54 protein-coding genes and 1 pseudogene (1 of these 55 only partly in view) are annotated in these 56,663 nt (G+C 61.8%); 25 read left to right on the plus strand and 30 right to left on the minus strand.

The window, feature by feature from the left end; all coding sequences use genetic code 11:
• The 9 genes from EN846_RS03950 to EN846_RS34990 form a co-directional block, all read left to right on the plus strand.
• Window positions 1-137, plus strand: partial view of a nitrate reductase subunit alpha gene (locus EN846_RS03950; protein WP_135913803.1) — the 3' end only. 3,604 nt of this gene lie to the left of the window's left edge; 137 of the gene's 3,741 nt are visible here — the last part of the coding sequence; its start codon lies off the left edge, out of view; it ends in the stop codon at window positions 135-137.
• Entirely contained in the window at window positions 134-1,660 is a 1,527-nt protein-coding gene (narH, locus tag EN846_RS03955) for a nitrate reductase subunit beta (RefSeq protein ID WP_127311190.1), read from the plus strand. The genes EN846_RS03950 and narH overlap by 4 nt, the downstream gene beginning before the upstream one ends.
• Entirely contained in the window at window positions 1,660-2,352 is a 693-nt protein-coding gene (gene narJ / locus EN846_RS03960; RefSeq protein ID WP_127391736.1) for a nitrate reductase molybdenum cofactor assembly chaperone, read from the plus strand. The genes narH and narJ overlap by 1 nt, the downstream gene beginning before the upstream one ends.
• 12 nt (window positions 2,353-2,364) lie before the next feature.
• Window positions 2,365-3,144 (plus strand): respiratory nitrate reductase subunit gamma, encoded by a 780-nt coding sequence (gene narI, locus EN846_RS03965; RefSeq protein ID WP_127282306.1) that lies wholly within the window; start codon window positions 2,365-2,367, stop codon window positions 3,142-3,144.
• 3 nt (window positions 3,145-3,147) lie between these two features.
• Entirely contained in the window at window positions 3,148-4,047 is a 900-nt protein-coding gene (locus EN846_RS03970) for a peptidylprolyl isomerase (protein WP_127311189.1), read from the plus strand.
• Between the two features lie 11 nt (window positions 4,048-4,058).
• Entirely contained in the window at window positions 4,059-4,340 is a 282-nt protein-coding gene (locus EN846_RS03975; RefSeq protein ID WP_127282308.1) for a hypothetical protein, read from the plus strand.
• Window positions 4,337-5,593, plus strand: a complete 1,257-nt coding sequence (gene glp / locus EN846_RS03980; protein ID WP_127310525.1) for a gephyrin-like molybdotransferase Glp — start codon at window positions 4,337-4,339, stop codon at window positions 5,591-5,593. Before EN846_RS03975 ends, glp begins: the two co-directional genes overlap by 4 nt.
• 99 nt (window positions 5,594-5,692) lie before the next feature.
• Window positions 5,693-6,289, plus strand: coding sequence for a DUF2478 domain-containing protein (locus EN846_RS03985; protein WP_127310526.1), 597 nt, complete (start codon window positions 5,693-5,695; stop codon window positions 6,287-6,289).
• 7 nt (window positions 6,290-6,296) lie between these two features.
• Entirely contained in the window at window positions 6,297-6,434 is a 138-nt protein-coding gene (locus EN846_RS34990) for a hypothetical protein (RefSeq protein ID WP_167509424.1), read from the plus strand.
• A gap of 98 nt (window positions 6,435-6,532) precedes the next feature.
• Here the strand turns inward: EN846_RS34990 and EN846_RS03990 are convergent, their stop codons facing one another.
• The 4 genes from EN846_RS03990 to EN846_RS04005 all read right to left on the minus strand — a co-directional run bounded on the left by EN846_RS03990 (window position 6,533) and on the right by EN846_RS04005 (window position 12,393).
• On the minus strand, window positions 6,533-9,799 hold the full coding sequence (locus tag EN846_RS03990) for an efflux RND transporter permease subunit (protein WP_127310527.1): 3,267 nt from the start codon (window positions 9,797-9,799) through the stop codon (window positions 6,533-6,535).
• Entirely contained in the window at window positions 9,796-10,806 is a 1,011-nt protein-coding gene (locus tag EN846_RS03995) for an efflux RND transporter periplasmic adaptor subunit (protein ID WP_127310528.1), read from the minus strand. The genes EN846_RS03990 and EN846_RS03995 overlap by 4 nt, the downstream gene beginning before the upstream one ends.
• Before the next feature lie 65 nt (window positions 10,807-10,871).
• Window positions 10,872-11,075 carry a DUF2892 domain-containing protein gene (locus EN846_RS04000; RefSeq protein WP_127310529.1) on the minus strand — a complete coding sequence of 68 codons (204 nt, stop codon included), beginning with the start codon at window positions 11,073-11,075 and terminating at the stop codon, window positions 10,872-10,874.
• A 25-nt stretch (window positions 11,076-11,100) separates the two neighbouring features.
• On the minus strand, window positions 11,101-12,393 hold the full coding sequence (locus EN846_RS04005; RefSeq protein ID WP_127310530.1) for an FAD/NAD(P)-binding oxidoreductase: 1,293 nt from the start codon (window positions 12,391-12,393) through the stop codon (window positions 11,101-11,103).
• 168 nt (window positions 12,394-12,561) lie between these two features.
• Between EN846_RS04005 and EN846_RS04010 the strand changes: the two genes are divergently transcribed.
• The 4 genes and pseudogenes from EN846_RS04010 to EN846_RS04025 all read left to right on the plus strand — a co-directional run.
• Window positions 12,562-12,858 carry a metalloregulator ArsR/SmtB family transcription factor gene (locus EN846_RS04010; RefSeq protein ID WP_127287183.1) on the plus strand — a complete coding sequence of 99 codons (297 nt, stop codon included), beginning with the start codon at window positions 12,562-12,564 and terminating at the stop codon, window positions 12,856-12,858.
• Window positions 12,859-12,994: 136 nt separating this feature from the next.
• Window positions 12,995-13,399 (plus strand): host attachment protein, encoded by a 405-nt coding sequence (locus EN846_RS04015; protein ID WP_127287182.1) that lies wholly within the window; start codon window positions 12,995-12,997, stop codon window positions 13,397-13,399.
• Between the two features lie 717 nt (window positions 13,400-14,116).
• Complete coding sequence (locus tag EN846_RS04020) at window positions 14,117-14,560, plus strand: pyridoxamine 5'-phosphate oxidase family protein (RefSeq protein ID WP_245478313.1); 444 nt, start codon at window positions 14,117-14,119, stop codon at window positions 14,558-14,560.
• A 139-nt stretch (window positions 14,561-14,699) separates the two neighbouring features.
• Window positions 14,700-14,891 (plus strand): annotated as a pseudogene (locus EN846_RS04025) (NapC/NirT family cytochrome c); the annotation flags it as partial.
• 142 nt (window positions 14,892-15,033) lie between these two features.
• Here EN846_RS04025 and EN846_RS04030 read toward each other — a convergent pair.
• Window positions 15,034-15,486, minus strand: coding sequence for a pyridoxamine 5'-phosphate oxidase family protein (locus EN846_RS04030; protein ID WP_127310531.1), 453 nt, complete (start codon window positions 15,484-15,486; stop codon window positions 15,034-15,036).
• A 346-nt stretch (window positions 15,487-15,832) separates the two neighbouring features.
• Between EN846_RS04030 and EN846_RS04035 the strand changes: the two genes are divergently transcribed.
• The 5 genes from EN846_RS04035 to EN846_RS04055 all read left to right on the plus strand — a co-directional run bounded on the left by EN846_RS04035 (window position 15,833) and on the right by EN846_RS04055 (window position 24,762).
• A complete protein-coding gene (locus tag EN846_RS04035; RefSeq protein WP_245493231.1) occupies window positions 15,833-16,672 on the plus strand; it encodes a universal stress protein in 840 nt (279 codons plus the stop codon).
• Between the two features lie 12 nt (window positions 16,673-16,684).
• A complete protein-coding gene (locus EN846_RS04040; protein WP_127391759.1) occupies window positions 16,685-18,322 on the plus strand; it encodes an MBL fold metallo-hydrolase in 1,638 nt (545 codons plus the stop codon).
• A gap of 74 nt (window positions 18,323-18,396) precedes the next feature.
• Window positions 18,397-20,955 (plus strand): cation-translocating P-type ATPase, encoded by a 2,559-nt coding sequence (locus tag EN846_RS04045; protein WP_127309462.1) that lies wholly within the window; start codon window positions 18,397-18,399, stop codon window positions 20,953-20,955.
• A 182-nt stretch (window positions 20,956-21,137) separates the two neighbouring features.
• Entirely contained in the window at window positions 21,138-23,525 is a 2,388-nt protein-coding gene (locus tag EN846_RS04050; RefSeq protein ID WP_127309449.1) for a phosphoketolase family protein, read from the plus strand.
• A 70-nt stretch (window positions 23,526-23,595) separates the two neighbouring features.
• Window positions 23,596-24,762, plus strand: coding sequence for an acetate/propionate family kinase (locus EN846_RS04055; RefSeq protein ID WP_127309450.1), 1,167 nt, complete (start codon window positions 23,596-23,598; stop codon window positions 24,760-24,762).
• Between the two features lie 43 nt (window positions 24,763-24,805).
• Here EN846_RS04055 and EN846_RS04060 read toward each other — a convergent pair whose 3' ends face one another.
• The gene (locus EN846_RS04060; RefSeq protein WP_127309451.1) at window positions 24,806-25,321 is read right to left on the minus strand and encodes a GNAT family N-acetyltransferase; all 516 of its coding nucleotides are present in this window, start codon (window positions 25,319-25,321) and stop codon (window positions 24,806-24,808) included.
• Between the two features lie 64 nt (window positions 25,322-25,385).
• The gene (locus tag EN846_RS04065; RefSeq protein ID WP_127281999.1) at window positions 25,386-26,033 is read right to left on the minus strand and encodes a helix-turn-helix domain-containing protein; all 648 of its coding nucleotides are present in this window, start codon (window positions 26,031-26,033) and stop codon (window positions 25,386-25,388) included.
• A gap of 486 nt (window positions 26,034-26,519) precedes the next feature.
• Here EN846_RS04065 and EN846_RS04070 point away from each other — a divergent pair, with 486 nt between their 5' ends.
• The 3 genes from EN846_RS04070 (at window position 26,520) to EN846_RS04080 (ending at window position 29,036) form a co-directional block, all read left to right on the plus strand.
• Window positions 26,520-26,768 carry a hypothetical protein gene (locus EN846_RS04070; RefSeq protein WP_127309452.1) on the plus strand — a complete coding sequence of 83 codons (249 nt, stop codon included), beginning with the start codon at window positions 26,520-26,522 and terminating at the stop codon, window positions 26,766-26,768.
• Between the two features lie 104 nt (window positions 26,769-26,872).
• The gene (locus EN846_RS04075; protein WP_135913804.1) at window positions 26,873-27,613 is read left to right on the plus strand and encodes a metallophosphoesterase family protein; all 741 of its coding nucleotides are present in this window, start codon (window positions 26,873-26,875) and stop codon (window positions 27,611-27,613) included.
• A gap of 19 nt (window positions 27,614-27,632) precedes the next feature.
• Window positions 27,633-29,036 carry a bifunctional serine/threonine-protein kinase/universal stress protein gene (locus tag EN846_RS04080; RefSeq protein WP_127391761.1) on the plus strand — a complete coding sequence of 468 codons (1,404 nt, stop codon included), beginning with the start codon at window positions 27,633-27,635 and terminating at the stop codon, window positions 29,034-29,036.
• A 34-nt stretch (window positions 29,037-29,070) separates the two neighbouring features.
• Here the strand turns inward: EN846_RS04080 and EN846_RS04085 are convergent, their stop codons facing one another.
• Both EN846_RS04085 and groL read right to left on the minus strand, forming a co-directional pair.
• Entirely contained in the window at window positions 29,071-29,892 is an 822-nt protein-coding gene (locus EN846_RS04085; protein WP_127309455.1) for a universal stress protein, read from the minus strand.
• A 137-nt stretch (window positions 29,893-30,029) separates the two neighbouring features.
• Window positions 30,030-31,652 (minus strand): chaperonin GroEL, encoded by a 1,623-nt coding sequence (groL, locus tag EN846_RS04090; protein WP_127309463.1) that lies wholly within the window; start codon window positions 31,650-31,652, stop codon window positions 30,030-30,032.
• Between the two features lie 372 nt (window positions 31,653-32,024).
• On the opposite strand from groL, the gene EN846_RS04100 reads away from it, so the two are divergent.
• Window positions 32,025-32,537, plus strand: coding sequence for an SRPBCC family protein (locus tag EN846_RS04100; protein ID WP_127391762.1), 513 nt, complete (start codon window positions 32,025-32,027; stop codon window positions 32,535-32,537).
• Here EN846_RS04100 and arcC read toward each other — a convergent pair.
• From arcC to arcD, 4 genes are read right to left on the minus strand one after another with little or no spacing between them, the layout of a single operon-like run.
• Window positions 32,492-33,454, minus strand: a complete 963-nt coding sequence (gene arcC / locus EN846_RS04105; protein ID WP_128345999.1) for a carbamate kinase — start codon at window positions 33,452-33,454, stop codon at window positions 32,492-32,494. The genes EN846_RS04100 and arcC overlap by 46 nt on opposite strands.
• A gap of 1 nt (window position 33,455) precedes the next feature.
• Window positions 33,456-34,457 (minus strand): ornithine carbamoyltransferase, encoded by a 1,002-nt coding sequence (argF, locus tag EN846_RS04110; RefSeq protein WP_127393371.1) that lies wholly within the window; start codon window positions 34,455-34,457, stop codon window positions 33,456-33,458.
• 18 nt (window positions 34,458-34,475) lie between these two features.
• On the minus strand, window positions 34,476-35,690 hold the full coding sequence (locus EN846_RS04115) for an arginine deiminase (RefSeq protein ID WP_127309464.1): 1,215 nt from the start codon (window positions 35,688-35,690) through the stop codon (window positions 34,476-34,478).
• Window positions 35,691-35,700: 10 nt separating this feature from the next.
• Window positions 35,701-37,167: an arginine-ornithine antiporter gene (arcD, locus tag EN846_RS04120; RefSeq protein ID WP_127393370.1), complete on the minus strand. Its 1,467-nt coding sequence runs from the start codon at window positions 37,165-37,167 to the stop codon at window positions 35,701-35,703.
• A 301-nt stretch (window positions 37,168-37,468) separates the two neighbouring features.
• Between arcD and EN846_RS04125 the strand changes: the two genes are divergently transcribed.
• A complete protein-coding gene (locus tag EN846_RS04125) occupies window positions 37,469-37,963 on the plus strand; it encodes a sulfocyanin-like copper-binding protein (RefSeq protein ID WP_127309460.1) in 495 nt (164 codons plus the stop codon).
• Window positions 37,964-38,021: 58 nt separating this feature from the next.
• Here the strand turns inward: EN846_RS04125 and EN846_RS04130 are convergent, their stop codons facing one another.
• From EN846_RS04130 to EN846_RS34995, 6 genes are all read right to left on the minus strand, one after another.
• Window positions 38,022-38,612, minus strand: coding sequence for an NAD(P)H-dependent oxidoreductase (locus tag EN846_RS04130; RefSeq protein WP_127282009.1), 591 nt, complete (start codon window positions 38,610-38,612; stop codon window positions 38,022-38,024).
• A 32-nt stretch (window positions 38,613-38,644) separates the two neighbouring features.
• Window positions 38,645-39,031: a hypothetical protein gene (locus EN846_RS04135; RefSeq protein ID WP_127282046.1), complete on the minus strand. Its 387-nt coding sequence runs from the start codon at window positions 39,029-39,031 to the stop codon at window positions 38,645-38,647.
• 74 nt (window positions 39,032-39,105) lie between these two features.
• The gene (locus tag EN846_RS04140) at window positions 39,106-40,350 is read right to left on the minus strand and encodes an MgtC/SapB family protein (protein WP_128346000.1); all 1,245 of its coding nucleotides are present in this window, start codon (window positions 40,348-40,350) and stop codon (window positions 39,106-39,108) included.
• A 13-nt stretch (window positions 40,351-40,363) separates the two neighbouring features.
• A complete protein-coding gene (gene trxC / locus EN846_RS04145; protein ID WP_127393769.1) occupies window positions 40,364-40,813 on the minus strand; it encodes a thioredoxin TrxC in 450 nt (149 codons plus the stop codon).
• A gap of 33 nt (window positions 40,814-40,846) precedes the next feature.
• Window positions 40,847-42,700: a heavy metal translocating P-type ATPase gene (locus EN846_RS04150; RefSeq protein WP_127393770.1), complete on the minus strand. Its 1,854-nt coding sequence runs from the start codon at window positions 42,698-42,700 to the stop codon at window positions 40,847-40,849.
• Window positions 42,701-42,886: 186 nt separating this feature from the next.
• Window positions 42,887-43,063 (minus strand): hypothetical protein, encoded by a 177-nt coding sequence (locus tag EN846_RS34995; RefSeq protein ID WP_187331232.1) that lies wholly within the window; start codon window positions 43,061-43,063, stop codon window positions 42,887-42,889.
• A gap of 284 nt (window positions 43,064-43,347) precedes the next feature.
• Between EN846_RS34995 and EN846_RS04155 the strand changes: the two genes are divergently transcribed.
• The gene (locus tag EN846_RS04155) at window positions 43,348-46,029 is read left to right on the plus strand and encodes a bifunctional acetate--CoA ligase family protein/GNAT family N-acetyltransferase (protein ID WP_128271877.1); all 2,682 of its coding nucleotides are present in this window, start codon (window positions 43,348-43,350) and stop codon (window positions 46,027-46,029) included.
• A 16-nt stretch (window positions 46,030-46,045) separates the two neighbouring features.
• On the opposite strand, the gene EN846_RS04160 is transcribed toward EN846_RS04155, so the two are convergent.
• The gene (locus EN846_RS04160) at window positions 46,046-47,611 is read right to left on the minus strand and encodes a bifunctional aminoglycoside phosphotransferase/ATP-binding protein (protein ID WP_127282014.1); all 1,566 of its coding nucleotides are present in this window, start codon (window positions 47,609-47,611) and stop codon (window positions 46,046-46,048) included.
• Window positions 47,612-47,658: 47 nt separating this feature from the next.
• The gene (locus tag EN846_RS04165; RefSeq protein ID WP_127282015.1) at window positions 47,659-48,057 is read right to left on the minus strand and encodes a cytochrome c; all 399 of its coding nucleotides are present in this window, start codon (window positions 48,055-48,057) and stop codon (window positions 47,659-47,661) included.
• A 176-nt stretch (window positions 48,058-48,233) separates the two neighbouring features.
• On the opposite strand from EN846_RS04165, the gene EN846_RS04170 reads away from it, so the two are divergent.
• Entirely contained in the window at window positions 48,234-49,070 is an 837-nt protein-coding gene (locus EN846_RS04170; RefSeq protein WP_127392835.1) for a universal stress protein, read from the plus strand.
• 45 nt (window positions 49,071-49,115) lie between these two features.
• Here EN846_RS04170 and EN846_RS04175 read toward each other — a convergent pair whose 3' ends face one another.
• From EN846_RS04175 to EN846_RS04210, 9 genes are all read right to left on the minus strand, one after another.
• Entirely contained in the window at window positions 49,116-50,312 is a 1,197-nt protein-coding gene (locus tag EN846_RS04175) for an HlyD family efflux transporter periplasmic adaptor subunit (RefSeq protein WP_127282017.1), read from the minus strand.
• Window positions 50,313-50,316: 4 nt separating this feature from the next.
• Window positions 50,317-52,680: an FtsX-like permease family protein gene (locus EN846_RS04180; RefSeq protein ID WP_127392834.1), complete on the minus strand. Its 2,364-nt coding sequence runs from the start codon at window positions 52,678-52,680 to the stop codon at window positions 50,317-50,319.
• Between the two features lie 4 nt (window positions 52,681-52,684).
• On the minus strand, window positions 52,685-53,392 hold the full coding sequence (locus tag EN846_RS04185; protein ID WP_187331231.1) for an ABC transporter ATP-binding protein: 708 nt from the start codon (window positions 53,390-53,392) through the stop codon (window positions 52,685-52,687).
• 89 nt (window positions 53,393-53,481) lie between these two features.
• On the minus strand, window positions 53,482-53,916 hold the full coding sequence (locus EN846_RS04190) for a pyridoxamine 5'-phosphate oxidase family protein (RefSeq protein ID WP_127282018.1): 435 nt from the start codon (window positions 53,914-53,916) through the stop codon (window positions 53,482-53,484).
• Window positions 53,917-53,927: 11 nt separating this feature from the next.
• A complete protein-coding gene (locus EN846_RS04195; RefSeq protein ID WP_127282019.1) occupies window positions 53,928-54,647 on the minus strand; it encodes a phosphoribosyltransferase family protein in 720 nt (239 codons plus the stop codon).
• A 3-nt stretch (window positions 54,648-54,650) separates the two neighbouring features.
• Window positions 54,651-55,079: a DUF2267 domain-containing protein gene (locus tag EN846_RS04200; protein ID WP_127282020.1), complete on the minus strand. Its 429-nt coding sequence runs from the start codon at window positions 55,077-55,079 to the stop codon at window positions 54,651-54,653.
• 120 nt (window positions 55,080-55,199) lie between these two features.
• Window positions 55,200-55,559, minus strand: coding sequence for a hypothetical protein (locus EN846_RS35760; protein WP_245493246.1), 360 nt, complete (start codon window positions 55,557-55,559; stop codon window positions 55,200-55,202).
• Complete coding sequence (locus EN846_RS35765) at window positions 55,560-55,976, minus strand: hypothetical protein (RefSeq protein ID WP_245508974.1); 417 nt, start codon at window positions 55,974-55,976, stop codon at window positions 55,560-55,562.
• Window positions 55,977-55,997: 21 nt separating this feature from the next.
• Window positions 55,998-56,546 carry a Spy/CpxP family protein refolding chaperone gene (locus tag EN846_RS04210; protein ID WP_245478241.1) on the minus strand — a complete coding sequence of 183 codons (549 nt, stop codon included), beginning with the start codon at window positions 56,544-56,546 and terminating at the stop codon, window positions 55,998-56,000.
• Between the last annotated feature and the right edge of the window lie 117 nt (window positions 56,547-56,663).

Here is a 56,663-nt window from a genome sequence, read left to right on the forward strand (position 1 = left end):
AGCAGTCCTACGGCTTCAACTACTACGGAACCGTTGGCTCCAACCGCGACGAGTTCATCGTGGTCCGCAAGATGGCGACCGTCGACTGGCTCGAGGAACCCCTGCAAGCGAATGCTCCCAAGGAGGCCGCAGAATGAAAATCCGCGCCCAGATCGCGATGGTGTTGAACCTCGACAAATGCATCGGGTGTCACACCTGTTCGGTTACCTGCAAGAACGTCTGGACCAACCGTGAAGGCGTCGAATACGCTTGGTTCAACAATGTCGAGACCAAGCCGGGCGTTGGCTATCCCAAGGAATGGGAGAATCAGCAGAAATGGAACGGCGGCTGGCGACGCAAGAAGAATGGCAAGATCGAGCCGAAGATGGGCGCCAAGTGGCGCATCCTCGCCAACATCTTCGCAAACCCTGATCTGCCGGAGATCGACGACTACTACGAGCCGTTCACTTTCGATTACCAGCATCTGCACACGGCGAAGGAATCGAAAGCTTTCCCTACGGCTCGTCCGCGCTCGGCCATCACCGGCGAGCGGATGGAAAAGATCGAATGGGGACCGAACTGGGAGGAGATCCTCGGCGGCGAGTTCGAGAAGCGGTCGAAGGACGTGAATTTCGAGGGCGTCCAGAAGGACATTTACGGCCAGTTCGAAAATACCTTCATGATGTACCTTCCGAGGCTTTGCGAGCACTGCCTCAACCCGACCTGCGCGGCGGTGTGCCCGTCCGGGGCCATCTACAAGCGCGAGGAGGACGGCATCGTACTGATCGATCAGGACAAGTGCCGCGGCTGGCGCATGTGCGTCTCCGGCTGCCCCTACAAGAAGATCTACTACAACTGGTCGTCGGGCAAATCGGAGAAGTGCATCTTCTGCTATCCCCGCATCGAGGCGGGGCAGCCGACGGTCTGTTCGGAAACCTGCGTCGGGCGCATCCGCTATCTCGGCGTGATCCTCTACGACGCCGACCGTATCGAGGCGGCTGCCAGCGTACCGCAGGAGAAGGACCTCTATCAGGCGCAGCTCGATATCTTCCTCGATCCGAACGATCCGGCCGTCATCGCACAGGCCCGTGCCGACGGGATTCCCGACAACTGGCTGGAGGCGGCCAAATTGTCGCCGGTCTGGAAGATGGCGATGGAGTGGAAGATTGCCTTTCCGCTTCACCCCGAGTACCGCACGCTGCCGATGGTCTGGTACGTTCCGCCGCTCTCGCCCATCCAGTCGGCGGCTGCCGCCGGCAAGATGGGGCTGGACGGCGATATGCCCGACGTGCGCAGCCTGCGCATCCCGCTCCAGTATCTGGCCAATCTGCTGACGGCGGGCAATGAGGAGCCCGTGGCGCTTGCGCTCGAGCGCATGCTGGCGATGCGAAGCTACATGCGGGCAAAGACGATCGACGGCCGCCTCGACGAGTCGATCGCGACGCGGGTCGGCCTGACGGGCGCAGCCATCGACGACATGTACAAGGTCATGGCGATCGCCAATTACGAGGATCGTTTCGTCATCCCCACTTCGCACCGCGAATGGAGCGAGGACGCCCAGGACCTGCGCGGCTCCTGCGGCTTCTCGTTCGGCAACGGTTGCTCGGGCGGTTCCACCGAGACCAACCTCTTCGGCACCAAGCAGACCAAGCGGCCGACAAACCCGATGGAGATCGCGTGATGCTCTCGAACAGGACCTTCAAGGCGCTCTCGGCGCTCCTTTCCTATCCGACCGAGGAACTTTGCGCGGCGATCCCGGAAATCACCGCGGCGGTCGCAGACGAGGGACTGATATCGGACGAAGCAGGCAAGCACCTGCAGTCCTTGTTTGCCGATCTGGCCACCCTGGATCTCTACGATTTGCAAGAGCGTTACGTGGAATTGTTCGACAAGACGCGCCGCCACTCGCTGCATCTCTTCGAGCACATCCATGGCGAGAGCCGAGATCGCGGCCAGGCGATGGTCGATCTGGCCGAACACTACCGGCGTGGCGGGCTCGAGGTCGCGGCAAACGAATTGCCCGACTTCATCCCGCTTTTCCTCGAATTCCTCTCCGCCCGTCCCATTGAGGAGGCGCGCGGGCTGCTAAATGAAACCGGCCACATCTTCTCGCTGCTGGAAGGTCGGCTCGCCAAGCGCAACGCAGGCTATGCCGCTGTATTCACGGCCATACGCTCGATAGTCAGCGAGCCGGCCGTGGCCGTGGGCGCCGACGAACTCGACGAGCCCGACGACCTGGCAGCCATCGACGCCGCCTGGGAAGAGGCCGCGGTCGCATTCGGTCCCGGGAATGCGACCGACGGCTGTTCCGTCGACCGACTGAGAATCCAGATGCGCGCCGCCAATCGCGATGCGCGTAGTAGCGTTGCCTGACGGAGGAAAGCCATGTCCGACACAATCAACGCCGCGCTCTTTGGCTGGTATCCCTATTTCTGCCTGACCATCTTCCTGCTCGGTAGCCTGATCCGCTTCGATCGCGAGCAATATACCTGGAAGACGGGATCCTCCCAGTTGCTGCGGCGGCGTCAGCTCCGCTGGGGCTCCAATCTGTTCCACGTCGGTATCTTGATGATCTTCGCCGGCCACTTCGTCGGCCTGCTGACGCCGATCTGGGTATTCGATGCGCTCGGTGTCTCACACAGCTTCAAGCAGGGCCTTGCCATCACCGCCGGCGGCATCGCTGGCGTTGCCTGCTTCATCGGCATAGCGCTTCTGGCCCATCGTCGTCTGTTCGATCCTCGCATCCGCAACACGTCGGCGCCCGGTGACATCGCGATTTTGTTGCTGCTCTGGTTGCAGCTCACGCTTGGCCTTTCGACCATCTTCGTCTCGCTCGGTCACATGGACGGCCATGAGATGGTGAAATTCATGAACTGGGCGCAGGGCATCCTCACCTTGCGGCCGGCGGCCGCGGCCTACGTCGCCGACGTCAACCCGATCTTCAAGGCGCATCTCCTGCTCGGCATGACGATCTTTCTGGTCTTCCCGTTCACCAGGTTGGTTCATGTCTGGAGCGCGCCGGTCTGGTATCTCGGCCGTCCCGGCTATCAGGTCGTGCGCACACGCTTCGCCGAGCGCCGGTCGCCCGCGCCAGTGTCCGTGATGCGGTCGTCCGAGCCCTTGCGGCGCCCCGCTGCCGCTCCATCCCACCAGCCCGCGGAGTAAACCATGGCCGCGCTCGTCATCGATCATTCGGCCGGCCGCAAATCGTCCGAACATCCGCACGAACACCGGCCCGCAACTCCTGACACGGCGCCGTCCCGCGAACGCGTGGCGATGCCGCCGGTGACCGTCAACGGGGTGGCGATATCGCGCAAGGCGATCGCCGCCGAGGTGCAGAACTTTCCCGCCCGCAATCCCGGCGAGGGATGGCATGCCGCAACCCGTGCGCTCGTCATTCGCGAGCTGCTCCTGCAAGAGGCGCGGCGTCTCGACATAGCCGCCGACCAGCGGACCGACCAGGATGGACGCAGGGAGACCATCGAAGACGCGCTGGTGCGCGGCTTGATCGAGCGCGAGGTTCGCGTTCCCGAGGCGGATGAGGAGACGCTGCGGCGCTTCTATGAAAATAATCTTCGCCGTTTCATGACGCCGCCTCTCTATGAAGCCGATCATATTCTCATAGCGGCTCGTCACGATGATCGTGAGGCATTCGCCGCCGCGCGTAAAAGGGTGTCGTCGCTGAGATCTGCTCTGGCAGCTGCTCCAGAGCGTTTCGCGGCACTGGCGCGAGATTGCTCGGATTGCCCGTCGGGAGCCTTGGGCGGCAGCCTCGGCCAAATCGGGCCGGGCGACACCACGCCGGAATTCGAGGCTGCTCTCATCGAGCTCGTCCCAGGCGATATCTCGCAGCCAGTGGAGACGCGCTACGGCGTCCACCTCATTCGCCTGACGCGGCGCATCGACGGCCGCCAGCTTCCGTTCGAGGCCGTGCGGGAACGCATCGCGTCCTATCTGGCCGAGCACGTCAGCCGGCAGGCGACGGCGCAATACGTCTCCCTGCTTGTCGGCCGGGCGGACATCGTCGGGATTGCCATCGACGGCGCATCCTCGCCGCTGGTGCAGTGAAGGGGGAAGCAATGCTCGGAGATATCATCGCCTCACTGGAAGACCCGAAAGCGGCCATGGCAATCGTCGCCGCGTTCGAAGAACCGGCCTTGGCCGCGCGGTTGACCGCGGCCGCGGATGCATCCGGTCGTTCGCCGGCCGATATCGTCGGCTCGGCCGTTCGTAATTTCGTGGACACCGCATCCGACGATCGTTGGACGCAACTCATCGGTATCATGAACCGCGCGCAGGATCCGGGCCTTGCGGCCATGCGGGCGATTCTCGAAAAGACGCTGCCGGACGTCGCGGCATGACCGTCCCGGCAACACTGCCCGATAGCTGCCGCTGCGCAGGCCCAGGTGTCGTGCCATTCGAAACGGCGCGACGCGCAGCCATCGCATTGGCACGGCCGCTGGATGATCCGGAAATGGTGCCGTTGGCCGACGCCGTAGGACGTCTTCTGGCCGCGGCCATCGAATCCCCGCGCGCTATTCCGCCTTTCGATCAGGCGGCCATGGACGGCTATGCGATAAGCTTGGCCGGCAGGAGAGGCGTGCCTCTGGTTCTCCCTGTGGTAGGCCGCACGAGCGCGGGCGATCCGCCGCGCGTGCTGGCTCCGGGCGCTGCACACCGTGTCATGACGGGCGCGGCGTTGCCCAAGGGCGCGGACACTGTCGTCATGCAGGAGCAAACGACGCGGCGTGGCGATCTCGTGCAGTTCGCGCTCGACGCGGCGCCGGGCGCGCATATTCGCAGGGCCGGTGAGGATGTGACGCAAGGAGCCTGCGTCCTTCGTCCAGGCTGCATGATCGGCTGGCCGGAAATCGCGCTTCTTGCCGCCATTGGAATTGATCGCGTCCCGGTTGCGCGTCGCGTGCGGATCGCCATTGTCACGACCGGCTCCGAACTTCGTAAGGCTGGCGGGCCGCTTGCATCCGGCACGATCTATGACTCCAACGGGCCGCTTCTGGCCGCTCTGCTGAGCGAGCCAGGCACCGATGTGACGTTGTCGACCGTTCACGACGATACCGCGGCCATCGCGCGAGTGCTCGAAGACAGCGCGAGGGAGGCGGATCTGATCATCACCACTGCCGGGATGTCGGTTGGCGAAGAGGACCACGTGCGCGACGCAGTAATGCGCGCCGGGGGCCAACTCGAGATAGCCAAGGTGGCGCTGAAACCCGGCAAGCCGTTGGCAATCGGCAAGGTGGGGGAGGCGTGCTTCGTCGGATTGCCTGGCAATCCGCAGGCGGCGGCCTTTGGCGCGCTGGTCTTCGCGCGTCCGATCGTGGCGAACCTCCTCGGTCAGGTGCCGGCGACGCGCCTCACGGCCGAGTTGACCTTTACATGTTCTTGCAAGCCGGATCGCACGGAATTGGTGCCGGTTCGCCTGGATATTGAACAGGGGCGATTGACCGCCAGCCGCAGCGGGCCGGATGGCTCGCACAGAATGATGCCGATGGTATCGGCCGACGCCATTGCGATTGTGCCCGGTGCGTCGATCCCAATTGAGCCTGGCATGCCCGTTGAAGTGCTTCCATTCAGCCGTGGAATATTTGGGAGATAGGCCGATGGTTTTGGATATCGCCGCGCCAATCCCGCTGCATCGGAGCTACCCCGCGCCTGCTGGCCGACTGGCAAAGTACAAACTGAAGGAGATTCCCTCATGCAGAGCCTTCGTCCTGACTGCCCCATTACCGCTATCGTTTATTCAAACGGCGTGGAGTTCGAAGCACTCCTGCAGGAAATGACTACCATCATGGCCGAGCGAGGCGTGCGATTGGCCGGCCTTGTCCAACTGAGCGAAAAGAAACCTGATCGGGTGAAATGCGACATGCACCTTCGGGATCTCGCTTCGGGCAAGCTCCACGGTATATCCGACGATCGAGGTCCCCACTCCCGAGGCTGTGTTCTGAATACCGATCGGCTGCTCCGCGCCTGCGAAGCCGCCGGAGCTGCGTTGTCCGGCAAGACCGATCTTCTGGTTCTGTGCAAATTCGGAAAGACCGAGGCCGAAGGCGGTGGCTTCAGGGCCCTCATCGCAAAGGCGCTGGAACTCTCGGTACCCGTGCTGATCGGCGTTCCCGTCATCAATCTCGCACCGTTCCGCGAATTTGCAGCCGATCTTGCCCGGGAAATCGAACTGCCCCGTCTGCCGTCCGATCGGCTCGCGGCTTTGGACTGTTTGCTCGACCGCAGCGTGACGGCGCGCGGCCCCTATCAATCCCTGGACGGGAGAATAGCCGGTGCCGAGGTGGCTTGAGACTATCGTGCGTTCCGTCGTCGCTGGCGGCGCCGTGGGTGTTTCGGCGGCCATCGTCAATCTGACGGGGGGGCCATCGGTTTTGATTGTCTTGGCGGCGATCGTGATAATGTTCGGCGTCTCCGGCGATTTCCGCCAGAGCTAACGCAATTCCAGGGAAACTGTGAAACGGGTTTCCGACTGGACTTGCGTTAAAACAAAGAGATAGAGCGGCTCACCGTTTCCGTGAAGCGGTGAAACGATCTAGTGGTTTGCCGGCTCGGGATACTCAGTCAGCGCGGCTGCGACAGGTTCGCTCGGCCCAGCATCAGCACGCGGGCCACCGCGCAGCGCCACATAGATCGCCGGGATGACCAGCACCGTCAACAGCGTCGACGAGGCGAGGCCGAACAGCAACGAGATAGCCAGCCCCTGGAAGATAGGGTCGGTCAGGATCACCGCGGCGCCGATCATCGCCGCGAGCGCGGTGAGCAGGATCGGCTTGAAGCGGATAGCCCCGGCTTCGAGCAGCACCTCGAGCAGCGGACGATCCTCGCTCCGCGCATGACGGATGAAGTCGACAAGCAGGATCGAGTTGCGGACGATGATGCCGGCAAGCGCGATGAAGCCGATCATCGAGGTGGCCGTGAAGGGCGCGACGAACGCCCAGTGGCCAAGCATGATGCCTATCAGCGTCAGCGGGATCGGGGTCAGGATCACCAATGGCAGGCGGAAGGAGCCGAACTGCGCGACGACCAGGATGTAGATGCCGAGGATCGCCACCATGAAGGCAGCGCCCATGTCGCGGAAGGTTACCCAGGTCACTTCCCATTCGCCGTCCCACAGGAGCGTCGGCTTCGATTCGTCGTCCGGCTGGCCATGCAGCGCGATCTGCGGCTTTGGCAGCGCGCCCCAGTCCGCCTTGGCAATCGCATCGTCCACGGCGAGCATGCCGTAGACCGGCGCCTCAAACGCCCCGGCCAGCTCGCCCATCACCATCTCGGCCGGCCTGCCGTTGTGGCGGAAGATCGGGTAGGAGGCCGGCTCCTGGCTCACCCGCACGACGTCGCCAAGCTCGACAACGTCGCGCGCGCCGGGAAGCGCGTTGGCGGCAACCGGCGTGGCCAGGGCACGCTGATCGACCACGCCATTTGCCTTGGACAAGGCGATGCGGATCGGGATCGGCAGGCGCCCGCCGCCTCGGTGCGAGTAGCCGACCGTGGTACCGCCGTAGAGATAGCTCAGCGTGTCGTACACATCCGCCTGCTCGACCTTGTAATATTCCAGGTTGTCCTGGTCGATCGAAAGCCGGAGCCGTTCCGGCTGGTTGTGGAAGCTGTCGTCGACGTCGACGATGAACGGGATGCTGGCGAAGGTCTCGCGAACCTTGGCCGCAACCGCGCGGCGGGTTTCGGCGTCCGGGCCGTAGATTTCGGCCAGCAGTGTGCCGAGCACCGGCGGTCCCGGCGGCGGCTCGACCACCTTCAGCACCGTGCCCGCCGGCATCGCCATGCCCATCAAGCGCTCGCGTAAGTCGAGCGCAATGGCATGGCTGGCGCGGCTGCGGTCTCCTTTGGGAAGCAGGTTGACGGCGATGTCACCCTGTTCGGGGCTCGATCGCAGGTAGTAATGGCGCACCAGGCCGTTGAAGTTGAAAGGCGCGGAGGCGCCCGCGTAGGTCTGGAACGACACTACCTCCGGCACGGAGGCCAGGCGATTTGCGGCGGCCTGGAGCAGTCGGTCGGTGTCCTCGACCGACGAGCCCTTGGGCAAGTCCGCCACTATCTGGAGTTCGGTCTTGTTGTCGAAGGGCAGAAGCTTGACCGTCACGTGCTCGGTGTAGATCAGCGCCATGGACGCAATCGTGGCAATGCCCACGACCAAAAGGAACGCCCAGGCTCTGAGCCGCGACTTCAAGATCGGTCGCGCCACCGCGATATAAATCCGCCCCAGCACGCCGCCCTGCGCGCTGCCGGCGTGGCCATGGGCGCCGACCCGATCCTTTCCGCCGAGCTTCATCATCAGCCACGGTGTCAACATCACCGCGACGAAGAATGAGAAAAGCATCGCGGCCGAGGCATTGGCCGGGATCGGGCTCATATAGGGGCCCATGAGGCCGGAGACGAACAGCATGGGAAGCAGCGCCGCCACGACGGTCAGCGTCGCCACGATGGTGGGATTGCCGACCTCGGCAACTGCATCGATCGCCGCCTGGGCGCGCGAGCGTCCGCCGTCCATCGCCCAATGGCGCGCGATGTTCTCGATGACCACGATGGCGTCGTCGACGAGGATGCCGATGGAGAAGATCAACGCGAACAGGCTGACACGGTTCAGCGTGTAGCCCATCACGCGCGAAGCGAACATGGTCAGTAGGATGGTCGTGGGTATCACGACGGCCACCACCAGCGCTTCTCGCCAGCCGATGGCTACTGCGATCAGCAGGACGATGGAGACGGTCGCCAGGCCCAGGTGGAAGAGCAGTTCGTTAGCCTTCTCATTGGCCGTCTCGCCGTAGTTGCGCGTCACGCGCATCTCGACGTCGTTGGGGAAGATCTGGCCGCGCACCTGCTCGAGGCGCTTGACGATCATATCGGCGATGACGACCGCATTGGTGCCCGGGCGCTTCGCGATCGCCACCGACACGGCCGGCGCGCGCTCGAGACCGGTATCGGACTTAGTGATATTGGTGACGCGGTTCTCAGCCGGTGACGTCGCGAGCACCACGCTGGCAACGTCGCGGATATAGACCGGCCGCCCGTCGCGAGCCGTGAGCAAAAGGTTGCCGATCTCAGACAAAGCCTGCAGCGTCTGACCGGCCACCAGCACCCGCTGATTACCCCGGTCGCGGACCGTGCCGATCTGGAAAGAGCGGTTGGCGCCCGCGATCTTGCCCATCAACTGCTGCAGCGTGATGCCATACAGCGAAAGCTTTTCCGGATCCGGCTCGACCTGGATCTCATCGGGCTGCTCGCCAACGACGTAGGTGAGACCGATATCGGGAAGCTTTGCGACCTCGACCTGCAGCTCATGCGCAAGACGCGTCAGGTCCGCCGAGGAATACCGCGCCGCCACCTGCGGCGCCGGCGTCAGTGTCACCACCACTATGGCAACGTCGTCGATGCCGCGCCCAACGATCAGCGGCTCTGGAATCCCGACGGGGATGCGATCCATGTTGGCGTGCACCTTTTCGTGGATGCGCAGGATCGCGGCATCCGAACTGGTGCCGACCTTGAAGCGGGCGGTCACCAGCGCGCCATCATCGGTGGTTTGGGAGTAGACGTGCTCCACGCCGTCAATGCCCTTTATGATCGTCTCCAGCGGCTCGGTCACGAGCTTGGCGGCATCTTCGGCCCTCAGGCCGTTTGCGGAGACGTGGATGTCGACCATAGGCACGGAGATCTGCGGCTCCTCCTCGCGGGGCAGCGTGACCAAGGCCACAAGCCCAAGCGCCAGCGCGGCCAGCAGGAAGAGAGGCGTCAGAGGCGATGCGATGAATGAACGGGTAAGCCACCCGGCGATGCCGAGTTTCATGGCAGAGCGACCTTGTCGCCATCGGCAAGACCACTCAGGATCTCGATGCGCGGCTGGCCGGCATCCTGGAATGTGCCACCCCGCACCACAGTGACGTCAAGCGGCCCATCCGCCGTCTCGATTGTGACATAGTCTATACCGTGGACGATCCTAAGAGCCTCTGGCGGAACGCCCAACATGGTCCGCTTTGCGACCGGTATGGACACGAGGGTGCGCTCGTTGACGAAATAGGTCCCGATGTCGGCGACTTCGACGTCGGCAATCACGCGACCTTTCTCGATCTCCGGGTAGACCTTTGCGATCCGGCCTTCCCCAGCCTTGACGAAGCCGGCATTGGTACCCGTGCCGCGTTCGCCGATATCGACGCGGGCGCCTTCCGTTATCTCGACGGCGTGCCGTTCCGGCAAAGACAGGCGCAGGTAATACTGGCCCGATGCCACCCGCGCGACGGGTTCGCCCGCCATTATCACCGAGCCGGCGGCCACGGGAACCGTCAGCACCCGGCCGTCGGCTGGGGCCAGGATATCGCCTTCCCGTGTGCTTTGCTCGATGACCGCCCGCTCGGCAATCGCAGCCGCGAGCTGGTTCGTGACGACATCGAACTGCGTCTTTGACGCGTCGACCCGGCTTTGGGCGGCAGCACCCTTGGCCAGCAGGTCCTGTGCGCGCTGCAGATCGGTACGGGCACTGTCGAGTTGCGAATTCAGGGCCGCGATTTTGGCGTCGGCGGCTCTGAGCTGCAAGGCGAGCTTGTCGTCGACGACCGTGGCGACCATGTCGCCCTTGCCCACCTGGGCGCCCTCCGAGACGTGAACGGACGCGACGGTTCCCGAAATCCTTGCCCTGGCCGGCAGGATGGTGCGGCTCTCCACCTGTCCATACACGGCCTTCATCTCGGTGATGGTCGTGGACTTGACGATGAATTCGGCGGCGTGTGTATCGATCGCAAAAAGGCCGGCGGCGCCGACCAGAAGAATGTACGCCAGGGCCGAATGCAGTGGTCTCATTGGCTAATCTCAGTCGGTTGAAATGGATATGGAGGCGACGGAGCCGCCTCCCGGCTTAGCGGCCCTTACTCGAACGCTGCACCCGGCTTGCAGCCGAGCTTCTTGAAGACCATCGCTGCCGGGCAGAAGCCCGTGACCGAGGCCTGCATCATGTTGAGCCCGGCGAATGCCGTCAGCAGGAACCAGTAAGGCGAATAGTAGATGCCGAGCGTGAGCGATATCAGCACTACGACGCCCGCAAACCTGAGAACTGCCTTGTCTATCGTCATAATTCTTGTCTCCTGAACGCCGTGCCTATTCGGCCGGCTCGATGTGGATGGCCTTGAGTTTCTTGATGCCCAGGACGTCGAGCGCCAGCCCCTCGTAGAAGGTTTCGCTCTTTCCCTGCCGCACCTTGTGAAGGAAGTATTTCTCGAACCCCACTTTCGCCGCATGGACCCATTTGCCTTGCGAGGACCAGTTGACGTTGCGGGGAGGGATCTGCGGCTGCGCGACAAAGGCTATACCTTCATCGCCGAAATCGGCGAGGCAGATCGCGTTCCACGTCGCGACGGCCCTCGGTTCCTGGCCGCGTAGCAGCGCGCCGATGTTCTCGGCGGTGGCCGTGACCATGGATTCGATCATGAAGCCGGTCTTGGGAACGCCGACGGGAAGCGGCGTCTTGCCGACCGGCGGAATGGCCACGCAGACTCCGATCGCGAAGACGTTGGGATGGGTCTGGTTGCGCTGGTGCTTGTCGATGGTGACGAAGCCGCGCGGATTGACAAGGTCCTCGGTCCCCATCAGCGCCGGAACGCCACGGAAGGCAGGCAGCATCATCGAGAAGGCGAAGGGCAGGTCGCGCTTGGCTTTGGTCGTCCCGTCCTCGTCGACTTCCTCGACGTGCATCATGTCGGCGTCGACCGAAGCCACCTTGGCGTTGGTGATCCACTTGATGTGGCGATCCCGCATGGCGCTTTCGAGCAGGCCCTTGGTGTCGCCGACCCCGTCGAGACCGAGATGGCCGATATAGGGTTCCGGCGTCACGAAGGTCATCGGGACGCGGTCGCGTACCCTGGCCTTGCGCAACGCTGTGTCGAGGATGAAGGCGAATTCATAGGCCGGGCCGTAGCAGGACGCGCCCTGAACCGCGCCCACGACGACTGGACCGGGCTTGCGAACCAGTTCGTCGAACTTCGCCCGCGTGGCGACGGCATGGTCGATGTGGCAGATGGATTGGGTATGTCCGGCAGGTCCGAGACCCGGCACCTCGTCGAAGGCAAGATCGGGACCGGTCGCGATGATCAGATAGTCGTAGTCGACGAAGGTGCCGTCGTTGAGTTCGACGCGGTTTTCCTTCGGATGCACCTTCTTTGCGCCTTCGGGACGCAGCGCGATGCCGCGCCGCTTGAAGGTATCCGCCAGATCGACAGTGACATCATTGCGCTCCCGCCATCCTACGGCCACCCAGGGATTTGAAGGTACAAAGGAATAGGACGTGCCGAGCGTGACGACGGTCAGCCGATCCGCTCGGCGCAGCTTGTCGCGTATTTCGTATGCCATGATCGTGCCGCCGAGACCTGCTCCGAGGACGACGATGTGGGACATGATGATCCTCCCGTTGGTTCGATCTTCGAAGCATCCTGCGGGTGAAAGTCGCGTTCTTCGTTGATCGGGCTCAATTTCCAAACGGCGCGGCGCAATTGTAAGGTACGGCGTCGGCCAACCCGATTGGCAAGCTTGCATGTAACATTCAAAGATAATAAATTCAAGATTATGAATGTATCAGATTTGATCCCGGCCTCAGGCAGGGCGGCGGAACTGCTCCGGAGCCTGTCCCATCCACAGCGTTTGCTCGTGCTATGCGCCCTCGGAAATGAGGAGCGCTCGGTGGCCGAGTTGCGAGAGCTGCTCGACATCGACCAGGTGCCTATGTCGCAACAGCTTATGCGGCTGCGGGCCGATGGTTTGGTCGAGGCGCGCCGGGACGGCACGACGGTCTACTACCGTATCACGAGGCCGGAGGTGCTCACGGTGATCGAGGCGCTGCATTCCGCCTTCTGCCCGAGTTGACTCGGCGCATTCCGCTTGGGCTTGACTAAGGTCAATGCGACGCAGGTCGAACCGGCATTACCTGCCTGCCAATAGCAAAACGAAAAGATCGGACACGGCCCTACAGCGCTCGGCTGATCCAGCGTCGGAGAAACACATGATCCTGAACAACGGCACTCTCGTGGCGGTAACTGACGGCGAGATCCTGCGACTGTTTCATAATAAGGGGCATGAACCTCATATCGAGCTTATCGAAATCGAGGATCCCATCCTTGAAATGGCCCGCGCAGGATCCGGCGGGAGGCATCGCAGCTCAACCGCCAATCCGGACGAGTCTCGGCTGCGTGAGGACGACTTTGCGGGATCGGTCGCCGCTTATCTCAATGAGCAGTCGCATGAAGATTACTGTGAGCATGTTTTGATCATCGCCGACCCGCGCACGCTTGGAGAGCTGCGAAGGCACTATCAGCCCTCGTTGAGCGCCAAACTGGTCGGCGAGATCACCAAGGACTTTGTCAAGCATTCCGTCCTGTCGATCGAAGGTGCCATAGAGATTGCCTGATCAAACGCATTCTGCACCGCAGCGATTGGCATAGTGATCTCCATATAGATCGCTGTGTCCAATGTCTCGTGTCGGAGCGATAGGACGTTCGCCATGGCTGTTCGAGAAAACGCTGTCGTTCCACTCGGCGTATTGATGCGCTCGCGGGTTCTGCCGAGCACGCCACAACCTATGGCAGGCGCGCGCTGGGGGCACCCTTACTGAACCTTGATGGTTGCCCTTCATGAAATGATCGGGGACATTGCAGAAGACTGCGTAGAAGCCCGGCTTGAGGTTGAGGGTCAGTGACCCTGTCTTGCCTGGATCGAGCTCCGAGTCTTCGCCAAGGTGGCCCGCCGCATTCGTGTCGCCGTCCTTGTCCCGCGAATGCCGGCGCCGAAACTGCCAGCCTGGTCATGGCGCTCGCGACAATCGGGTTCCTCGTGCTGTAAGCCCCCAAGTCACAGCGAAAAGCGGTTCGTGGAGCCTGTTCCATGGGCTATAATGCGATTGCGCGAAGCATTGAGGTGGCGGCATGTCGGACTGGCTCGCTTGAGAGGGCCACAAGGCGGTTCCTGATTACAGCGCAACTTGGATCAGGGCACCCGTCGTCGTCTTTGCTAGAGTGGTGCTTGGAACACGGCGAGTAGCCCGGCGAGCGATCGTGCTTCTCGTGGAAGCCGCTTACGCAGCATCGAGATGCACAGCGTGAAGAACGCTCTTTACCGGGGGAGTCCCGTGATCATCAGTGAGATGACCGCCCAAGAATCCAGGATGCACCTAGCCGCGAGCAGGGTCGGGCGCCTTTGCGTAAGCGACGGGATGCCGTACGTTGTGCCGATTAGCTTCGTTTACGAACACGGCCACATCTACAGCTTCTCCTTGGTTGGTCAGAAGGTCTTGGCGATGCGCGGAAATCCTCAAGTTTGCGTCGAAGTCGACGAGATCCGTAATCCACGCAACTGGTGGAGTGTCGTTGCCTTCGGGCGCTATGAAGAACTCTCCGAAGGCCCCCGGCAGAATGAGCGCGACCATGCATGGTCGCTGTTGCAGAAGGCACGCCCCAACTGGTGGGAACCTGGCAGCGAGACGCCTCAATCCGAGGACAAGGTTGCCAGTCCGCCTCACCTTTTCTTCCGCATCAACATCGAGAGAATCACTGGCCGCCGTGCTCTCGCCTGACCCGGCCCAGTCTGGTTGTGACCGCGCAGGCCGAAGACCGGCAACACAGCGACATCGCCTTCGCGAAGCGCAAGGTCGCGCCAGGTCCGGACGCCCTGGCTCAAGCCGGTCCGTCGGCGGGGCGGAAAGTCGCTGAAACCATAGGCGCTACCTGCCTGCCGGCGAAGCGACCTGCATCGACTGTCATAACGGCATCGCGCATGAGCTGCCGAAAATGGAGGGCGTGATCCGGGCTGGAGGTGCCGCCGGAACTTCAGGGCGAGCAGCTTCCAAGTCGTCTGCCATCGACGAACTTGAACGTCTGATAGCGGTATATCATCCCGAGTCCTAACGAAGGCTACAGATCACCAACAAACCCAGAATCCACTTAGGACCCATCGTATGGGTGGGACCGTTAGCCCGCCGGGTCTGAATGCCTTGGCTTTGCCGGCCTCGCTCACGCAACCCAAAGGTTGTCTTGGGGGCGAGCGCGATCAGCAAGTGACGACATCGGTGTGGCCGAAACCCTTGGAGTAGTCGAGCACCGAGATGACCGTAGGCATCACGCGAAATATGCGCACCTGATCCGGAGTTGGCATCGGTCCTGGCAGCGAGACTTGCTGCGGATACTTCAGCGGCAGCATCCGCAGGACCTTTTCCGCTTCGGCCAGGTCTGTCACCGCCTGGGCTCGCGCCGCCATGGAAAGTCCGGTGATTTCCATCACCTGCGGCGTGTCGTGATCGATGGTCAAGGACACGCGATCGTCCTGCGTCAGATTCCCAGCCTTCTGGCTTTCCAGACCGCAGAGGAAGTAAAGGGTAAGGCCTTCGTTCACGTAGCCGACGGTGGTCGCCTGCGGCCAGCCGTCGGGCTTTAGCGTTGCGATGGTCATGATCCGATGCTGATCCAACAGCGTCACGATCTTCTTTCTGATCTCTTCCTTCATCCGTTGTCTCCAAAGTCATTGCTGACCCTGACCATAGTAGGGTCGTGGACCACCTCGCCTTGACGCACATCAACGCAAAGGAGGGCAAACGCGCATCTGCAGCATTGCCGGCGAAACGAGACGCAAATTATCTAGGCCCTCTCTGCGACCGAGCGGTCGATACCCTGGCTCTGCTGAATGTCAGCGTTCGCGGCGTCAAGGTGGGCTTGCCGAGTGAGTGCCTGTTCCTCGGCCCCACCGACGGCTGCATTTGCGGTGAATCAATGCGCACGCCGTCCACTGCCTCCATAGATGTCGCAGCAGCGCCGGCATCCAGTGGCCCGACCTCGCCGCAAAGGAGGCGAATATGATGAAGCCGATGGTATCCCTGTCTCTGGCGACGTACCCGGAGGCGAACACACCAAAGACCGCGTCTAATGCAGTCGCGGTTGCCAGGCGCATTGGAGCGACGCTGCACGCGGTCGCCATCAATGTCGACATTCCCGACGTTTCAAACGCTCTGTCGAGCTTCTTGCTCGACCTTCCCAACAAGATCAGGGAGGCCGAAGCGACCAGTCGCAGTTTCGGCAAGAACTTGCTGGAAACAGTTGCAAAAGAAGCATTGCAGGGCGGGGTCCGCTTGACGACGCAGGAGCTGACCGCGCCACCGGCCCTAATTGGGGACACAGCGGCCGAGCAGTGCCGCTACTTCGACATCTGCCTGGTCGGATGGGCGCCGGACAACCAGACGGCGCGAATGACAGCCGAGGCGGTCGTGTTCGGATCGGGTCGACCGACCCTGCTGCTTCCTGACGCCACGGATGTCGGCGCCCTTGACCATGTCGTCATCGCTTGGGATGGCAGTCGCGTGGCTGCGCGGGCCGTTGCCGATGCACGGCCGTTTCTGGAGCTTGCCACGATGATCACGGTTGTGACCGTGACGGACGAAAAGCCGCTGCCGGGACAAGACATCGGTGAACGCCTTGCGCAAGGCCTGAGGACGCGCGGTCTGGCGGCCGAAGCCGCATCAATTCAGGCGGGGGCGCGCTCGATCGCCACCGCTATCCAGGAGCATGCCCTCGAAATCGGCGGCAAACTATTGGTTATGGGTGGATACGGTCATTCGCGCGTCAGGGACTTCGTGCTCGGTGGGGCGACCGAAGGCATTCTCTCGGATTTGCGCCTGCCCGTTCTCCTGTCGCACTAGGGCATGATTCCCATGAACGCCAGTCGAGGCACGGATCCTGTTTTGCGCTTCCACGGCGCAGCCCACGGTGTTACCGGCTCTTGCTACGAGATCGAAACACCACGCGCGAGGATCCTCGTCGATTGCGGCCTCTTCCAGGGATCGAAGTCGGAGCGGGCCTTGAACTACGGCGCGTTCCCGTTCCCGCCGGAAGCGATCGACGCCGTCGTCCTGACGCATGCTCATATCGATCACAGCGGCCTTCTGCCAAAGCTGGTCACGCAGGGCTTTGCCGGGCCAATCTACACGACCCGAGCTACAATCGATCTTTGTTCGGTCATGTTGCCGGATGCGGCGCATATCCAGGAGATGGAGGTGGAACAGCTTAACCGCCGCAATGCGCAGCGCGGGCGGCCGCCGGTCGAGCCGATCTACAGGCAGCAGGATGCAGCAGCGTGCATGACCCTTTTTCGGGCCTTGGAATACGCCGCATGGACCACCGTAGCCCAAGGCGTTCGGGCTCGCTTTTGGAACGCCGGCCATCTGCTCGGCTCCGCATCGGTTGAGCTAGAGATCGACGTGGAACGTCAGAACATGCCGATGCGCATACTGTTTTCAGGCGATATCGGACCCGGTCACAAGCCGCTGCATACCGATCCGGAGGGCCCGGCCGGTGTCGACTATCTCATCTGCGAATCGACCTATGGCGACCGCGACCGCCCGGACGTTGCGCCTGAACAGCGGCGATCAATGCTCGGCGACGTGGTGCGCAGCGCTGCCGAGGCGAGCGGCCCCCTTATCGTTCCTTCCTTCGCCGTCGAGCGGACACAGGAACTGCTGGTAGACCTCCACCTGCTCATGAAAGCGGGAGAGGTGCCGACTGCTCCGATCTTCGTCGACTCGCCGCTGGCGACACGTGCCAGCACGATCTTCGAAAGACATGCCGACGACATCGAACAAGTCGACGGTCTGCGTCAGGCTCTCAGTTCACCCCAACTGCGCTTCACGGAAACCATCGAGCAAAGCAAGGCGATCAACCGCCTGAGAGGCTTTTTCGTCGTGATCGCCGCCAGCGGCATGTGCGACGCCGGGCGTATCCGCCATCATCTCAAGGCCAACCTCTGGCGGCGGAACGCGACCGTGATGATGGCGGGGTACCAGGCTCAAGGGTCACTCGGAAGGATACTGCTCGACGGCGCGCGGCGTGTGCGCATCCAGGGCGAAGAGGTAGAGGTCAAGGCCCGGATCAGCCTGTTCGATCTCTACTCTGGCCATGCCGACGCAAGCGAACTCGTCGCCTGGGCCTTGGCTCGAACTCCGGTCAAGCACACGGTGTTCCTGACGCATGGTGAAGAAGCAGGCTTGGTCGGCCTCAGCGGCCGGCTGGCTGGACCGATTCCTTCGGACAGGATCATCATGCCGGAGCTGGATAGCGCTTTCCAATTGACGTCCCAAGGCTGTTTGCCGGTCGACGCCAACGAGCCGCGCCGCCTGAAGCCGGAAAAGGTTGCCCGGCTGGATTGGCACAACGATCTTTCAAAGCTTCTCCTCGACGTCACGGAGGCCGTCAACACCGCGGCCGACGAACGGGGTCGCGCCGCAATCATCAGACGGATGCGCCGAGCGCTGGACGCGCCGGCGCTCGGCGCCTTCGCAAATGACGAAAGCTGATCGCGCATCTTTGAATTCAATTTTCGTCACACGGGAAAATGCAAGACGGCACGCTGGGACTCGAACAAGGCCAAATGTCTCGATCCGCTTCATCCACCATTGCAATGCCCGGCCTCAGCGAGGCCGAAGCACAGGCAAGGCTTGCCACCGAAGGCTTCAACGAAATGCCCAGGCCCAGTCGCCGCACGCCGTTGCGGATTGCCATCGAGGTCGTGCGCGAGCCAATGCTCGCCCTGCTGTTAGGTGGAGGTAGCGTCTATTTGCTTCTTGGCGATCTCCAGGAGGCGTTGATCCTGCTTGCATTTGCCACGTTGTCGGTTGGGATTACCATCGTCCAGGAGGCGCGGACGGAGCGTGTCCTCGAGGCGCTGCGCGACCTGACCAGTCCGCGCGCCCTGGTAATACGCGACGGCGAACGCAAGCGGATTGCGGGTCGCGAGGTGGTGCGCGGCGATACGGTCGTGCTGGGCGAGGGGGATCGCGTTCCGGCCGACATCGTGCTCATCCAGAGCCGGGATATCCAGACCGATGAGTCCTTGCTGACCGGCGAGTCTGTTCCGGTGCGCAAGATTGCTGCCAGGGATGCCGATCTGCCGGCGCAATGCAGGCCGGGGGGCGACGACCTGCCTTTCGCATTTTCCGGATCACTCATCGTTCGCGGTTCAGGCATTGGCGAAGTTCTGGCAACCGGGCCGCTCAGCCAAATCGGTGCGATCGGGCAATCGCTGAGCACCATGGAAACCGAGGCACCCCGCCTGCGGCGACAGACAAAACGCCTTGTCGGCATCTTCGCACTTGTCGGCGGCGCCGTCAGCGTTCTCGCGGTCGTGCTTTATGGCTTGTTGCGGGGCGGATGGCTTGATGCGGTGTTGGCGGGCATTGCGCTCGGCATGTCGATGCTGCCCGAGGAGTTTCCCATGGTGCTGACAATCTTCATGGCCATGGGTGCCTGGCGCATCTCGCAGGCGCGCGTGCTCACCCGTCGCGCAGCAGCGATCGAGACGCTTGGCTCGGCAACTGTCCTTTGCACCGACAAGACCGGAACGCTGACCGAAAATCGCATGACAATTGCAGAAATGAGAACGGCCGATGGAAAACTGCTTCGCCTGAACAGCTCAAGCAAGGAGATGCCAGCGGCCTTTGCAGAGTTGGTCGAGATCGGCGCGCTTGCCAGTGCCGAAATTCCCTTTGATCCGATGGAAAGGGCATTCCACAAGCTTGCCCAGGAGCGCCTGGCGAAGCGTGCTGAGGGTGCCGATTGGAAATTGGCCCGCGCCTACGGGTTGCGTCCTGAACTGCTGGCAATGTCGAACGCCTGGCGGCTATCGGCTGAGGGCAACGACTACCTGATTGCCGCCAAGGGTTCGCCGGAGGCCATCGCGGCACTCTGCCGTCTGCCTGCGGATCGTGTCGCTTCGCTCAAGGATGTTGTGGACGCCATGGCCACGGAAGGACTGCGCGTCTTGGGCGTCGCGCGTTCCAGCCATGCTGGCGATCAACTGCCGGACAAGCAGACTGAATTCGAATTTGAATTCTTGGGTCTCGTCGGGCTTGCCGATCCTCTGCGAGCGGAGGTTCCGGACGCGGTGAGCAATTGCCGCTCCGCCGGCATCAGAGTGATCATGATCACCGGGGACTATCCCGCGACAGCCAGAGCTATCGCCCGCGGGGCCGGGCTCGACTTCAACGATGTCGTCACCGGCGAAGAGCTCAAGGCGCAGGATGACGCAGCCCTGTCGGCGCGCGTGAAGACCGCAACGGTGTTCGCGCGGATCATGCCCGAGCAGAAACTGGCAATCGTCAGAGCATTGAAGGCCAATGGCGAGATCGTTGCCATGACCGGAGACGGCGTCAACGACGCGCCTTCGCTGAAAGCAGCCGACATTGGCATTGCCATGGGAGGGCGCGGCACGGACGTCGCGCGGGAGGCGTCTTCCATCGTCCTTCTCGATGATGACTTCGGGTCGATCGTCAAAGCCATCCGGCTGGGCCGCCGCATCTACGACAATTTGCGCAAGGCAATGGGCTTCATTCTTGCCGTGCACGTACCGATTGCGGGTCTGGCCCTCCTTCCATTGCTGTTTGGGCTGCCTATCCTGTTCGGACCTATTCACATTGCCTTTCTGGAGATGGTGATCGATCCGGTCTGCTCCCTGGTCTTTGAAGCGGAGACCGAGGAGGACGACACGATGAGGCGTGCGCCGCGACATCCGGAAGCTGCGCTCTTCTCGCGCTCGTTGATCGCGTGGAGCGTTGTGCAGGGCCTGCTGGCATTCGCGCTTGTTGCTGGCATCTTCCTCGTCGCCTTGCGCTGGGGAATGCCGGAGAATGAGATTCGCGCCCTGACATTCTTCTCGCTGGTGCTGACGATCGTTGGGCTGATTTTCGTCAACCGTACGTTCAGCGAGTCGCTGCTTGTTGCGTTGATCCGGCCAAACCGATCGCTTGCTTTCGTCGTCGTGGTGGTTGCCGCGGCGCTGGGCGGGACACTTGCATGGCCACTCGCAAGTGGCCTCTTCCAGTTCGGACCGCTGCACCTGGACGACCTCGCCGTGACGTTGGCGGCCGGGTTGGCAGTGCTGGTCTGCCTTGAGGTCCTGAAACACTTCTGGCGAGATGGGCTGAAAGCCTGATTGTTGGTGGCAGTATGACCGCGGTTCCAACCAGCGCGACGCCCAGCTTGCACAATGCTAGCGATGCAGCGAGCGGCCGCGCCGATCAGGTGATGAACTGAAAGTCGCGCGATGCGTTGGTGGCCCATGGCCAACGCGGAATCCCCGGGCTTTCGCAAAATGAGACAACGGAGCCAAGTAAGATGACCGGACAATCGGCAAAAACAGTCAACAGCAACAAACGGATGTCGGACCAGGAGTTGCACGACGTTGACGCCTATTGGCGCGCCGCCAACTATCTTACGATCGGGCAAATCTACCTGCTCGACAATCCGCTGCTTCGGGAGCCCTTGAAGCTGGAACATGTCAAGCCGCGGCTGCTAGGGCACTGGGGGACTTCGCCCGGCCTGAGCTTCATCTACGCCCATCTCAACCGCGCGATCCGGCTCAGGGATGCAAACATGGTCTACGTCTGCGGCCCAGGCCATGGCGGTCCGGCCATGGTCGCCAACACCTATCTCGAGGGCATCTACAGCGAGCTCAATCCCGACGTATCTCTGGACGAAGAAGGCATGCGCAAGCTGTTTCGGCAGTTCTCTTTTCCGGGCGGGATTCCGAGCCATGCTGCACCGGATGTCCCGGGCTCGATCCATGAGGGTGGCGAATTGGGCTACGCGCTTTCGCATGCTTTTGGCGCAGCCTTCGACAATCCGGATCTCATCGTCGCCTGCGTGGTCGGCGACGGCGAGGCGGAAACCGGGCCACTTGCCACCGCCTGGCATTCCAACAAGTTCCTCAACCCGGCGCGCGACGGCGCGGTGCTGCCGATCCTGCATCTCAACGGCTACAAGATTGCCAACCCGACCATCCTTGCCCGCATCCCGGAAGACGAATTGCGCGCCTTGTTCGTCGGCTACGGTTACGAGCCGCTGTTCGTCGAAGGCCATGAACCGGGGGCAATGCATGAGAGGATGGCGGTTGTGATCGATGATGCGCTCGACCGCATCGGGGCAATCCAGGGCGAGGCTCGCGGCGGTGGCGAAATTGCAAAACGCCGGCCGAAGTGGCCAGTGATCGTGCTGCGAAGCCCCAAAGGCTGGACCGGCCCGAAGGAAGTCGACGGGCTGAAAACCGAAGGCTTCTGGCGCGCCCATCAGGTTCCCTTGTCCGGCCTTGCGGAAAACCCCGAGCATTTGAAGATGCTCGAAGAGTGGATGAGGAGCTATCGGCCTGAAGAACTGTTCGATGCGATGGGTGCGCCTGTGGCCACGATACGTGCCACTGCTCCGCAAGGTACGAGGCGAATGGGCGCCAACCCGCATGCCAATGGCGGCTTGCTGCGCCGGTCCCTTGAACTGCCCAGACTGCGCGACCATGGCATTTCCGTTGAACGGCCCGGCGCGGTGAAGGCCGAGTCAACGCGAGTGATGGGCAAATTCCTGCGCGCCGTGATGGAACTGAACGATGGCGCGAAGAACTTCCGCATCGTCGGCCCGGACGAGACGGCTTCGAACCGGCTGCAAGACGTGTTCGAGGTTACCGAGCGCGCCTGGATGGAAACGATCCTGCCCGAGGATGTTCATCTCGGGCGCGACGGAAGGGTTCTGGAGATTCTCTCGGAACACACCTGCCAGGGCTGGCTTGAAGGCTACCTGCTGACCGGTCGGCACGGCTTCTTCTCCTGCTACGAGGCGTTCATCCACATCGTCGATTCGATGTTCAACCAGCATGCGAAATGGCTGGATGCATGTCGTGAAATTCCCTGGCGACGGTCGGTGGCGTCGCTAAACTACCTGTTGTCGAGTCATGTCTGGCACCAGGAACACAATGGCTTCAGCCATCAGGATCCCGGCTTCATTGATGTCGCCCTCAACAAGAAGGCCGATATCGTGCGCGTCTACCTGCCGCCGGACGCCAACAGTCTGCTCTGCGTGACCGAGCATGTGCTGCAGACATGGGACCGCATCAACGTCATCGTGGCCGGCAAGCCGCCGTCATGGCAGTGGCTTTCGATGGACAAGGCGATCGTTCACTGCAAAGCGGGCATCGGCATTTGGGATTGGGCTTCAACTGACGGCGGAGCAGAGCCGGACGTGGTCTTGGCCTGCGCCGGCGACGTTCCGACCCTGGAGACGCTGGCGGCCGTCCAGATACTCAGGCACCATGTTCCGCAGCTTCGGATCAGGGTGGTCAACGTGGTCGACCTGATGACGCTGCACCCCAGGGAGCATCACCCGCACGGGCTGTCGGATCGCGACTTCGACGCGTTGTTCACCAAAGAAAAACCGGTCATCTTTGCCTACCATGGCTACCCCTGGACGATCCATCGGCTGACCTATCGGCGCACCAACCACGACAATATCCACGTGCGCGGCTACAACGAGGAAGGCACGACGACGACGCCTTTCGACATGACGGTTCTGAACGGCCTGGACAGATATCATCTGGTGCTGAGTGTCCTTGACCGTATCCCTGAGCCGACCGGAGTCGGACTGAAACAGATCATGGAAGGCAAGCTGATCGAGCACCAAGCTTATATCCGCGCCCATGGACAGGATATGCCGGAGATCCTCGGCTGGAAGTGGGAGTAGTAGCCGGTGGAAATCAGTGCGGCGAACGGATCGGCAGTCGGGGTCCGTTGGCGGGCGCGGCGGACAGATCATGAATGACGCGATTCTTGTCCTTAACGGTGGCTCGTCGAGTCTGAAATTCGCGGTGTTTCAGCAGCGTGACGACCTTCACCTGCTGGTGCGCGGCAGCATATCGTCAATCCGGCAACGTCCACGGCTTCACGTCGCTCCAACGGCGCTGTCGTCCGGGATCGATCGGAGCTTGGGCGCAGGGTCGATCGATATCGCCAGCGCATTCGAAGTCGTGGGCTCCTTGCTTGCGGACCGCGGACTCCTGCGCCAGATCGGCAAGGTCGGTCACAGGATCGTTCATGGCGGACAGAGTTTTTCCAAAGCAGCCATCCTTGATGAAGAGACGACGAAGGCCTTGCATCTGCTGGAGCCGCTCGCCCCGATCCACCAGGCCATCAATCTCGAAATCGTCAGCTTGGCAGCTCGGCTATTGCCTGACGCCCTCCAGGTCGGATGCTTCGATACGGCCTTCCACGCGCGGCGGCCGGAACTTGCCAAGCTCTATGGCTTGCCGCGCGAGTTCTCGGAACAAGGCGTGATTGCCTACGGCTTTCACGGACTTTCCTACAGCCACGTCGCAACGAAACTTCGCAGCCGCTACGGCGCAAGCGCCGGCGGCCGGGTGATCGTTGCCCACCTGGGCAGCGGAGCAAGCCTATGTGCGATGAAGACGGGGGCAAGCGTCGCCACCACTATGGGGTTCTCAACGCTTGATGGCCTCATCATGAGCACACGTTGCGGCACGGTCGACCCTGGCGTGATCCTGTACCTGTTGCAGGACCAAAAGCTGTCATTGGGTGAGCTGTCCAACCTTCTCTACGAGGAATCCGGTCTGCTGGGTGTCTCCGGCATCTCGGGCGATATGCAGACATTGCTGGGCTCGAGCGACCCTGCAGCCGCGCGAGCCGTCGATCTCTTCATCTATCGTGTCGGGCGCGAGATCGGGTCACTTGCCGCGGCCCTTGGAGGTCTCGATACCCTCGTCTTCACCGCCGGCATTGGCGAGCACGCACCTGTGATCCGGCAAAAGATCTGCGAAGCCGCCGAATGGCTTGGCGTTGCGGTCGACAATGATTTGAACCAGAACGACGAAGGATTGGTCAGCAGCCCGCAGTCCCGGGTCGACGTCCTTGTCATTCCCGCAGACGAGGAAGCCGCCGTCGCCAGGGAAATCCTCGACGTCTGAACAAGAGCTTCGCTGCCGGCCCGCATCTGCGCGAGACCGGTCGTTACCGGGGCAGGGGGGTGCCGAGCTTTCGCCGAACCAGGAGAAGTGTCGGGTCGTCGGGGTCTGTGGTGACAGTGAATCCCATGTCGCGCTCAAGCTCGATTGCAGCGCGATTCTCACGGCTTTCGATCGACTCGATTGTCTCGAGGCCGATCCCGTCGGCCCACCTTGCGATATAGGCAAGCAGTTCCCAGCCGACGCCGAGATTCTTGCGGTCCTGGCGAATGCAGATAGCGACTTCGCCGCGCCGGTCGGCAGCGTCGCTGGCGAGTGTCGCCACTGCGATCAACGCTCCGTCAGTCGAGAACGCGAGAAAGTTATTGATATGCGGATCGTCGGAGCGAGTCATCGCTACCAGCCGTTCATGCGAGACCTCTTTCACTCCACCGAGAAAGCGGAAGCGCAGATCTTGCGGCGTCACATGGGTGAAGAACTCCGCCAGGGCGGGCTCATCTTCGGGGCGTGCGCGGCGTACATCGAAGCGAAACCCGGTATGCGTGGAAAGCGTGCTAACCATCGTTATATATGGTCTCCGATCCGAGGTGCGGCGCCGTTGTCCTGTCTCTCCAAGGCGCGCGACCTCACTCGCTCATGTATTGAAGCGCGTCCTGCTTGACGATTTCTATGCTGCGCAGGTTCAGCAGGCGGATGACGCCCTTGTCCTTCAGCCGGGTGAAGACTCGCGACACGGTCTCGATCGTGAGTCCGAGATAGTCGCCGATATCCGCGCGAGACATCGGCAGATCGACCTGCCGCAATCCGCCTTGCCGCTCTGCCATGTCGACCAGGAACGCGGCCACCCGTTCGATGGCATTCTGGCGACCGAGGACCAGGAGGTGTTCCTGCGCCCTGGTCAAACCTTTGAGGGCCAGGGGCAGCAACTGGCGCGAGACATCCGCCCCGGCAGCGAACCGATAGACCCGGATGCCGGTCGCGTTGATTGCTTCGGCGAAGAAATGATGTGTCGCGTCGGCTTCGAAACCGAATGTCTCGCCAGCCAAATGGAAGGCACTTATCTGCCGGCGGCCGTCGGCAAGGAGGCGATAGATGCGGACGGCGCCGAACTCGACCTGGTAGAGAGCTCCGGCCTTTTCCCCCTGCGCATAGATTTCCGACCCGGCCGGGTAGAAGTTGATGGGCTGCAACGGCACGCTGTCCAGAACTGCCGGGAGGCTCGACTGTGGCACGTGTGGCGGCAGTGAAATTGTGGAGGTCGTGTGAGCGTACATGGCTGCTTCTCCGTGATCCGTGGCATCAGCAATCGCGCGAATCGGAGGAAAGCGAAATTCGGTTAAGTCCCTACGGGAAACTACTTAGTGGGGGGACCCAGACGACATTGCATCCGCCGAGGATGGCATGGGCGCCACTGTTTGCCTTAACGCCAAAAAGACGGACTTTGCGATGTTGGCATGAGGAGAGCTGGCTGCATCGCAATTGCATCATCAAGGTGGTCGGCGCAGGCCGCGGGGGCAGCATTGTTGGGTGTGCTCGAAGCCCGCACCGACCGAGGCGGCAGGGGCCGCCTTGGTTGCGCTACAACATGTGAGAAAACCAGGAACCTGCCCGAACGCCGAACTTGGCCTTATGCACATACTTAGGTTCTGCGCGCCTGAATGGATTGGAAATATCCACGGTAAGATTTGATTCAACTCAAAGCGCGGGTGCCCCCGGAGGTTGTTGAAAGCCCTGTCGCTAAATGATCGGGGCAGGCCGCCATGTATTTTCCGCAATTTCTGGTGGGCATGCTCGTGACGTCGTTTGTCGTGGCGATCTGGATCGGTGTGGAAACAGGTTCGGGTTGGGTCGCACTCGGTGGGGCTTTGCTCACATTGGTCGTCCTGCAAGTTGGATATGTCCTCCTGATCATTCGCTTGGTCCTCAACCAGATACCGAAAACGGGAGCGGCGGCCTCGGCTTCGGTGAACCCGGCGCCACCGCTCCGCGGAGACGGGGTCTCGCTTTAGGCGAGCGAAGCACGAGGGTTGTTGGACCGCATGCGGTCCCATTGACTTTGTTAGCGCCGTTGTTTGACTGGTAGGGCGAGCTTGCAAGGTCCAGATGGAAACGAATGCGCATCGCGATCCTGTCTGACATCCATTCCAACCGCGAGGCGCTCGATGCGGTTCTCGAGGTGGTTGGCGAGCGCGGATGGGACGAGTTGGTATTGCTTGGCGATCTGGTTGGCTACGGGCCCGACCCAGTCTATGCGCTCGAGACGGCTGCGGACCTGGTCGATCGAGGCGCGCTCTGCGTCATGGGAAACCATGACGAAGCGATAGCCTTCAACAGGGGCGGCATGACGGAGAATGCTCGGACAGCGGCCAGTTGGACGCGTGAGCGTTTGACCTCGGCGCATGTCGATTTCCTGTCCCGTTTGCCGGTGTCGTTGACGTCGGAAGACCGGCAATATGTTCACGCCAGCGCCGAACGGCCGGGAAAATGGCTATACATCCGCGACGTGGATTCAGCAGAGCGCTGCCTGTCTTCAAGCGTGGCCCGTTTCGTCTTCTGCGGCCACACCCATATTCCGGCCATCTACTACGCGCTGCCAGGTCGCCGGCCGATCTGTTTTCAACCGCTGGCCAATGTGGCTGCGCCGTTGTCCGCGGTCGGACAGCTCGTCGTGAACGTCGGAGCGGTCGGCCAGCCTCGCGACGGCAATCCGGCGGCCTGCTTCGCCCTCGTCGATACGCAGCGGCACGAGGCCTCCATGATCCGTGTGCCTTACGACTACGAAGAGACCGCCCGAAAGATTGCTGACTCTGGGTTGCCGGCATGGCTGGGCATGCGATTGAAGATCGGACGATAGGGTTGTTGGAGACGATCGGGTGCAGCGGTTTGAATCAGGGGCAATCATTGATGGTTTCGAACTGGTCGAACGACTGCCGTCCGGCGGCATGGCCTCGCTCTGGCGCGCAAACAGCCCGCAGTTCGATTTCCCGCTGGTGTTGAAAGTCCCTTTCCTGGATCCGGGAGGCGATGTCTCCGTCATACTGGGCTTCGAGGCGGAAGAGTTGATCCTCAGGCGCTTGTCAGGTCCGCATGTACCCCGCTTCGTGGCCTCAGGAAACCTTTCAGAAATTCCTTTCATAGCCATGGAGTTCGTGGCCGGCACAAGTCTCGCCCAGCTGATCAGCAATGCGCCACTGCCAGCTGACGAGGTCGCGAGGGTCGGCTCCGAAATTGCCAAGGCGCTCGCCGCCCTGCATCGCCAAAAAGTGGTGCATCTCGATCTCAAGCCCGAAAATGTCATTCTTGCCGAGCGCGGCGCGGTGCTTCTCGATTTCGGGCTCGCGCGGCATGCAGAGCTTCCCGATCTTCTCGGCGCGGAAAGCTCCGTGCCGATGGGCTCCGCCGCCTACATGGCACCCGAACAAGTGCTTGCCGAAAGAGGCGACCCTGCAAGCGATCTTTTTGCGCTTGGCTGCATTCTTTACCAGCTGGCAACTGGCGAAGAACCGTTCGGGCGACCGGCGACTTTCGCCGGAATGAAGCGACGGCTCTACCACGCCCCCAGGCCACCGCGGGACCTGAACGGAGCCATCCCGCGGTGGTTGGAGGCAATCACGCTTCGGTGCATGGAGGTGGACAGGTCCAAGCGATATGTCGATGCCGCTCACGTGCTGTCCGATCTAAGGAACCCCGATCAGGTGGTGGTGACGCGGCACCTGCCTCGGAGCAAGGGAATTTGGGCCACGATCCTCGGTCTGCTTCGCAAGACTGACGACAAGTTGCTTGTCGGGATGCCGGCAGATCCCAGGCTTCTGGCCGGACCATCCATTGTTTTGGTCGCCGTCGATCTGGCCAACGGAAACGATCCGCTGGCCAGGGAGGTTCTGAGCGAGACCGCGCGCGTCCTTGGCTCGCGAGAAGACTCGTGGTTGGCCTGTGTGACAGTCCTGAAGACCGAGATTATCGGCGACACGCCCACGGTGGACGAGTCGGGCCGTTCGGAATATTTGAAGCGGCTGGTTGCCCTGAAGGATTGGTCCCGCCCGCTACATCTGCCGGAGGATCGCATCAGCTATCATGTTCTGGAGGCGGTCAGCCCCGCCGATGCGATCCTCAACTACGCTGAGCACAACGACGTCGGGCATATCGTTGTCGGGGCACGGGCGTCTTCCGCCATTCGCCGGCACCTCGGCAGTGTTTCTACCAAGGTGGTAGCACAGGCGCTTTGCTCGGTTTCAGTCGTGCGGTTGAAGGCGGTCGAAGAACAAGGGCGTCGGTGAGCCGCTGCGCGCAAGGACCCGCCGGGACGCCGCCTCAGTTTGATAGCAGTCGATTGATTGCCCCCTGTTTCAGCAGGGAGCGTGTCATGCCGCCGAAGGCCCATTCCCGGATCCGGCTGTGACCATAGCCGCCCGCGACCACAAGTCCTGCATCCATCGCACGGGCGAGTTCGGCAACGGCTTCGCAGGGATCTGCATTGCCGACGCCTATAACTTCGGATCTTGCCTTAACGCCATGCCTCGCCAGGAACCGGACAACGTCCTCGGCACTTTCGCGTGCGTTTCTCTGGCCCTGTTCCTCGATTGTCGCCACGAGCACATGTTGTGCGCCTGTCAAGAAGGGCATTGCATCGCTGACTGCGCGCCTTGCCTCGCGCGTGTTCTTCCAGGCGACAAGAACATTCTTTGGGTTGAGCGGAGCCAGGTTATCGACCGCAATCAGCACCGGCCGGCCCGCGGACAGCACCAGACTACCGGCATCTACGACACGGTGGCGATCGCTGGCGACGCCCTTTGCCGGCGCTCCCGTGACAATAAGGTCGGCGGCGCGGGCATGCATCGCGAGCAGACCTGTCGGATCTCCGATCTCCTCGCGCCAGAAAGCTCTGTCCCCGCCAATGCGGAGGAATTCCTCCTGCATCACCTTCAGGCGATCTTCGATTTCCGCCCTGCGTTGGCGCATTATCTCCGCAGCTGCAGCGGCGCCATTGTCTCCCGACACAAAGACATAGGCATCCGCCGCGGCGAAACCGATCAGTGTGGCATCGAACCGTTGCGCCAATTCCTGGGCATAACGCGCGCGGGGGGACGCCGGAGAATCGATGTCCAGTTGTACAATAATGGTGTTGAAGATCATTTTGTGTCTCCACAGCATGCTTGTCGCACGGTCGTTTGAGGTTCGGTCACGACACTTGTGATCACCAGCCGCGCTGCCTGCCGCGGCGGCGCATCGTCATCGCCTTTTCGACCTATGGAGGGTGCCCGGCGCACGACCTACATCGTCATTTCCGGTTCGAGAGCACGCTCCTTGGCCGGTTCGGGGATTTCCGTCATGGTCGCTTCGGTCAAGAGCAGAACACTGGCGACCGAGACGGCGTTTTCAAGTGCGATGCGCACCACCTTGGTTGGATCGATGATGCCGGCTTCGACGAGGTCAACATACTCTTTGCGTCCGGCATCGAAGCCAAAGTTTCCCGACCCCTCGATCATCTTGGCGATAACCACGCCACCGTCGACAGCCGAATTCTCGGCAATCTGCCGGACAGGCGTTTCGAGAGCGCGCCGGAGTATCTGCACGCCGGTCCTCTCGTCGCCCTCGGACAGTTTTTCTTCATCAGCTACCGTGGCGATGCAGCGCAGCAGCGCAAGCCCGCCGCCAGGCACCACGCCCTCGGCAACCGCAGCCTTGGTGGCGCTGATAGCGTCGTCTAGTGCCTCCTTCTTCGACTTCATTTCGGCCTCGGTTGGAGCCCCGACTTTTATGACGGCAACACCGCCGGCAAGCTTAGCCAGCCGCTCTTGCAGCTTTTCGCGATCGTAGTCGCTGGTCGTGCTCTCGATCTCGCGCCGGATCTGCTCTACGCGACCCTTGATTGCCTTGGCGTCTCCGCCACCGCCGATGATCGTCGTGTTGTCCTTATCGACGACCACGCGTTTGGCACGCCCCAACTGCGCCATCGTGACATTTTCGAGCTTGAGGCCAATATCCTCGGAGATGACCTGAGCGTCTGTCAGCACAGCTATGTCCTGCAGCATAGCCTTGCGCCGATCGCCGAAACCGGGCGCCTTGACTGCACAGTTCTTGAAGGTGCCCCGGATTTGATTGACGATGAGCGTGGCAAGCGCCTCGCCTTCGACTTCTTCGGCGACAACCAGCAGAGGCGAGCCCGACTTGGCCACGGCTTCCAGCAACTTGATGAGATCGTTCAGCGAAGCGATTTTCTTCTCCACGATCAGCACCAGCGCGTCTTCCAGGACCGCTTCCATCTTCTCGGGATCGGTCACGAAATACGGTGAAAGGAACCCGCGATCGAACTGCATGCCTTCGACGACGTCCAGAACGGTTTCAGTGGTCTTCGACTCTTCGACCGTAATGACTCCTTCACCGCCGACCTTTTCAATCGCCTCGCCAACCAACTGGCCGATGAGCGGGTCGTTGTGCGCCGAGATCGTGGCCACCTGTTCCTTTTCGCGCCGGGTCGAGACCGGTCGAGATATTTGCTTGAGTGTCTCGATCGCGCGCTTGGTGGCGCGATCGAGGCCGCGCTTGATGTCGATCGCGCTGGCGCCGGCGACGACATTGCGAACGCCATCGGCAAACATCGCGTGAGCGAGGATGGTCGATGTGCTGGTGCCGTCGCCAACCATATCGCCGGTCTTCTCGGCTGCTTGTCTCAGCATCCTGGCGCCGAGATTTTCTTCCGGGTCCTTCAGGTCGAATTCCTTGGCGATCGTCACCCCGTCGTTGCAAACGATCGGGGCACCCCATCTTTTTTCGATCAGTACAGATTTCGAGCGCGGCCCGAGCGTCACGCGCACGGCATCGGCGAGCTGTGTCGCGCCGCGAAGGATCTTTTCGCGTGCGGCTGAGCGGAACAGTACTTGTTTATGGGCCATGACCGTCTCCGAAATCTGTTGGCCAGTCTGAGCTAACAGGCATCCCGTCGGTCGGCCTTGATACGTATCAATCGCGATCAAGGGCCATGTTGACGAAGATCAATGACGACGGGACGCGTTACCTGCGTGATGGGATCGATCCAATCTGGAGGAGGACCATGCGGACGAATGAAACGCCCCGATACGACGACAGCGTGAATACCACGGGTTGCTGCCCCAGGTTCAATCGCGAGGGCTGGGACGGTAGCACCTGCACTTCAAGGGCAAGCGGTTTGTGAAAGCGAAAACCCACAGTGTCATGCACATCCCGATGAACATGGGCGGCGTGTTCGCGCGCGTTAGGACGAACCCGGAGGTGAGACGATGCCAGCAATGTCCCGCTCCAACGAGACTATCGTCGGAATAGAATGCGCGGCTGAGACCGTGTTTGCCTATCTTGATGACCACAGGCATCTGGGTGCTCATATGAGCACCTCGTCATGGATGATGCTCGGTTCGAAAATGCACTACGAATTCGATGCAGGCGAAGCCCGCTTGATCGGCTCCAAGTTCGGATTCCATGGAAAAATACTTGGAATTGCGCTGTCCGCCGAACAGGTGGTTACAATCCGGACGCCGCCCAAACTGAAGGTCTGGGAGACCATCGGAGCGCCAAGTCTATGGGTGATCGGCCGCTATCGGATGGGTTTCGAAATAGTGCCCGAGGCGAGAGGGTCCCGGCTTCGAGTCTTCATCGAATACGACCTGCCGGAGGCGGAACCGTCCCGTTGGCTTGGCCTGATCTTTGCGAATGCATACGCGCGCTGGTGTACTGGCCGGATGGCGAAAGACGCAGCCCGTTATTTCGCGACGGCGGGGGCTCGGGCAGTCCCTTTGAAAGGCTGAGCGGGACGAGCGGCGGCTTCGAACCGTGTGCCGCGCTCTCCTCTGACGATTTCGCTGGCATCATCGAGCTTGCCGATCGCTGCAGGTTTGCCCGTTGCATCAGCGAACTCGATTGCGGAGCTGACCTTCGGCCCCATGGAGCCGGCCGCAAAATCCCGCCCCGATATCTCGGTCGTTGCAACCCGACGGAGCGCGCGGGCGGTGGCGGTGCCGTGGCCACTATAGACCGCATCGACATCGGTCAGCATCAGCAGCATGTCGGCCTTCAGCTGGCGCGCGAGAAGTGAACTCGCCAGATCCTTGTCGATAACGGCTTCTACGCCGCACAGGCTGCCGTCGTCCCGCGCTATCACCGGGACTCCGCCGCCGCCCGTGCAAATGACGATGACGCCGCGTTCGACGAGAAACGAAATCACGGAGCCTTCAAGAATCTCCAGCGGCCTGGGCGAGGGCACGACCCGGCGCCACTTATCGCCATCGGGCGCGATCTGCCAGCTGCGTTCGTGGGCAAGCCTATGTGCTGTGTCCTCGTCATAGACCGGGCCGATCGGCTTCGTCGGGTGAGCGAAAGCCGGATCGTACGGGTCGACTTTCACCTGCGTCAGCAGCGTCGCGAACAGCCTTTCCTTTAAGAGGTTGCCGAGCTCCTGCTCAATCACATAGCCGATCATGCCAGCGCTTTCAGCGCCAAGGACGTCGAGTGGGAATGCGCCGCCATCCGGAGCGGCCGCCGCCTGGAGGGCCAGAAGCCCCACCTGCGGGCCGTTGCCATGCGTGACTACAATCGAGTGCCCTTCGCCGACGAGTGCCCCGAGTACGGATGCGGCGCGCTTGATGTTGGCACGCTGGTTTTCGGCGGTCATCGGTTCGCCGCGGCGCAGCAGCGCGTTACCTCCGAGTGCAACGACGATCAGCATCTCAGTTGCCGATCGTGGCGACGAGCAGGGCCTTGATCGTATGCATGCGGTTTTCGGCCTGGTCGAAGACGATCGATGCGCCCGATTCAAACACCTCGTCAGTGACCTCCATGCAGTCGATGCCATACTCCTTCGCGATGAACGCGCCTATCTCGGTGTCGGTGTCGTGGAATGCCGGCAGGCAATGCATGAACTTGACATGAGGGTTGCCCGCGGCAGCCATCACTTCGCTCGTGACCCGATAGGGCGTCAAAAGGCGGATACGCTCGGCCCAGCCCGATTTGTCCTCACCCATCGACATCCACACGTCGGTGTAGACAAAGTCGGCGCCCTGGACGCAGCCCATCACGTCTTCGTCCAGCCTGAAGCGGCCGCTGCTTTGTGCTGCAAGGTCTCTGACATGGGCGCAGAATTCCTCGTCCGGCCAAAGTTCCCTTGGCGAGGCAATGCGCATGTCGATGCCGACCTTGGCTGCGCCCAGTGCCAGCGACAGCGCGACATTGTCACGTCCTTCGCCGACGAAGGTGACGGTCATGTCCGAAAGGTGCTTGTGCGTGAACTCGCGCATGGTCATGAAATCGGCGAGGATCTGTGTCGGATGCGCTTCGTCGGTAAGGCCGTTGTAGACGGGCACGCCCGCGTGCGCGGCAAGCAGTTCGGCCTGGTGCTGGCCAAAACCGCGATACTCGATCGCATCGTACATGCGGCCGAGCACGCGCGCTGTATCCTTCATGGATTCCTTGTGGCCGATATGGCTGCCGGTGGGGCCGAAATAGGTGACGTGGGCGCCCTGATCATAGGCCGCCACCTCGAATCCGGTTCTGGTGCGCGTCGAGTCCTTCTCGAAGATCAGCGCGATATTCTTCCTGATGAGACGCGGTATCTCGTGGCCCGCGAGCTTGGCCGCCTTGAGGTCGGCGGCCAGTTTCAGAAGAAAGCGGATCTCGTCGGCCGTGAGATCGTCGAGCGTGAGCACCGAGCGGCCGTGAAGGTTGATCGACATCGGGAATTTCCTTTCCGGTCAAATCGGATCGCGGGCAATCGGGCAGGTCATACAGTGGCCGCCGCCCCGACCACGGCTGAGTTCAGCGCCTTCAACGGTGATCACTTCAATCCCGGCGCGACGCAGCAGCGTGTTGGTATAGACATTGCGGTCGTAGCCGATGACGACGCCGGGTTCGACGGCAACGACGTTGTTGCCGTCGTCCCATTGCTCGCGCTCGGCCTCGTAACGGTCGCCACCGGTGGCGATGATGCGCAGCGAATTCAGTCCAAGCGCTTCTGCAACCACTGCCGTGAAAGGCTCCGTCTCATCCGTGACCTTGACGGCCGCCTCGCCATCGCCCGGTCGCAGAGAGAAGGTTCGCAGGCGGTCGACCACCGGCGGGTACATGGTCACCAGGTCGCGGTCGCAGAAGGTGAAGACGGTGTCGAGATGCATGAAACTGCGGTCCCGCGGCATCAGGGCTGCGATGACGCGTGTCGCTTCACCGGCCGCGAACAGGCTGCGTGCGAGGTCGCCCACGGCTTGCGGCGTGGTACGTTCTCCCATTCCGACAAGCACTGTTCCGCCGCCGATCGGCATCACGTCTCCACCTTCCAGACTGGTGCCTGTTCCCAAACCTGGCGATACGAAGGGGAGGCCGCTGTCGCGAAAACGGGGATGGAAGCGGTACACTGCTTCCACGTTGGCCGCCTCCGGGCGCCTCGCCGGCCAGTACATGGCGTTGACCGAAACTGATCCGTAGATCCAGCAGGAACTGTCGCGCGTGAAAAGCTGGTTCGGCAGCGGCGGAAGCACGAAGTCCTGGGGAGCAAGTGTCCTTCCGGTCAGTCCCTTCGGCTGGAAAGGAAGCTCGGCACGGGCAATGCCGCCGACTAGAAAGGACGCCAGCTGCTCCGGTGGCATGTCGTTTAGCCATCCACGCAACTCGTCGACCATATCCAGTCCGACGACACCGGGATGGACCCGGCGATCGAGAAGCCAGTCGCGCGCCTTGCTGATGGTCATGGCCTCCGCAAGGAGCTCTCCAAAGGAGTGCACCACCACGCCGCGTTCGCGCAACGCATCGACGAAGACGTCATGTTCCTGGCGTGCGCGCTTGACCCACAATACGTCGTCGAACAGCAGCGCCTTGCAGTTCTCGGGCGTGAGCCTGCGCAGGCTGAGGTCCGGTCGATGGACCATCACCTCGCGCAGGCGGCCGACTTCGGAATGGACTCCCAGGCCTGTCATCGTGCGTCCTTCAGAGCGGGCTGATAGCGCCGGTCCACATCTCGTAGACGGCCAGGATGGCGACAGCGACGAGGGCTGCAGCGACAGCAGCTTCCACAGGATGGAAGACACGCTGGTTGGTTTCGCGACGTGCCCAGACGTAGAGAATGATGCCGGGCGCATAAAGGATCGCGCACATGAACAGATATGCCGGTCCTGCCGCGTAGACGAGCCACAGGCCGTACACTGTCGCCAATATGCCAGCGAAAAGGGGGCCAGCGCGTTGCTCGCCATTCTCATAACTCTCTCCGGTCAATGCGAGCTTGGCCGCGTAGGCCCCGGAGAAGATGTAAGGTACGAGAATGGCTGCCGACGCGATATAGAACAGTGCCTGGTAGGTGCTCTGTGCGAACAGCGTGATAACCAGGAACGCCTGCACGAGCAGGTTGGTGATCAGGAGCGAGGTCGACGGCACGCCCCGCTCGCTCTCGTGGCCGAAGAACTTCGGCATCGTGCCGTCTTTGCCGGCAACGTGCGGAATTTCCGCGGCAAGCAGCGTCCAACTCAGGAACGCGCCGACCACGGACACAACAAGCGCGATGTTGATGAGGATGGCGCCCCACGGTCCGACAACCGCCTCCAGGACACCTGCCATGGAGGGGTTCTTCAACGCGGCGAGCTCAGTTTGGCTGAGGATGCCGAGCGACAGCAGCGAAACCAGCGCGTAGAGAGCGAGGCAGGTGAAGAATCCGAGAACAGTCGCCTTCGCGATGTCGCTGCGGCGTTCCGCACGGGCTGAAAATACGCTTGCTCCCTCGATGCCGATGAAGACCCACAGCGTCACCAGCATCGTGCTCTTCACCTGTGCGGCAATCGAGCCGAGACTGGCGTTGCCAAGCCCGCTGAAGTCGAGAGACCAGACCTGAAGCTTGAAAGCCACAGCGACGATCCCGACAAACAGCACCACAGGAGCAATCTTCGCCACCGTGACGACCAAGTTGACGACTGCTGCCTGACGGATGCCTGCCAGAACCAGGACGTGGATCAGCCACAACAGGACAGACGCGCCGAGCACCGCCTGCCAGGTATTGCCGTCGCCGAAAGCTGGAAAGAAGTAGGACAAAGCGCTGAACACGATCACCGCATAGGAGACATTGCCGACCCAGGCGCTGATCCAGTAACCCCAGGCGCTGTTGAAGCCGATGAAGGGACCGAAGCCGGCCTTGGCGTAGGCGTAGGGACCCGCGTCGAGTTCTGGTCGCCTTACCGCGAGCGACTGATAGACGAAAACAAGCGCCAGCATCCCAACCGCGGTGATCGCCCAGCCAATCAGGATCGCAAGAGGGCCGGCGCCGGTCGCCATGTTCTGCGGCAGGCTGAACACGCCGGAGCCCACCATCGAGCCGATTACCAATGCGGTCAGGGAACCCAGTCGAAGCTTGGCAGAAGTCGTCGACGTGACTTTTCGGATCGGGATATCGATTCCAGCCGTAGCCATGATGCTCTCCCCAATTTGAAACTTTGATGGGGGATATTGAACAGGAAACAGGTCGGGGGCCTTGACGTGGGTCAAGCGGCAAATGGTTGGCGCGCGGCCGTAAAGCCCAACCGGCGGGCATTACCTGACGATCCGTCACGGCACCGATCTACACCCTCAAACTGGCTGGCAGTTGCACCGGCGCCGCTAATGAGTCGCGCCGATCAGTTTGATTTGGCGCAAGGACGGCGCGGGACTCCGCGAACAGGATGACAATCAGGACGTAGAGCGCTTTCTGCCGCCGTCCTGAAGGAGGTTCGCCATGAAAACCATATTGAAGAGAATAGCGCTCGGGCTGGCTGCTGCAATGCTGATGGTCGGCGATCGCGGAGCCCAGGCTGCGACGCTTGTCCAGATTTCGCTGTGGGACAAGGGCGCGGACGTGCAGATGCCGACGGGGATCGCCTATGCAGCGCCAGGACTCGATCTCACCAAGGCGACCATGGGTATCAAGGCTTCGCCGGGTGCGGTGAAGGCCGGAGAGGTCACATTCAAGGTGACCAACGACTCCAAAGACACCGTTCACGAAATGATAGTGATGTACCTCGCCGATCCCGGCAAGCCGCTTCCTTACCTCGAGGCCGAGAACAGGGTCGATGAAGACAGGGCTGGTGACAAGGGCGAGGTTTCTGAGCTCGATCCCGGCAAATCAGGCACATTGACCGTCGAACTGAAGGCAGGAAAATACCTGCTTATCTGCAACGTGCCTGGTCACTATGGCGCCGGCATGTGGGCCGAATTCACCGTCGATCCATAGGCCCTGAAGAAACGGCCCCTGTGGGGGGCAGAAATGTCCCGGTTTGCGGATCGCCATGCTATAGCCCTCGCTCCCCTAGCTTGCGCATCTGCCCGATCCATCTTGCTCTGGTCCTGTCGCTGGCGCCCGCGACCATCCCGAACAGGGTCTCCCGCACCGGTCTGATGCCGACAAAATGCAAGATGCTTCGCCGCATGCCGGCGATGCCGTGGCTGAAGAACCAAAGCCGGTAGAGAGCGGATGGCATGCCCATCGTTGCCACCACGCGAGCGGAGCGACCACGAAGCAACGTCCTGGCAAAGCCGCCGCCCTTGTCCGGGTAAGCAAAGGCGGTCCCCGGCCGCATGACCTGTTCCAGAAATGCCTTGAGCAAAGCCGGCATGGTCCCGAGCCAGAGTGGGAAGACAAACACGATATGCTCCGCCCAGACAATCGCTTCAGCGGCATGCTGGAGGCTGTTGGGGACGGCGCCGTGTTCGAATTCCTGCATTGTCCGCAGCACTGGAAAATCAATTGCCGCGATATCGATCCGGCGGACGCTGTGCTGTGCCTGCTCCGCCCCCTCGGCGTAGGCCTGCGCAAGAGAGCGACAGAGCCGGTCGGGGGATGGGTCGGGATGACCGACCACAATGAGGATGCGACGCGACATGGTCTGCACCTGGGAAGCCTGGCGTGGCGGTGTTACGGGCGCTCGACCCTTGCCACCTTGTAGGTGTGCATGGCTCCGTTGCGTTCGATCGAAACATATTCGCCTGTCACGAAGCGTTCGTCGCCAAGATGAAAACCGGTCTCGTCATCGCGATCGCCTTCGGCATAGTCGAAATACCATTGCCCGCCCGGCTTGCGGCGGAGGCGGCCGATCAAGTCGTCCTCGCCAGTGCAAAAACGGCGCACGCGGCAGGCGGCCCGGTGCGATTTCCATTCTTCCGCGTCAATCCTGCCTTCGCTGGTTAAGGGAGCAAGTACATCATAGCCTTCCTCGCGATCCCCTTCCGGGTGACCCTTCTCGCGAGCAAGCAGCAACCGCACATGGCGGAATTTCGGGGTGAGGTCCTGCAAACTGGTCATCGCGAACTCCTTTGATGTGATCCATAGCGCGGCCACGGGTGCCAGCCTTGATCCGTGTCAAAGGAGAGTTCTCGTTAGGGCACAAGCATGGTGAAACAGCCTGCTGCCGCTGCGACCAGCGTGATGCCAGCCAGAGGCAGCCAGAACCTCACTGGACCAGCAAATGCCGCCAGCGACAGGCGGCCGATCGCGTTTGCAGTGAGTGCTGTCAGCACCGCCAGGCCGACGGCTTCAACGGAGACCGAATGCTTCACCAAACGCAATGCGCTCAGCACTGAAACGTCGACATCGAACATTCCCGCAAGCGCTGAGCTCGCCAGCAACCCGTGTCCGCCGAACTGAGCTGCCAACGCGGCGCTTGCGGTCGAAACGATCGCGAAAAGCATGGCAAACAGCAGCAGCGGGCCCAGCTCAAATGGATTGCGCGCCGGGGTGCCCTTTTCTGGATCCCGGCCATGGTTGGTCAGCAGGAAAATTCCGCATAGGGCGAATGCGACCGACGCGGCAAGGGCCGGCAAGCCGACCGTGGCCAATAGGCTTGGCTCGATGGCCAGAACTACAGTGCAAACGCGCAAAATCGAAACCATCGCGGCAAGCGAAGCCGCGCCCGCGAGCGGCAGAGGATTGGCGGCAGAAGCGGCACTGCGAGCAAGGGTCATGGTCACCGCGGTGGAGGAGACGACCGCACCGGCGAGCGAACTGACGAGCAGGCCGCGCGTACCACCGAGGACGCGGATGGCCACATAGCCGGCGAACGATATCGAGGCCATCAGCACTGTGAGGAACCAGACCTCCCAAGGGTTGAACCCACCCCATGGGTCCATCGTGCGATTTGGCAGCAACGGCAGAACGATCGCGGTCATCACCGCAAGCATCAAGGCCGAACGAAGTTCAATCCAGGTCAGACGCCGCAAGAGACCGTGCAGGATTTCGCGACTTGCAAGGACGGCCGCGAGAGCTGCCCCGCCAGCCGCCGCGGCCCGATAGTCACCGGCGACCGAAAGCGCACCAAGCGCGAAGACGCCTAGGCCGGCGATGACGCTCGTAACGCTGAAATCCTCGTCGTGGGCCGCCTCGCGTGCCTTGTACCAGGCGAAGATTGCCGCAAAGGCGATGAACCCGCCGACCAGAACGGATACAGCGCCAAGCGCGTTGGCCAGAGCTGTCACAATGCCGCCGAGTAGGCCTGATATGCCGAACGTCCGAATTCCGGCCGTCCGGCTGCGATCGGGTGCATCGCGCTCCCGCCAGCCGCGCTCCAATCCGACGAGTAGACCTATTGCCAAGGCGAGTCCGCGCCGGGCTATGAGCGTATCCATGAGGTTGCGGCTCTCAGGCTGTGGCCATCGGCAGGTGGTCGCGAACCCACCTGACGATTTGCCTAGCACTCATCGCGCCGGAGACGCGCGCAACCTCTTGCCCGCCGTGGAACAGGATCATGGTCGGGATGCCGCGGATACCAAGCCTGGCAGCGACGGCTTGTTCCCTGTCCGAATTCAGCTTGATCAGCCGGACATGCGGCTCCAGTTCCTGCGCTGCCGCTTCATAGGCCGGTGCCATCATCTTGCACGGGCCGCACCAGGGTGCCCAGATATCGACGACAACGGGCAGATTGCTTCGCGTGATCTGTCGATCAAAAACCTGGGCATCGACGTCCTCAGGATGACCAGAAAACAGCCTGTTCCCGCACTTTCCGCATTTCGCAGCCTTGGCATTGCAGATTGCCGGCAGGCGATTGACCCCGCCGCATTTGCTGCAAACCACCAAATCCTGCTGCGTCATGGTGCTATCCATCCATCCGCTTCGTATCATCGGTCATCGGCGTCCGAGATGTCCATTGCCCAGGGCGCGTAGCGCATTCAGGATAACCGCCACGTCGATCCCCTCTTGCAGCAGTGCTCCGGCAACCGGAGTGATCTGTCCCATGGCCGCCGCTGCCATTGCCATCCCCGAAAGCGCCAGCCCGACGATGATGCTTTGCAGGGCAATCGTCCGTGTTCGCCGGGCAATCTCGACAGCCTCGGCGACTGGCTGCAGCCTGTCGGTCAAAACGACAATGTCTGCGGCTGCGGAAGAGGCGGTAGCGCCGCGGGCGCCCAAGGCGATGCCGACCGTTGCGGCGGCGAGGGCAGGGGCATCGTTGACGCCGTCGCCCACCATCATTGTCGGTGCCAGGGCCTTCTCGGCTTCGACCGTCGCAACCTTTTTCGCCGGAGTTGCATCGGCGATGACGGCATCGAGGCCAAGCAATGCCGACACTCGCTCTGCCGCGGCGCCGTCATCGCCGGTGAGCATGACCATACGCTCGATGCCGGCGGAGCGGAGGGTGCCGAGCGCATCGCGAGCATCCGCACGCAGGGCATCTCCGAAGGTGAATACGCCGGCAAGGCGCCCGTCGAACGCCACGAAGACCCTGAGCACGGGCTCGTTCCGGTATTGCTCCTCACCGCATAGCGTCCAGCGGGGCAGCGGCCTGCCGGCGAGCACCAGCATTCGCGATCCTGCAAGGACCGATACATTGCCAACCTGCCCTTTCAACCCCGCTCCGCGATATTCATGGACGCCATGCGGATGTGAAAGCATCAGCTGTCTGCCGCGGGCCGCGCGGATAATCGAGTCGGCGAGCACATGGTGCGAGGCCTGCTCCAACGATGCCAACGACTGCAGCAACTGGTCAGCTTCGTCGCCAGGTGCAACGTCGATCTCGACGAGCTCGGCGCCACCGATGGTCAAGGTCCCGGTCTTGTCGAAAATCGCGGTGCGCGCCTGCGCGAGGGCTTCTAATGCCGCACTACCTTTCATCAAGATGCCGGCACGCGCGGCGCGCGAAACGCCGCCAATGAAGGCGACAGGGGCAGCAAGGATGAGCGGACAAGGCGTCGCGACAACGAGAACCGCAAGCGCCCTGATCGGATCGCCGGATGCATACCATGCGGTACCCGAGACCAGTAGGGTGGCTGGCAACAGGAACAGGGCAAAGCGGTCGGCCATGCGGATGAACGGCGCTTTCGCAGTCTGCGCCGTGGCGACCATGCGCACGATCGCCGCATAGGTACTCTGTTCAGCCAGAGCGGAAGCCCGCATGCTGAAGGGCTCGCCGGCATTGAGGGTGCCGCTGCGCAGCGCATCGCCGGCGCTTCGCCGTACCGGCAGCGGCTCTCCTGTTACCGCCGACTCGTCAACAGACGCCGAAGCATCGAGCAGGATCCCATCGACAGGCAACAATTCGCCGGTTCGCACCAGGAGTTCTTCGCCGACGGAAACCTGATCCACGGAGATCGTATCTGTACTTTGTGCCGACTTTCGATGTGCGACGCGCGGCGCCCGGTCGGTCAGCGCCTTAAGGTTCCGCTCGGCCCGACCGCGGGCAAAATCCTCGAGCACTGTGCCGCCAGCATACATTATCGCCACCACAACTGCGGCCAAGGGCTGGTCCAGGAGCAGTGCCGCGGACATTGAGACCAGCGCGATCGCATCGACACCGAAACGGCCGATCCAGAAGTCGCGCAAGATGGAAATGGCGAGAGCCACCACTACGGGCAAGGTCGCCACCGTCCAGACCGTGCCTGCCTCGATGGATCCAAAGCCGAATTGCCTGATCCATAACCCGATGGCCAGGCCCAGGATGGCGATGACCAGCAATGCGCGTCGCAGGGCGGACTCGTTCATGCGATGCTTTCCGATTTTATCTAAGGCACCGGAGGTCGCGAAGCCGGGTCTTCGTCTATCCGGTCTCGCTCGATCAACGGGGGAGCGCTGGCCACCAGGTTTCAGCGTGCCACCTCACGCGGATGCTGGCCCGCTCTGTCGCGATCATGTGGTGAAGCGCAGCCCTGTGCCGCCTCATGCAAACGATTAGCCGCCGTCGTTTAACGGAAAGAAATGGACCACCTTTAACGTGATCGGGACGTCGTAGCCCTCGATCAGGACCGTGGCCCACTGGTCACCTAGATCGTCCTGCCAGGTGTCGGTGACGCGGCACCTCACGGCCAGATCCATGCCGACCTCGATCTTGTCCGTTCTCTTCGCCATCACCTTATCCTTTCAGCGGTTCGTAGACGGCTTCCGCTGAACTCTATGCTTGCCGATCTTGTGGGCCTTGATTTTGGTCAACCGCCAGAGGTTTCGGTTTGCGCCGCGATCACCTTTCGCGCCCTGAGACGACCTGGTGCCAGTCGCATTGCGAGCAGTCGTCTGGGGCAACCGGCCGCGGCAGAACCCCCGCAGTTGAAAGCGACAACCGAAGGCGACTTTGATCCAACGCAATGAACGGGCAAGATCGACCGGCAACTATCGCCACGAACGGAGAAACAGGGGTGACGATCCGAAATCTCGAACATGCTTTCGCCCCGAAGTCGGTTGCCGTGTTCGGCGCATCGGTGCACGACGGCTCTGTCGGTCGTGTCGTCTTCGACAACATCGTCAACGGCGGCTTCGAGGGCGAGATCTGGCCGGTCAATCCGAAATATTCGCAAGTGGCTGGGCGACGCTGCTATGCGACAGCGGCCGAATTGCCGGGCGTTCCGGATCTGGGGGTAGTCGTCACGCCACCAGAGACGGTCCCCGGTATCGTGCGCGACCTCGGGGAGAAGGGGACACGAGCGGCAGTCGTCCTGACTGCGGGGCTTACGCGCGAAAACGGTTTGCGCCAGGCGATGCTTGATGCCGCCAGGCCCACACTCTTACGCATCATAGGGCCGAATACGGTTGGTCTGATGCTCCCGCCCAAAAAGCTCAACGCCGGTTTCGCGCATATGGCAGCCAGACCCGGCAACATAGCCCTGTTGTCGCAATCCGGCGCCATTGCCACTTCGCTGATCGACTGGGCGGCGGACAACAATATCGGCTTCTCGCAAATCGTCTCGCTGGGCGACATGGCGGATGTCGATGTTGGAGATTGCCTCGACATGCTGGCTGGCGACGCGCGCACGAGGGCCATCGTTATGTATCTCGAAACCGTACCCAATCCGCGCAAGTTCATGTCTGCGGCACGGGCGGCCGCACGCATCAAGCCGGTCATCGCGATAAAGCCGGGTCGGCATGAGTTGGCGGCAAAGGCCGCGGCGACGCACACCGGCGCACTTTCAGGAGCCGATCGGGTAGTGGAGGCAGCTCTCCGGCGGGCGGGCATCTTGCGCGTGAAAGGTCTCGCTGAATTGTTCGATGCCGCTGAAACGATCGCCCGCTTCTCGCCTCTGGAACGAGCCCGTGTCGGTATCGTCACCAACGGCGGTGGCGCAGGCGTGCTCGCCGTCGACCAACTCGTCGACGGCAATGGCGAGCTGGCCGAGCTTTCGCAGACAACGATCGAGCGATTGAACGACGTGTTGCCGCGCACATGGTCGCACGCCAATCCGGTGGACATCGTCGGCGATGCGGCGCCCGAGCGCTACAAGGCTGCGGTCGAAGCCGTCGCGGCAGACCCTGGAACTGACGTCGTCCTGGTGATGAACTGCCCGACGGGACTTGGCTCGCCGCTCGCGGCGGCAGGTGCGGTGGCCGAACTTGCCAAGGCAGGCAGGATCTGCGGAAAGCCGGTATTGGGCTGCTGGCTGGGAGAACGCACGGCGCGCGAGGGCCGGCGTGTCCTGCAGGGTGCCGGAGTGGCCAGCTTCGAGACGCCTGCAGACGCCGCGATCGCCGTTTCCTACCTCAGCGACTGGTCGCAAGCTCAGCGGGCGCTGCTGCGCACGCCATCGAGCCGCCGCGAGGATACAGTCGGCGGCCGCGACACCGTGCTTGCCATATTCAGACAAGTGGCGAGCGAGCGACGGCGCATGCTGACGGAGCCGGAGGCCAAGGCCGTTATTTCCGCCTATGGCATTGCCGTGCCCGAGACGATCGTCGCCAGATCTCCTGCCGAGGTAGAGGCGGCTGCCAGACACCTGCTCAAAACGTCCGAACTTGTCGTCGTCAAGCTGTGGTCGAAGGCAATTTCGCATAAGTCGGACATTGGCGGGGTAGTGCTCAATATTGCCGCCGCCTCTGTCGCTAGGGACGCCGCAACCGCGATCCGGGCCCGGTTGCGCAAGCAGGCTCCGACAGCCACTGTTGAAGGCTATGCCATCCAGCCCATGGTGGTGCGAAGATACGCCCAGGAACTCATCCTCGGCATGAGCCGGGATCCGATCTTCGGTCCGGTCATCCTGTTCGGCTCCGGCGGAGTGGCGGTCGAGGTGCTGGATGACACAGCGATCGCCTTGCCGCCACTCGACGATGTTCTCGCGGGCGACCTGATCGAACAGACGCGCATCAGCCGGCTGCTTGCCGGTTATCGCGGTCGCCAACCGGCCGATCGTGGGGCAATCATCGCCGCGCTCAACGGGCTGTCGCAAATGGTCGTCGATTTTCCATGTCTCGTCTCAATGGACATCAACCCGCTGCTGGCTGATGCCGACGGCGTGATCGCGCTCGATGCCCGCATCGAGATCGATCCAGAACGCGTGGAGCAGCCAGCGCCAAACCCGGCGCTCGCAATAAGGCCCTACCCATCAGGCTGGAGCAGGGATTTTTCCGCGGACGGCGCCCGCTATCATATCCGGCCGATAAAGCCGGCCGACATTGTGCTCTATCCCGAATTCCTGGCGAGGATTTCGCCGGACGATCTGCGCCTGCGGTTCCTATCCCCGCGCAGGAACTTCCCGGACCAGATGCTCAAGCGGTTGACCCAACTCGACTATGACCGTGATATCGCTTTCGTCGCGCTGGAGGCGGGCACCGGCGCGCTGGCCGGGGTCGGCCGGCTTTCCTGCGATCCTGACCATAGGGTCGGAGAATATGCGTTGTTGGTCCGTACGGACCTGCAGGGCCACGGCCTTGGCTGGGAACTGCTCAGGCAGATCATCGACTATGCCAGGGCAGACAAGATCAACCGAATCGAAGGTATAATGCTTAGCGAAAACAGCAAGATGTTGGCTATGTGTCGCGAATTCGGCTTCTCCATCGCGCACCACCCCGACCAGGCAGGCCTGTCGTTGGCAACCTTGGAGGTCGGCTGAACGCGATAGCTTCTTCTTACGATGCTTCCTTCAAAGAGACGCTCCGAGAAGAGGAAGAAGCAGATAGCAAGCAATCCAGCAATTCAGCGGTGATGTCGGTGAGCTTTCGATCGGCCTCGACCCTGCGCCAGGTGGTCTGAGCTTCGCGACGCTGCAATTGCCGGGAGAGTATGTCGACAGTGGCGTCGGAAGGGCCACCCTTGCGCTCACTCACGCGCTGCCAGAGAACGAGCGCGTCCGCCGCCAACCAAAATCCGGCAAACGCGATGCCCCGCTCACGGGCGACCTTCTCAATCCGGTCACGGTCTATCTCTCGGTCGAATACGGCATCAGTGACAACGCAACCGCCTTGGGAAAGGATCAATTCGCTGCGCCATACCATTTGGCGATAGACTCGTTCCGACACGCCCGGTCGATAGGCCCTGTCCGGCAACGTCGTTTCGGCGGGCACCCCATGCATGGCTTTACGGATGCGGTCGCTCTCGACAATGCGCGCGCCAGGCGGCGCGCCGACATAGGGGGCGAGCGCCTCGGCGACGGTCGTCTTGCCGGAGCCGCTCAGGCCGCCGATCGCGATCAGCCGCGGAGGCTCGCTTCTGAGCAGAGTTCGGGCGAGTTCGAAATACGACCTGGCCTCGGCAACCAGCCTCTCGGAGTCGGAGCTGCCTTCCTCTACCTGCGTTGCAGTGACATGCGCGCGCACCGCGGCTCGCACCGCCATGAAAAAAGGCAGCAGGATGAACCCGTCCTCGTCGTCGGCTTCGTCTAGGTAGCGGTTCATCACCAGATTGGCGAATTCCGGAAAGCCCCGGTGCCAGAGGTCCATCAACAGGAAGGCGAGGTCGTAGAGTACATCGATGCCGGCTATCTTGTCATTGAATTCGATGCAGTCGAAGAGCCGGGGCCCGCCGTCGAACAGGCAGATATTGCGCAGATGCAGATCGCCGTGGCAGCGGCGGATCTTGCCCGCGGCCTCTCGCCGGTCGAGGAGGGCGGAATGGCGGGCGAGGGCGATACGAAAGGCCTCGGTGAACTGCTCAATCTCGTCTGTTTGAAAGACATGGCTGGTAGCAAAGCCGGCCGCGTTGATGTCGATCACGTCAGCGAGGTTCGATGACCCGCTGCCTGTGTGGATCTCCGACGCGCCGCGATGGTATCGCGCAATCATGCCCGCGACCGTCGTCAGCAGCGCGGGCGTCAGTTGGCCTGCGACCGCCATTCGATCGAGAAGCTTCGACTGGTCGAAGCGCACCATTTCGATTGCGGCATCAACCAGCTCTCCGGCTCCGTCGAACGCGAGCCTGCCGTCGATCCCTCGCGTGATCCGTCGCACACCCGCATAAAGGCCCGGCGCGGTCTTCGAATTGAGCTCCACTTCCTTCTCGCAGGCGGTGAGGCGGAGGGCAGGCGTCGAGAAATCGACATAGGGCAGCTTGACCGCTCGCTTGAGCTTGAAGGCGTGTCGGCCGACCAGGAAGATGCGCGAGATATGGGTTTCAACCACTTCCACTGGTCCGGTCTCGCCATATGTGGCGGGATCGAGCAGCAGCGCGCCCGCGGCTTCCTGCCTTTCAACGATCATTGCATGGCTCCTCTGCGCGGTGCCCGCGAGAACGTTCCACCTGGCGTCTATCGCTGCAGTGTCTGGACGTAGCCTGCCAGGTTGTGGATCCGTTCCGTGGTGACGATTTCTCCGGCGCTTGGCCCGTATTTCCTGACGTCATCGGGCAGGAATTGGCGGCCCCAGACCGGCATATCGCGCTCGCCATGTTCGGGCACCATGGTGCGGCCGTCGATCATGGCAAAGACGCGCCAATACGGAAATTCGCCACCATTGTTTTTCGAGAGACGCGTCAGGTCGGCCGGGCGCTTCATCAGTTCGTCGCCCAAGGGGCCGTCGCCTTTGCCATCGAGACCATGGCAGACCGCGCAGGAGTTCAGGTATTCCGCCTGGCCGTAGCTCATTTCCTGCGCAGTTGACGCATTGAAGGCCAGGCTTGTGGAAACTGCAGCGATCAGGAGCTTCATCTTCGTGTCCACCGATTGATCGGTTGAAGCTTACGCCTTCGGCGCGCGTCGCAGTTGATCGGGATCAATTGAGGCGCCGCAGATGATCTTTGATTCAGCTCAATGAACGCCGCGACCCATCTCGTTACGGTTGCAGGTGCAATTGAAGCCAAACTCAGCGGTCAGGAGCAGCTGCGATGTCATTCAAAACGATACTCACAGTCACGGAGCCGGGCATGAGTGACGTCGATCTGGAACTCGCTGCCGGCCTGTGCGAGCAGGTCAGTGCGCACCTCGCTGTTCTCGTGGTGACGCTCGCCGCGCCGCCGCCGGTAGGAGAGTTCGCAGTGGTCGTCTCAGAAGACTGGCTGAAGGAGCGCCAGGCAGATGAGAAACTCCTGAAGAAGAGAACAGCGGTCGTGGCGGCCTTCCTTGCTGGCCGCGCGCTTTCCGCCGATACCGTCAGCGCATATCCGGAAGCCGGCTGGGCCGACGAGACCATCGGTCGTCGCGCCCGGTATGCCGATATCACCATTGTGGGACCGGAAGTGCTTGCCGGCGAGACGCTGAAAAGCAAAGTGGTCGAGGGCGCGCTATTTTCTTCCGGAAAGCCTTTGCTGCTCATCCCCAAGGGTTCTAGGCCGACGCTGAAGCCGAAATGCGTAATGGTTGCGTGGGATACCCGCCTGGAGTCATCGCGCGCCGTTCGCGAGTCGCTCGACATGCTGATCGGCGCCGACGAGGTGCATCTCGCCCTGGTCGATCCTGTCGAGGGCGAAACCCATCACGGGGCGGAACCTGGTGCCGATGCCGCAGCCTATCTTGCCCGGCACGGCGTCAAAGTCACGGTCGACCGTCTGCCGAGTGCGAACCACTCTGTCGCTGACGTTCTTCGCCAGCACGCAGTCGATTGTCGCGCCGAGCTGTTGGTGATGGGCGCATACGGTCATTCGCGGTTGCGTGAACGGATTTTCGGCGGCGTCACCAAATCGATGCTCGAAGGCCCGTCCCTGCCAACCCTTCTGGCGCGCTGATCAACGAAAACACTTGGACCGGCCCGTTTCTGCGGTCGGCCAGGGCTATTGACGCCTCTCCACCGGGCCACCATCGCCAAGGGTGTCGGACGGGTGGACGACAACGGCAGCGCCGGGCTTCAGACCCGTCAGCACCTCGGCGACATCGTCATTCATGTGCCCGACCTGCACTTCCACTTGCCTAGCGCGACCACCGTCAGCGACAAAGACGTTCCACCGGTCGCCGTTTCTGAACAGCGCGCCGATCGGCACCTGCAGGCATTGGGCGCACGCCCAGACTGTCATTTCGACAAAGACCCGATATCCGTGGCCGAGCCGGACGTCGGTGTCTTCCAGATCCAGAACGACCGTAACCCTCTGCTCCTCGATGCCAAGCGCGGAAACCTTGGTGAATGCCGCTGGATCGACGCGTCTCACCGTCGCACGCAACCCATGATCGCCGCCCCAATCGCTGATCTTAGCCCCTGTCCAAGGGGCAATGCGAACGGCATCACTTGAAAGGAGGTCGACAGCGATTTCCAGATCGTGGACGTTGCCGATCTCGGCGATCTTGGCGCCAGCCGCTACCGCTTGTTCGCTCCTTGCCATGACGGCAAGAACCGTTCCGTCGATGGGTGCGAGAAGGTTGACGCAGCAGCTGTCACCGGTCGGGTCCGACGGATCGGGCTGCAGCAGGCGAGCCTCTGCGTTGGCAAGTTCGGCGTTTCTGAGCCGAATGACTGCTTTCGCCGCATCCACCGCGGCTTTCCGCACGTCGACTTCGTTGGTGAGCTTCTGCAAAGCGCTCTCCGAGACAAAGCCGGATCCGAACAGTTTGAGCGCGCGGACCAATTCGTCCTCGGCAAGCTTCAAAGCCGATTGCGCGCGCTGCAATTCGACCTCTGCAACACCGACACCAGCGCGCGCTGCATCGCGGCTGGCGAGCAATTCGGCTTCCGCCCGCCGGTCGATCAGTGGTGGGTCGAGCGGATGGATGGCAGCGACAACAGTATTGTTCGCCTTCACCACATCACCCTCGTTGACCACCGTGCGCGTCAGATGGCCCGCAATCGGCGCCGATACTGTGTAGACGTTGCGCACCCGCGTCATTCCTTCCTCTCGGACCGTGACTCGCATCGGCGCTGCGGCAACTTCAGCCAAATCCACCAGCGTTGGCTGCTCGCGCAAAGCCCAGCCGAAACCTGCAATCAACACAAGCGCGACAAGCGCGAGTCCGAGGCGTTTCATCCAGATCGACTTCATCGGACTAATCCCTTGTCTTGAGGACACGCACGAGATCCAGTCGGTCGATGCGACGCCGCACAATCAGTGCCGACAGCGTGGCCACTGCGAGCACGACCAGGCTGGCAAGCGCGAAAGTCGAACGGTTGACCACGAACGGTATGCGGAAGAGATCGCTTTCGAAGCCCCTGACCACCGACCACGAGAAGAGATAGCCGAGCATCCAGCCAAGAGGCTGCGCCAGAGCCACGATGGCTGCCAGTTCTATGAGCAGGACGCTCGAAACCTCGCTTCTGGTGAAGCCGAGCACGCGCAAGCCGGCGAGTTCTCGGGCGCGCTCGGAAAGCTGAATGCGGGCCGAGTTGTAGACAACGCCGAAGGCAATGATGACGGCAAGCGCCGTGTAGACGGTGGTCATGATTGTGATGTTCTCTCCAATCGTCTCACGGAAGCGCTGACGCGATATGCCCTGCAGCGCGATCGAGGCGATAGCCGGCGTTTGTTTGACGGCGCTGTAGAGGTCGCCGAGGCGTGCCGGATCGATAGCTACCCTGACCCCGGAAATGCGTGGTCCGCCGCCAACCAGCCGGTCGAGTGCCTCGGTCCGCATGTAGACGGCGAGCCCGACATAGCTCTGGACAATGCTGGTCACGGGAACGCGGACCATTTGATGCGCCCGTTCGAGCAGTTCGACCTCCGCCAAATCTCCAATTCGCAGGTCGAGTAGCGATGCGACCCTTTCGGATAGCGTGAGGCCGGCCGGTGGCGGATCGATCGGAGCGAGATCGAGATCGAGAACCCTGGCGAGATCGGCCTTTGGCGGAACACTGGAGATCACCAGCCGGCGCTCGCGATGGCCGTGGCGCAGGATCACAGCCGTTGCCCGGAACGGTTCGGCGCGCAGCACGCCAGGCATGGCGGCGACCGACTGCAGGGCGCGTGTTGATTGCTCCACACCGAATGACAAGGTCGCGTCCTGCCGCTCGGCACGGAAGAAAACCGTGTCGACCATGAACGCTATGGAATCGAAAGAGAACAGCGCAGTGACCAGCAGAGCGACGGCGAGTGAGGTCCCCAACGCCGTCAGCAAGGAGCGCAAAGGCCAGCGCAGCAGATGTCTGAACGCCATGATGGTCAATTGCGAAAACGCTGAAAGGAGACGGCCCTCGCCCGTGAGGAAGCTCTGGTATAGGGCCGGTGCAGGTGGTTGCATGGCGACCGCCGGCGGAAGCGTGATGACGCTCCAGATCGCCCGTGCCGCGCCTAACAGGGCCGCCAGTGCGCTTGTGGTGGCGGCGACGGCATAGAGGTCGAGACTCTGCTGGAAGATGAGGAAGGGAAAGGAGAAGAACCGCGCATAAAGCGTGGTGAGGCCGTGGCCTAGCCAATTGCCGGCACCCGCGCCAATAGCGATGCCGATCGATGCGATCACCAGCGTCAGCTTTCCATAGTGCCAGCCGATTGCCCCCGATCCGTATCCAACGGCCTTCATCAACCCGATCTGTTCGCGCTCGAGCACGATCAACCGTGACAGGATCATGTTGACCAGGAAGGCGGACACAAAGAGGAACACCGGGGGGATGACGGTGGCCATTGCACGGAGCTGGATCAGCTCATTGTCGAGAAATGCATGCGATATCTGGTCGGTGCGCCCATGCGTCCCGATTCCTCCATATGGCTTCAGGATACGATCGACTGCGTCCTCGACCGCCTGGATGCCGGCACTGCGCTGGGTGCGCACGGCGACATCGTTGAATGCGCCATCCATGTCAAAGATGCCGGCAAGTACGGTTCGGGGCATGAAGAAGACGCCGAAGCGCCGCGGGTCTGGCACCATGTCGCCAGGGCCGAGCGCGTAGATGTATTCGGGTGTAAGTACAATGCCCGTGACGGAAAGCGTCCGCTTGCGGCCGTTCAGGATGGCATCGAACGTGCTTCCGGGCGCCATGCGGCGCGCGGTCGCGAAACGCTCGGTCACCGCTACCTCGCCGGGCCGTCCGGATTCGGGCAGCCGGCCGTTGCGCAGGTAAAGTCTGTTGACAGCAGGCTCGCCGCGATCGGGGATGGAGACGGCAATGGCGGTTGCCGGCTCCGCCATGCCAGGCATGTCCAGCAAAACCGGCTTGACGATACGCAATTCGATGCCGCTTATCCCCGCGATCGATGCGATGCGCTCGCGAAGATGCAGCGGCGCGCGCGTCAGCCCGGAAAAGACGGTGGCAAACCTGTAGCGGTTGTAGAATGCGTTGCGGGTTTGCTCCAGCGAGCGATAGCCGCCGACGGCGATGACGATCGTCGCGACGCCGCATGCCATGACAAGCGCAATGGCGAGGACTTGCGCCCACATTCGCAGCAGATCGCGCAGAAGTTTGCGATCGAGAACCGACACGACGCTACCAACTCACGTCGGCGGGCCGTGCCCGCTGGTCGTTGATGGCGACATCGGCAATGCGACCGTCCCTGAAAGTGAAGACGCGATGCGCGATCTGCCGGATACCGGCATTGTGGGTGATGATGGCCATCGTCGTCTTCATCTCCTCGTTGATCCGCGACAGCGCCTCCAGGACCAGAACGCCCGTCTTCGAATCCAGGGCGCCGGTGGGCTCGTCGCACAGCATCACTTCCGGCCGCTTGGCGATTGCCCGGGCAATCGCCACCCTTTGCTGCTCGCCGCCGGAGAGCTGGGCGGGGAAATGCGTCAGGCGGTCCTTGAGCCCGACCATCTCCAGCGCCTCCTCGGGTTTCATCGGGTTGGACGAAATCTCTGTGACCAGCGCGACGTTTTCCCAAGCGGTCAGGCTCGGGATCAGATTGTAGAACTGGAACACGAAGCCGACGTGAGCGCGCCGGAAGCGGGTGAACTGCCTCTCTGAGAAGGTGGTCAGATCCTGGTCGCGAAAGTGCACCTCGCCTGCGGTCGCGCGATCAAGCCCGCCCATAATGTTGAGCAGAGTCGACTTTCCGCTGCCCGATGGCCCAAGCAGGACGGCGATCTCTCCCTCGTACAGATCCAGATCGACGCCACGCAGGGCGAACACCTCGATCTCGCCGGCGTGGTAAACCTTGGTCACCCCATGGGCAGAAAAAATCGGAGTTTGCATGCCTTGCGGTCCTGTGGAACGCATCGACTGTTGTGGCATTCGCGGCCGGGCACCTTGACGCTCATCAAACAGTGCCTTCTCGGGGCGGCTTACTCGCTCGCCGCCCGGCCTGACACCTGCTCGATGAGGATCCGGAAGAAAACGTGCGGCGCACTGTCGGAGGCGGGAGGAATGACCGGTTTGAGCGCACCCGGTTCCCACCAATCGGGGTGCTTGCTCAACACCGACCATGCATGATCGCGCGGGAGCTGATCACGTAGTTCTTCATAACGGCCGTCGACAATTACGCTTCTCCATCCTCGCCCTTGGCCGTGTTCGTCCACCTGGACCGACACAAGCGGGTTGGTTCGCATCCAGTCAATCTTCTTGCCGGGCATGGAAAATGCATAGAGATGATTGTCCGCATGGGCGTAGTAGAACGGTACGACGTAGGGCTGTCCGTCTTTTGCGCAAGCCAGATGGCCGACACGATTGGCCGTGAGCAATTTCGTGCATTCCAAGGTAGAGAGTGTGCGGACCAGCATGGACCGACCTCCTACTTTTCTGCGACTGTTTCGCGCCGCTGTTTCTTTGTCGCGATGATCTGTTTTTGCTTCCCGCGCTGCCTGGCACTTTGCGACCGGGCCGCTTTGTCCATCGCGGAGACGACGTCTCCGTCGGACAGCTGCCGGAAGCCGAGATAGTGTTGACTGAGAGCATGAAAATGCGCCGGTTGACTGAGGCAAACAATCCAATCCGCTTCGCAGGCAAGCTCAGCCAAGGTGTCCGGGGGCGCCACGGGAACGGCCACGACGACCTCTCGAGGCGAGCGTCTTTTGAGGGCACGGATCGCGACCTTCATCGTCGTGCCGGTCGCGACGCCGTCGTCGACGATGATTGCGGTCTTTCCAGCGATCGACAACGGCGGATGTTTTCCGCGATAGGCAAGCCGCCGGCGCTCCATCTCGGGCCGCTCTCTGGCGATCAAAGTGCGAAGTTGGTCATCGTCTAGCGAGTAGGCTTCGACGATGTCTCGATTGAGCACGACATCCGGAGGATTGCCATCGACGATCGCCGCAACAGCCAGTTCGGGGTTCCCCGGCGCTCCCACCTTGCGCACGATAATCAGGTCAAGTGGGGCCCTGAGGGCCTTGGCCACTTCTGCGGCGACAGGAACGCCGCCCCGCGGCAATGCCAGCACGACAGGCTGATGCAGCCGGAGCTTCTCCAGTTCGATGCCGAGCTTTTGTCCGGCTTCCTGACGGTCGCGAAACATCGGTCAACCTTCCGGCCACAGATGACGGAGCGACGTCTTCATCGAATTGCGAACCTGCACGATCTCGCCATGCGAAATGTGACGGTCGAGGAGCTTGAAGACCGCTTTGATCGCCGTATCGATATCGACGCCCGGTTCGTAGCCAAAGCTGTCCCTGACGCTGATGACGAAGTCGCGCTTCTTTCGTTCCGACACGGGTGCGTCCGACGGCTTCCAGCCTTCGAAATAGACACCCCTGATAAGCGTTGGCAGCTGAGCGGAAAGGTCGGCCATTTCCTCCGGCGACAGCCAGTTCCGCAACGTGTGAAGGACGGATTTCAGAAACCGGTATGCGTTCCGTTCATTCCAGCCCAAGTCCCGGGCGAGCTCGCTCACCCATTGCTGCGCCTGCTCGGCCGAGTGGGTAAGACTTGCAGTCGAAGTGTGGATCATCAGGGAACTCCTTCATCTCCATACGGGCATGTTAATGCATAAGAAGACTCTCGCATTGAGCCGCATCAAGTTGCCGGCGAAAAGCTGAGTATGTTCCCCTTTTATAATGGGATGATCTTCCTACTCTTGGTCTGCCGTCCTTCCTTGACGTTGGCGGGTGAAGGGTTGACCTGCCTGATCCGATGTCATGCTGACCCCGTTGCCACCTCCCTCCCGTTGCGCGCTCATCTTTGTCGATATCGATGATCGAACCTGCCGAGACTGCATCGCCAGGCCATCCATGCAGCGAATGAAGTTGTCCGCAATGGTCTCGGACGGAGCAGGCAGGATCTTGTAGGTCCTCATTTCGGCACCCGGTTCCGAGCGGGAGAAACTCAACTCATAGTTTCCGGCAAGCACGGCGTTGAGGAAGGGAGCGGCAAACTCGGCGTTCTGCGTCGTCGCCATTATCGTACCGTCATCATAGGTTTCGTAGTTCAACTAGCCCAGCGAACTGAAGGTCGCGGAATTGAAGTTCGCGTTCGCAATCTGCGCGAGGTCGGCTCGTTCGACTGCCACAATGTCGGCCACACCCATGAGAAAGCCGGCCAGCACCGCCCCGTCGGCCTTGGTGTATCCGCCAAGCGTTATGAACTTGACGAGTTCGCGCGATGGCGGGCTGCTGACATCGAGGATGATCTCGCAAACCCTGGCCTCTTCGGTCTCTTCGGTCCTTTTGCCGTAGACAACTTCCGTTGGAAAGATCGTCGAGCCAGATGCATGGGTCATGCCGGGCGCAGCCAGTGCCGCCAGAAAGCCCAGAAGTCGAAACACGACGAGGTTGCGCCAGATTCCTGCGCAGATTGCCCGCATCGGCGGCTCGCACGATGGATATCCCACTCCGCTCTCTATGGCCATGTCTCCTTCAGCGAATGGAGACTATCTGAACATCATTCCATGCCCGAAGCCGCCCGACAGCCCCATGCCCATCATCGGCAGGACGATCTCGTCGGCTGCCTTCTTCTGCTGGTCGCTCAGCGTCGCGTACAGTTTCTCAACCGCCGCCCTGATCGATTTCACCTGTTCGAGGCGTGCTTCGAGATGGGTTTGCTGGTAGGCGAGCCGCTCGGGCAACGGCTTCTTCAGGAAGTCACCGTCATGAAATTCCTGCATCATACCGCGCATCAACTCGTTGTGTGCCTCGGCCGTGCTACGGATGACGCCGGCAAGCTCATCCCAGGCCGGCGCCTGTTCGTCCGTGATTTTCAGTTCCGTCTTGAGGAAAGCAACTCGTCCGTCAATGCGATCGAGCATCTCGTCTGAGTCAAAGCCGCCCATCGGGCCGCCCATGCCCCATTGGCCCATCATCATTCGACTCATGCCCCAGCGGGGCCACCAGCCGGAATCATCGTCGGCACCGGCCATTGCAGGCGCCACTGAGGCGGCCAGCATGAGTCCCGCTGCCAGAATACTGGGCAAAGTGCGCATCAGAGCCTCCTTCAGGCGAGCTACTCCATTTGCCCACAAGCCATATGATTGGGGATGCCGGCATTGATCTCGGTCAAAAAGAGCTAGGCCCGGAGCGCTCTCGAGAGTAAAATATGC

It is taken from the genome of Mesorhizobium sp. M4B.F.Ca.ET.203.01.1.1 (assembly GCF_004791025.1).
In the GTDB taxonomy this organism is placed as follows: Bacteria; Pseudomonadota; Alphaproteobacteria; order Rhizobiales; family Rhizobiaceae; genus Mesorhizobium; species Mesorhizobium abyssinicae.

Coding starts and splice junctions, on each gene's coding strand:
- EN846_RS04075 (WP_135913804.1), top strand. CDS start 26,873: ATGCGCATCGCGATCCTGTCTGACATCCATTCCAACCGCGAGGCGCTC.
- EN846_RS04015 (WP_127287182.1), top strand. CDS start 12,995: ATGATCCTGAACAACGGCACTCTCGTGGCGGTAACTGACGGCGAGATC.
- EN846_RS04210 (WP_245478241.1), bottom strand. CDS start 56,546: ATGCGCACTTTGCCCAGTATTCTGGCAGCGGGACTCATGCTGGCCGCC.
- narI (WP_127282306.1), top strand. CDS start 2,365: ATGTCCGACACAATCAACGCCGCGCTCTTTGGCTGGTATCCCTATTTC.
- EN846_RS04005 (WP_127310530.1), bottom strand. CDS start 12,393: ATGTCCCACATCGTCGTCCTCGGAGCAGGTCTCGGCGGCACGATCATG.
- EN846_RS04165 (WP_127282015.1), bottom strand. CDS start 48,057: ATGAAGCTCCTGATCGCTGCAGTTTCCACAAGCCTGGCCTTCAATGCG.
- EN846_RS04000 (WP_127310529.1), bottom strand. CDS start 11,075: ATGACGATAGACAAGGCAGTTCTCAGGTTTGCGGGCGTCGTAGTGCTG.
- EN846_RS04150 (WP_127393770.1), bottom strand. CDS start 42,700: ATGAACGAGTCCGCCCTGCGACGCGCATTGCTGGTCATCGCCATCCTG.
- EN846_RS04125 (WP_127309460.1), top strand. CDS start 37,469: ATGAAAACCATATTGAAGAGAATAGCGCTCGGGCTGGCTGCTGCAATG.
- EN846_RS04100 (WP_127391762.1), top strand. CDS start 32,025: ATGTCCCGCTCCAACGAGACTATCGTCGGAATAGAATGCGCGGCTGAG.
- narJ (WP_127391736.1), top strand. CDS start 1,660: ATGCTCTCGAACAGGACCTTCAAGGCGCTCTCGGCGCTCCTTTCCTAT.
- EN846_RS04200 (WP_127282020.1), bottom strand. CDS start 55,079: ATGATCCACACTTCGACTGCAAGTCTTACCCACTCGGCCGAGCAGGCG.
- EN846_RS04055 (WP_127309450.1), top strand. CDS start 23,596: ATGAATGACGCGATTCTTGTCCTTAACGGTGGCTCGTCGAGTCTGAAA.
- EN846_RS03985 (WP_127310526.1), top strand. CDS start 5,693: ATGCAGAGCCTTCGTCCTGACTGCCCCATTACCGCTATCGTTTATTCA.
- EN846_RS04035 (WP_245493231.1), top strand. CDS start 15,833: ATGATGAAGCCGATGGTATCCCTGTCTCTGGCGACGTACCCGGAGGCG.
- EN846_RS04140 (WP_128346000.1), bottom strand. CDS start 40,350: ATGGATACGCTCATAGCCCGGCGCGGACTCGCCTTGGCAATAGGTCTA.
- groL (WP_127309463.1), bottom strand. CDS start 31,652: ATGGCCCATAAACAAGTACTGTTCCGCTCAGCCGCACGCGAAAAGATC.
- EN846_RS04175 (WP_127282017.1), bottom strand. CDS start 50,312: ATGAAGTCGATCTGGATGAAACGCCTCGGACTCGCGCTTGTCGCGCTT.
- EN846_RS04050 (WP_127309449.1), top strand. CDS start 21,138: ATGACCGGACAATCGGCAAAAACAGTCAACAGCAACAAACGGATGTCG.
- EN846_RS04010 (WP_127287183.1), top strand. CDS start 12,562: ATGAATGTATCAGATTTGATCCCGGCCTCAGGCAGGGCGGCGGAACTG.
- EN846_RS03970 (WP_127311189.1), top strand. CDS start 3,148: ATGGCCGCGCTCGTCATCGATCATTCGGCCGGCCGCAAATCGTCCGAA.
- EN846_RS04040 (WP_127391759.1), top strand. CDS start 16,685: ATGAACGCCAGTCGAGGCACGGATCCTGTTTTGCGCTTCCACGGCGCA.
- trxC (WP_127393769.1), bottom strand. CDS start 40,813: ATGACGCAGCAGGATTTGGTGGTTTGCAGCAAATGCGGCGGGGTCAAT.
- EN846_RS04060 (WP_127309451.1), bottom strand. CDS start 25,321: ATGGTTAGCACGCTTTCCACGCATACCGGGTTTCGCTTCGATGTACGC.
- EN846_RS04115 (WP_127309464.1), bottom strand. CDS start 35,690: ATGACAGGCCTGGGAGTCCATTCCGAAGTCGGCCGCCTGCGCGAGGTG.
- EN846_RS04135 (WP_127282046.1), bottom strand. CDS start 39,031: ATGACCAGTTTGCAGGACCTCACCCCGAAATTCCGCCATGTGCGGTTG.
- EN846_RS04170 (WP_127392835.1), top strand. CDS start 48,234: ATGTCATTCAAAACGATACTCACAGTCACGGAGCCGGGCATGAGTGAC.
- EN846_RS04070 (WP_127309452.1), top strand. CDS start 26,520: ATGTATTTTCCGCAATTTCTGGTGGGCATGCTCGTGACGTCGTTTGTC.
- arcD (WP_127393370.1), bottom strand. CDS start 37,167: ATGGCTACGGCTGGAATCGATATCCCGATCCGAAAAGTCACGTCGACG.
- glp (WP_127310525.1), top strand. CDS start 4,337: ATGACCGTCCCGGCAACACTGCCCGATAGCTGCCGCTGCGCAGGCCCA.
- EN846_RS04065 (WP_127281999.1), bottom strand. CDS start 26,033: ATGTACGCTCACACGACCTCCACAATTTCACTGCCGCCACACGTGCCA.
- arcC (WP_128345999.1), bottom strand. CDS start 33,454: ATGCTGATCGTCGTTGCACTCGGAGGTAACGCGCTGCTGCGCCGCGGC.
- EN846_RS35765 (WP_245508974.1), bottom strand. CDS start 55,976: ATGGCCATAGAGAGCGGAGTGGGATATCCATCGTGCGAGCCGCCGATG.
- EN846_RS03990 (WP_127310527.1), bottom strand. CDS start 9,799: ATGAAACTCGGCATCGCCGGGTGGCTTACCCGTTCATTCATCGCATCG.
- EN846_RS04160 (WP_127282014.1), bottom strand. CDS start 47,611: ATGATCGTTGAAAGGCAGGAAGCCGCGGGCGCGCTGCTGCTCGATCCC.
- EN846_RS04130 (WP_127282009.1), bottom strand. CDS start 38,612: ATGTCGCGTCGCATCCTCATTGTGGTCGGTCATCCCGACCCATCCCCC.
- EN846_RS04030 (WP_127310531.1), bottom strand. CDS start 15,486: ATGAAGGAAGAGATCAGAAAGAAGATCGTGACGCTGTTGGATCAGCAT.
- argF (WP_127393371.1), bottom strand. CDS start 34,457: ATGTCGATCAACCTTCACGGCCGCTCGGTGCTCACGCTCGACGATCTC.
- EN846_RS04190 (WP_127282018.1), bottom strand. CDS start 53,916: ATGCTGGTCCGCACACTCTCTACCTTGGAATGCACGAAATTGCTCACG.
- EN846_RS04045 (WP_127309462.1), top strand. CDS start 18,397: ATGTCTCGATCCGCTTCATCCACCATTGCAATGCCCGGCCTCAGCGAG.
- EN846_RS03975 (WP_127282308.1), top strand. CDS start 4,059: ATGCTCGGAGATATCATCGCCTCACTGGAAGACCCGAAAGCGGCCATG.
- EN846_RS34995 (WP_187331232.1), bottom strand. CDS start 43,063: ATGGCGAAGAGAACGGACAAGATCGAGGTCGGCATGGATCTGGCCGTG.
- EN846_RS04195 (WP_127282019.1), bottom strand. CDS start 54,647: ATGTTTCGCGACCGTCAGGAAGCCGGACAAAAGCTCGGCATCGAACTG.
- EN846_RS04185 (WP_187331231.1), bottom strand. CDS start 53,392: ATGCAAACTCCGATTTTTTCTGCCCATGGGGTGACCAAGGTTTACCAC.
- narH (WP_127311190.1), top strand. CDS start 134: ATGAAAATCCGCGCCCAGATCGCGATGGTGTTGAACCTCGACAAATGC.
- EN846_RS04085 (WP_127309455.1), bottom strand. CDS start 29,892: ATGATCTTCAACACCATTATTGTACAACTGGACATCGATTCTCCGGCG.
- EN846_RS03995 (WP_127310528.1), bottom strand. CDS start 10,806: ATGAGACCACTGCATTCGGCCCTGGCGTACATTCTTCTGGTCGGCGCC.